The 57,671-nt window shown below is 70.4% G+C and carries 37 protein-coding genes (2 of these 37 running past the window's edge); 22 read left to right on the forward strand and 15 right to left on the reverse strand.

Translation table 11 applies throughout. The features are described 5' to 3' along the window. Positions 1–6,879: the 3' portion of a type I polyketide synthase gene (locus tag F5972_RS27315; protein ID WP_150937281.1), read on the forward strand. 6,063 nt of this gene lie to the left of the window's left edge; 6,879 of the gene's 12,942 nt are visible here — the last part of the coding sequence; its start codon lies beyond the left edge, outside the window; the stop codon is at positions 6,877–6,879. Positions 6,880–6,968: 89 nt separating this feature from the next. Here the strand turns inward: F5972_RS27315 and F5972_RS27320 are convergent, their stop codons facing one another. Continuing rightward, on the reverse strand, positions 6,969–7,916 hold the full coding sequence (locus F5972_RS27320) for a helix-turn-helix domain-containing protein (RefSeq protein WP_225311941.1): 948 nt from the start codon (positions 7,914–7,916) through the stop codon (positions 6,969–6,971). A 719-nt stretch (positions 7,917–8,635) separates the two neighbouring features. Between F5972_RS27320 and F5972_RS27325 the strand changes: the two genes are divergently transcribed. Next, complete coding sequence (locus tag F5972_RS27325; protein ID WP_150937283.1) at positions 8,636–11,509, forward strand: helix-turn-helix transcriptional regulator; 2,874 nt, start codon at positions 8,636–8,638, stop codon at positions 11,507–11,509. 3 nt (positions 11,510–11,512) lie between these two features. On the opposite strand, the gene narI is transcribed toward F5972_RS27325, so the two are convergent. From narI to F5972_RS27355, 6 genes are all read right to left on the reverse strand, one after another. Next, positions 11,513–12,247: a respiratory nitrate reductase subunit gamma gene (gene narI / locus F5972_RS27330; protein ID WP_150937284.1), complete on the reverse strand. Its 735-nt coding sequence runs from the start codon at positions 12,245–12,247 to the stop codon at positions 11,513–11,515. After that, positions 12,244–12,873, reverse strand: a complete 630-nt coding sequence (gene narJ / locus F5972_RS27335; protein WP_225311942.1) for a nitrate reductase molybdenum cofactor assembly chaperone — start codon at positions 12,871–12,873, stop codon at positions 12,244–12,246. Before narJ ends, narI begins: the two co-directional genes overlap by 4 nt. Continuing rightward, positions 12,870–14,522 carry a nitrate reductase subunit beta gene (narH, locus tag F5972_RS27340; protein ID WP_150937287.1) on the reverse strand — a complete coding sequence of 551 codons (1,653 nt, stop codon included), beginning with the start codon at positions 14,520–14,522 and terminating at the stop codon, positions 12,870–12,872. The genes narJ and narH overlap by 4 nt, the downstream gene beginning before the upstream one ends. A 1-nt stretch (position 14,523) precedes the next feature. Further along, entirely contained in the window at positions 14,524–18,168 is a 3,645-nt protein-coding gene (locus tag F5972_RS27345) for a nitrate reductase subunit alpha (RefSeq protein WP_150937289.1), read from the reverse strand. A gap of 19 nt (positions 18,169–18,187) precedes the next feature. Next, positions 18,188–19,429, reverse strand: coding sequence for an MFS transporter (locus tag F5972_RS27350; RefSeq protein ID WP_150937291.1), 1,242 nt, complete (start codon positions 19,427–19,429; stop codon positions 18,188–18,190). Positions 19,430–19,575: 146 nt separating this feature from the next. Next, entirely contained in the window at positions 19,576–20,592 is a 1,017-nt protein-coding gene (locus tag F5972_RS27355) for a LacI family DNA-binding transcriptional regulator (protein WP_225311943.1), read from the reverse strand. Between the two features lie 212 nt (positions 20,593–20,804). Here F5972_RS27355 and F5972_RS27360 point away from each other — a divergent pair, with 212 nt between their 5' ends. The 4 genes from F5972_RS27360 (at position 20,805) to F5972_RS27375 (ending at position 26,008) form a co-directional block, all read left to right on the forward strand. Beyond that, entirely contained in the window at positions 20,805–22,775 is a 1,971-nt protein-coding gene (locus tag F5972_RS27360; protein WP_150937295.1) for a glycoside hydrolase family 127 protein, read from the forward strand. Positions 22,776–22,846: 71 nt separating this feature from the next. Beyond that, positions 22,847–24,136: a sugar ABC transporter substrate-binding protein gene (locus F5972_RS27365; RefSeq protein WP_150937297.1), complete on the forward strand. Its 1,290-nt coding sequence runs from the start codon at positions 22,847–22,849 to the stop codon at positions 24,134–24,136. A 67-nt stretch (positions 24,137–24,203) separates the two neighbouring features. Then, positions 24,204–25,190 (forward strand): carbohydrate ABC transporter permease, encoded by a 987-nt coding sequence (locus F5972_RS27370; protein ID WP_150937299.1) that lies wholly within the window; start codon positions 24,204–24,206, stop codon positions 25,188–25,190. Then, the gene (locus F5972_RS27375; RefSeq protein ID WP_150937301.1) at positions 25,187–26,008 is read left to right on the forward strand and encodes a carbohydrate ABC transporter permease; all 822 of its coding nucleotides are present in this window, start codon (positions 25,187–25,189) and stop codon (positions 26,006–26,008) included. Before F5972_RS27370 ends, F5972_RS27375 begins: the two co-directional genes overlap by 4 nt. A 94-nt stretch (positions 26,009–26,102) precedes the next feature. On the opposite strand, the gene F5972_RS27380 is transcribed toward F5972_RS27375, so the two are convergent. Further along, on the reverse strand, positions 26,103–28,292 hold the full coding sequence (locus F5972_RS27380) for a cellulose binding domain-containing protein (protein WP_225311944.1): 2,190 nt from the start codon (positions 28,290–28,292) through the stop codon (positions 26,103–26,105). Between the two features lie 477 nt (positions 28,293–28,769). On the opposite strand from F5972_RS27380, the gene pflB reads away from it, so the two are divergent. The 3 genes from pflB (at position 28,770) to F5972_RS27400 (ending at position 32,353) form a co-directional block, all read left to right on the forward strand. Further along, positions 28,770–31,061 (forward strand): formate C-acetyltransferase, encoded by a 2,292-nt coding sequence (gene pflB, locus F5972_RS27390; protein ID WP_150937303.1) that lies wholly within the window; start codon positions 28,770–28,772, stop codon positions 31,059–31,061. Continuing rightward, positions 31,061–31,918: a pyruvate formate-lyase-activating protein gene (pflA, locus tag F5972_RS27395; protein ID WP_150937305.1), complete on the forward strand. Its 858-nt coding sequence runs from the start codon at positions 31,061–31,063 to the stop codon at positions 31,916–31,918. The genes pflB and pflA overlap by 1 nt, the downstream gene beginning before the upstream one ends. Before the next feature lie 117 nt (positions 31,919–32,035). Further along, a complete protein-coding gene (locus F5972_RS27400; protein ID WP_150937307.1) occupies positions 32,036–32,353 on the forward strand; it encodes a hypothetical protein in 318 nt (105 codons plus the stop codon). Between the two features lie 122 nt (positions 32,354–32,475). On the opposite strand, the gene F5972_RS27405 is transcribed toward F5972_RS27400, so the two are convergent. Further along, entirely contained in the window at positions 32,476–32,982 is a 507-nt protein-coding gene (locus tag F5972_RS27405) for a flavodoxin domain-containing protein (protein WP_150937309.1), read from the reverse strand. Positions 32,983–33,254: 272 nt separating this feature from the next. Here F5972_RS27405 and F5972_RS27410 point away from each other — a divergent pair, with 272 nt between their 5' ends. Together F5972_RS27410 and F5972_RS27415 are read left to right on the forward strand one after the other, a co-directional pair. Further along, positions 33,255–33,860: a DoxX family membrane protein gene (locus tag F5972_RS27410; protein WP_150937311.1), complete on the forward strand. Its 606-nt coding sequence runs from the start codon at positions 33,255–33,257 to the stop codon at positions 33,858–33,860. Positions 33,861–33,948: 88 nt separating this feature from the next. Beyond that, positions 33,949–35,682, forward strand: coding sequence for a sensor histidine kinase (locus tag F5972_RS27415; RefSeq protein ID WP_150937313.1), 1,734 nt, complete (start codon positions 33,949–33,951; stop codon positions 35,680–35,682). A gap of 116 nt (positions 35,683–35,798) precedes the next feature. Here F5972_RS27415 and adhE read toward each other — a convergent pair whose 3' ends face one another. Next, the gene (adhE, locus tag F5972_RS27420; protein WP_150937315.1) at positions 35,799–38,471 is read right to left on the reverse strand and encodes a bifunctional acetaldehyde-CoA/alcohol dehydrogenase; all 2,673 of its coding nucleotides are present in this window, start codon (positions 38,469–38,471) and stop codon (positions 35,799–35,801) included. A 323-nt stretch (positions 38,472–38,794) separates the two neighbouring features. Here adhE and F5972_RS27425 point away from each other — a divergent pair, with 323 nt between their 5' ends. From F5972_RS27425 to F5972_RS27450, 6 genes are all read left to right on the forward strand, one after another. After that, on the forward strand, positions 38,795–39,748 hold the full coding sequence (locus tag F5972_RS27425; protein ID WP_150937316.1) for an Acg family FMN-binding oxidoreductase: 954 nt from the start codon (positions 38,795–38,797) through the stop codon (positions 39,746–39,748). Positions 39,749–39,802: 54 nt separating this feature from the next. Next, entirely contained in the window at positions 39,803–40,207 is a 405-nt protein-coding gene (locus F5972_RS27430) for a type II toxin-antitoxin system VapC family toxin (RefSeq protein ID WP_150937319.1), read from the forward strand. Positions 40,208–40,315: 108 nt separating this feature from the next. After that, positions 40,316–40,579, forward strand: coding sequence for a hypothetical protein (locus F5972_RS27435; protein WP_150937321.1), 264 nt, complete (start codon positions 40,316–40,318; stop codon positions 40,577–40,579). Between the two features lie 64 nt (positions 40,580–40,643). Continuing rightward, the gene (locus F5972_RS27440; RefSeq protein WP_150937323.1) at positions 40,644–40,877 is read left to right on the forward strand and encodes a hypothetical protein; all 234 of its coding nucleotides are present in this window, start codon (positions 40,644–40,646) and stop codon (positions 40,875–40,877) included. 599 nt (positions 40,878–41,476) lie between these two features. Beyond that, positions 41,477–42,931 carry a cellulose binding domain-containing protein gene (locus F5972_RS27445; RefSeq protein WP_191910333.1) on the forward strand — a complete coding sequence of 485 codons (1,455 nt, stop codon included), beginning with the start codon at positions 41,477–41,479 and terminating at the stop codon, positions 42,929–42,931. A 116-nt stretch (positions 42,932–43,047) separates the two neighbouring features. Next, complete coding sequence (locus F5972_RS27450; RefSeq protein WP_225311945.1) at positions 43,048–44,289, forward strand: cellulose binding domain-containing protein; 1,242 nt, start codon at positions 43,048–43,050, stop codon at positions 44,287–44,289. 198 nt (positions 44,290–44,487) lie between these two features. On the opposite strand, the gene F5972_RS27455 is transcribed toward F5972_RS27450, so the two are convergent. Together F5972_RS27455 and F5972_RS27460 are read right to left on the reverse strand one after the other, a co-directional pair. Beyond that, entirely contained in the window at positions 44,488–44,766 is a 279-nt protein-coding gene (locus tag F5972_RS27455) for a DUF397 domain-containing protein (protein ID WP_150937325.1), read from the reverse strand. Beyond that, positions 44,763–45,626, reverse strand: coding sequence for a helix-turn-helix domain-containing protein (locus F5972_RS27460; RefSeq protein WP_150937327.1), 864 nt, complete (start codon positions 45,624–45,626; stop codon positions 44,763–44,765). The genes F5972_RS27455 and F5972_RS27460 overlap by 4 nt, the downstream gene beginning before the upstream one ends. 330 nt (positions 45,627–45,956) lie before the next feature. Between F5972_RS27460 and F5972_RS27465 the strand changes: the two genes are divergently transcribed. Beyond that, positions 45,957–46,382, forward strand: a complete 426-nt coding sequence (locus F5972_RS27465; RefSeq protein WP_191910334.1) for an ATP-binding protein — start codon at positions 45,957–45,959, stop codon at positions 46,380–46,382. Here F5972_RS27465 and F5972_RS27470 read toward each other — a convergent pair. From F5972_RS27470 to F5972_RS27480, 3 genes are all read right to left on the reverse strand, one after another. Further along, on the reverse strand, positions 46,356–47,036 hold the full coding sequence (locus tag F5972_RS27470; RefSeq protein ID WP_150937331.1) for an endonuclease V: 681 nt from the start codon (positions 47,034–47,036) through the stop codon (positions 46,356–46,358). The two genes, F5972_RS27465 and F5972_RS27470, sit on opposite strands and share 27 nt — an antisense overlap. 359 nt (positions 47,037–47,395) lie before the next feature. Next, the gene (locus F5972_RS27475; protein WP_150937333.1) at positions 47,396–47,599 is read right to left on the reverse strand and encodes a DUF397 domain-containing protein; all 204 of its coding nucleotides are present in this window, start codon (positions 47,597–47,599) and stop codon (positions 47,396–47,398) included. A 9-nt stretch (positions 47,600–47,608) separates the two neighbouring features. Further along, positions 47,609–48,451 carry a helix-turn-helix domain-containing protein gene (locus F5972_RS27480; protein ID WP_150937335.1) on the reverse strand — a complete coding sequence of 281 codons (843 nt, stop codon included), beginning with the start codon at positions 48,449–48,451 and terminating at the stop codon, positions 47,609–47,611. 253 nt (positions 48,452–48,704) lie between these two features. Here F5972_RS27480 and F5972_RS27485 point away from each other — a divergent pair, with 253 nt between their 5' ends. The 4 genes from F5972_RS27485 to F5972_RS27500 form a co-directional block, all read left to right on the forward strand. After that, positions 48,705–49,133 carry an ATP-binding protein gene (locus tag F5972_RS27485; protein ID WP_150937337.1) on the forward strand — a complete coding sequence of 143 codons (429 nt, stop codon included), beginning with the start codon at positions 48,705–48,707 and terminating at the stop codon, positions 49,131–49,133. A 114-nt stretch (positions 49,134–49,247) separates the two neighbouring features. Continuing rightward, on the forward strand, positions 49,248–51,413 hold the full coding sequence (locus tag F5972_RS27490; RefSeq protein ID WP_150937339.1) for a DEAD/DEAH box helicase: 2,166 nt from the start codon (positions 49,248–49,250) through the stop codon (positions 51,411–51,413). A gap of 223 nt (positions 51,414–51,636) precedes the next feature. Continuing rightward, on the forward strand, positions 51,637–53,532 hold the full coding sequence (locus F5972_RS27495) for a hypothetical protein (RefSeq protein WP_150937341.1): 1,896 nt from the start codon (positions 51,637–51,639) through the stop codon (positions 53,530–53,532). An 889-nt stretch (positions 53,533–54,421) separates the two neighbouring features. After that, a protein-coding gene (locus F5972_RS27500) for a DEAD/DEAH box helicase (protein WP_191910335.1) crosses the window boundary here: on the forward strand, positions 54,422–57,671 show its 5' portion. It continues 1,862 nt past the right edge of the window; 3,250 of the gene's 5,112 nt are visible here — the first part of the coding sequence; its start codon is at positions 54,422–54,424; its stop codon lies off the right edge, out of view.

The raw sequence follows: 57,671 nt of genomic DNA on the forward strand, positions 1-57,671 counted from the left end.
CTCGACGACCGCCCGGACCCGCGCCACGCCGAGATCTCGCGTGGCCTGTCGGCGACGCTGACGCTGGTGCAGGCCCTCGGCGACGCCGCGCTCGACGCGCCGCTGTGGCTGCTGACCCGTGGAGCCGTCGGCACCGGCTCCACGGACCCGGTCGAAAGCCCGGCGCAGGAGCAGATATGGGCGATCGGCCGCTCCGTCGCCCTGGAACGCCCGCGCTCGTGGGGCGGGCTCATCGACCTCCCGGCCGACACCCGGTCAGCGCCTCTCCTGCGTACGGCCCTGAACGGGCCCGGCGACGAGGAGGAGATCGCGATCCGCGCCGCCGGGCTGTTCGGGCGCCGGCTGGTGACGGCGCCGCGGCCGGCGTCCGCCGGCGAACCCTGGCGCCCGCGCGGAACCGTCCTGATCACCGGCGGCACCGGTGGTCTGGGCGCCCACGTCGCCCGATGGCTGGCCGCGGGCGGCGCGGAGCACCTGGTGCTCGTCAGCCGCCGGGGCAGGGCCACACCGGGCGCCGAGGCCCTCGAAGCGGAGCTCACCTCGCTCGGCGCCGCCGTCACCGTCGCCTCCTGCGACGTGGCCGACCGCGCGGCGCTGGCCGGCCTGATCGACGCTGTGACCGCCGAGCACGGCCCCATCCGTTCGGTGTTCCACACGGCGGGGGTCGGGCGGCGCGTGCCGATCGAGGACCTCACCGCGGGCGATCTCGCGGAGGCGTGCTCGAAGGCCGCCGGCGCCGCCAACCTCGACGATCTGTTCGGCGAGACCGCCCTGGACGCGTTCGTGCTGTTCTCCTCGATCGCGGGCGTCGGGCTGTGGGCCACCACCGGCCAGGCCGCGTACGCGGCGGCCAACGCCTTCCTCGACGCCCTGGCCGAGCGGCGCCGGGCCGGTGGCCGCACCGCGACCTCTCTCGCCTGGGGTCTGTGGGCCGGGCCGGGCATGGGCGCGGACCCCGCGTTCGCCCGCCACCTGCAGCGGCACGGCGTCGAGGCGCTGCCGCCCGAGCAGGCCATGGCCGCGCTGCAGTACGCGCTGGACGACGACGAGACCTGCGTGACCATCGCCGACATCGCGTGGGAGCGGTTCGTGCCGCCGTTCACCGCGGCGCGTCGCCGTCCGCTGCTCGACGACCTGCCGGCGGCGCGAGAGGCGCGGGAGGTGCTGAAGGCACCGGAAGACGCCCCCGGCCGAACCTCCGGAGCGTCCGGCCAGGGACTGCGGCAGGAGCTCGCCGCCCTGCCCGCCGCCAGGCGGCGGCCCCGGGTCCTGGACGTGGTGCTGGGGGTCACGGCGGCGATCGTCGGCGAGTCCGCGGAGGCGGTCGACCCGCGCAGGCCGTTCCGCGACCTCGGGTTCGACTCCCTGATGACCGTCGAACTGCCGGAACGGCTCACCGCCGCCACGGGGCTGGCGCTCCCCGCCACGCTGGCGTACGACCATCCGACGCCGGCCGCGGTCACCGACCTCGTGTTCGCCCAGCTCACCGGCGCGTCCGAGCGCGTCGCGGGCCCGGCCGCCACCGTCGCGCCCGCGCCAGTGGGTTCGGACGCGGACCCCATCGCCATCGTCGCGATGGCCTGCCGCTATCCGGGGGGCGTGCGCTCCCCCGAGGACCTGTGGGACCTGCTGATGTCCGGCGCCGACGCGCTGTCGGAGTTCCCCACCGACCGGGGCTGGGATCTCGACCGGCTGTACGACCCGGACGGCGAACGGCCCGGCACGTCGTACACGAACCTCGGCGGCTTCCTCGACGACGCCGGGGAGTTCGACCCCGCCTTCTTCGACATCAGCCCGCGCGAGGCCGTCGCGATGGACCCGCAGCAGCGGCTGTTGCTCACGCTCGCCTGGGAGGTCATGGAACGCGCCGGGATCGACCCCACAGCTCTGCGCGAGAGCGACACCGGTGTCTTCGTCGGCGCGTCGTCACACCAGTACGGCGGCGACGGCACGCACGTTCCCGAGGACGTCGCCGGTCACCTGCTGACCGGCACCGCGGCGAGCGTGAACTCCGGGCGCATCGCGTACGGCCTCGGCCTGCGGGGACCGGCCCTGACGGTGGACACCGCCTGCTCGTCGTCGCTGGTCGCCGTCCACCTCGCCGGCCAGGCGCTCCGCTCCGGGGAGTGCGGCATGGCGCTGGTCGGCGCCGCCACGGTGATGTCCACCCCGACCGTGTTCACCGAGTTCAGCAGGCAGCGCGGGCTGGCTCCCGACGGCAGGTGCAAGCCGTTCGCCGCCGCCGCCGACGGCACGGCCTGGAGCGAGGGCGCCGCGATGCTCCTGCTCGAACGGCTCTCCGACGCGACCCGCAACGGCCACCGGGTGCTCGGCCTCCTGCGCGGCAGCGCCGTCAACCAGGACGGCGCGAGCAACGGGCTGACCGCGCCCAACGGCCCGGCGCAGGAACAGGTCATCGCGCAGGCGCTCGCCGCCGCGGGGCTCGGCCCGGCCGAGGTGGACGTCGTGGAGGCACACGGCACCGGCACCGCGCTCGGCGACCCCATCGAGGCCAGGGCGCTGCTCGCGGCGTACGGCCAGGACCGGGACGCACGGCCGCCGCTGCTGCTGGGATCGGTCAAGGCCAACATCGGGCACACCCAGGCGGCGGCTGGAATGGCCGGGATCATCAAACTGGTCATGGCGATGCGGCACGGCGTGCTGCCGAAGACGCCGCACGTCGACCGGCCCACCCCGCACGTCGACTGGTCCTCGGGCGCGGTTCGCCTGGTGACCGAACCGACCGCCTGGCCCGGCACGGGCAGGCCGCGCCGCGGAGGCGTCTCGTCGTTCGGCATCAGCGGCACCAACGCCCACGTCGTCATCGAGCAGCCCGCACCGCAGGAGACACCGGACCCCGCGGACGGAAATCCGCCGTCCCACATGCCCGGGGCCCGTACGGAGACACCGGCGTTCGTCGCGGCACGCGTAGAGACATCGGCACCAGAGCTCTTCTCAGTGCGGACCGAGACGCCGGCACCGGAGTCCTTCTCGGTGCGCACGGAGACGGCATCGCCGGCGCCCTGGCTCGTCTCCGCTCGCACGGAGACGGCGTTGCGGGCGCAGGCGGCCCGGCTCCGCGACTTCGCCCGGCGTCACCCGGAACTCCCCCTCGACGACGTCGCCCACGCGCTCGTCACGACCCGGCACGCGTTCGAGCACCGGGCCGCCGTCACGGGCCGGACCCACGCCGAGTTCGCCGAGGCGCTGGACCGGCTCGCCCATGGCCAGGGCCATCCCGGCGTCGTCCCCGCCGCCGTCCCCGGCAACGTGGTGCAGGGCGTCGCGAAGGCGGCACGGACCGCGTTCCTCTACCCCGAGGGCACCGGGCTGGTCAGCACCGCGTTCGTCCGCACCGGACTCTTCAGCACCGCGCAGACCAGCACCACGCCAACCGGCACCACACCGAACGGCACCGGGTTGAACGGCGCCACGTTGAATGGCACCGAGCACATCGACGGCGGGCAGATCGGTGCCGTGCTCGGGTTGTACGAGGCGTTCCCGGTCTTCGCTGCCGAGTTCGACGCCGTCTGCGGCGTGCTGGACGCCCATCTGGACACCCCCCTGCGCGACGTGCTCCGCGCCACCCCCGGCACCCTCGGGGACGGCCGCTCCGCCCACGCGTACGCGGTCCGGTTCGCGGCCGACGTCGCGCTCACCCGGCTGCTCGAATACTTCGGGGTCACGCCCGAATACGTGCTCGGGGCCGGGAGTGGCGAGCCGGCCGCCGCGTACGTCGCCGGCGCGCTCTCCCTCACCGACGCCGCGGCCCTGGCCGTGGCCCTGGGCCGGCTCTCGGAACGGGACGGCGAGCGGACCGACGAGGACGCGGCGCTGCGCGAGGTCCGCACGGTCGTCGGGCGCACCCGGTTCAGCGAGCCCGCCATCCCGATCGTCCACGGGCCGACCGGGCGGTTCGTGACCGCCGACGCTCTGGCCGACCCCGAGCACTGGACCCGCCAGGCCACCACCGGAACATGGGAGGGCACTCGGCTGCTCGTCGAGAGCGGGGCGGGCCGTGTCCTCGTGCTCGGTTCCGACACGCCCGACACACCCGGCAGGCTCACCGAGGACGACCCGGCCGCATCGGACCAGCCGATCGCACCACAGCAGCAGGCCGCACCGCACCGGCCGGGCGGGCCGATCGCGGTCGTGCGGCCCGGCCACGGTGCGGCGCAGGGCCTGATCGCCGCGCTGGCCGAGGCTCACTGTCAGGGCCAGGCCGTCGTGTGGGGGAACGTCCTCCCCGCCGGGCGCGGCACGCCCGTCGATCTCCCGACGTACGCCTTCGACCAGCGGCGGTTCTGGCTGCCGGCGGCCGGCCGGAGCCACGCCTCCGGTGTCTCGCGGGCCGCGGAGCGCCATCCGCTGGTCGACCAGGCGATCGAACTCGACGACGGCGGCATGCTGTTCACCGGCGGGCTGTCCGCGCGTACGCAACCGTGGCTCGCGGACCACGAGGTGCACGGCCGGGTCGTCGTGCCGGGCGTGACGTTCCTGGAACTCGCCGCGTGGGCAGCCCGGCAGGTCGGGTGCGCGGAGGTCGTCGAGCTGACGCACAAGGCCCCCCTGATCGTGCCGCCCGACGGCAGGGTCGAACTGCAGTTGCGGGCCGGACCCGCCGGTCCGGCCGGGCGACGGGAGTTCTCACTGCGGTGCAGGGGTGAAGCCGAGGCTCGCGGGCGTCCCTGGTCGCAACTGGCCACCGGCGTCCTCGGCCCGGCCCGGCCCGGCGGCGTCGCGTCGTCGCCGAGCGGGCCCGCGAGAACAGACCGGCCCGCCGGCGTCCCTGACGGCGCCATCCCGATCGAGGTCGGCGACTTCTACCGGCGGTTCAACGACCGGGGCCACTACGGATGGGGTCCGGTGTTCCAGAGCGTACGCGCCGCCCACCGGCACGGCGACGACCTCTACGTCGAGCTCCGGCTGCCCGAGGACCGGCGCCTGCATCCCGGCCTGTTCGGCCCGCATCCGGCGCTGCTCGACGCGACGATGCACGGGCTCGGCCTGGACGGCACGCCGGAGCGGCTCGTCGACCTGGTCGCCCGGCCCGGAGACGGCACAGGAGCCGACACCGGAGACGACACCGGGCGGCCACGCATCCCGTTCATCTGGAACGGGGTCGCCCTCTCCGCGCACGGCGCGCGTGAGCTCCTGGTGCGGATCTCCCCCGCCGGCCCGGGAGCGGTGGCGATCACCGGCTGGGACGAGACCGGCCACCCGGCGGTCGTCGTCGAGTCGCTGCATCTGCTGCCCATCGCGCCGGACCAGCTCGGGCGTGCGGCCGGACGCCGCGGGACGTTGTACCGCGTCGCCTGGCCCGTCGTCGAGCCGCCGTACGAGAAGCCGCGACCGGTCGTCACGGTGCCCGACGGCGATCTTCCCGCCGCGTGGGCGGCGGTCGCGAGCGACGGGGAGCCGCCCGCCGCGGTGGTCGTGCCGCTGCCGTCGGACGACCGCACGCCCGCCGGCGCGCGCCGCGCGACCCGCCGCACGCTGGAACTCGCGCAGCGGTGGCTCTCCGACGACGCGCCCGCCGGCGTACGGCTGGTGTTCCTCACCCGGCACGCGGTGGCCGCGCTGCCCGGCGACCCGGTCGAGGACCTCGCCAACGCCGCGTCCTGGGGCCTGATCCGCTCGGCCCAAGCGGAGAATCCGGGCCGGTTCACGCTCGTCGACGTCGACCGGTCGCCCGCGTCCCAGGACGCGATCGCGGCGGCGGTGGCCACCGGCGCACCGCAGATCGCCATCCGCGACGGCATACTCCATCGGCCGGAGCCGGTGCAGGTCCCCCTGATCACGGGCCGGACCGGCCGGCGCATCGATCCCCACGGCACGGTGCTCGTCACCGGCGGCACCGGCGGCCTCGGCGCGCTGCTCGCCCGCCATCTCGTCACCGAGCACGGCGTACGCCACCTGATCCTGGCGAGCCGCCGGGGTGACGCCGCGGCCGGCGCCCACCGGCTCGTCGCCGATCTGGCCGGTCTCGGGGCCGAGGTAAGGGCCGTCGCCTGCGACGTCGCCGACCGCGACGCCGTGGAGGCGCTGCTCGCCGGGGTCCCGGTGAGTCACCCGCTCAGCGCGGTCGTCCACGCGGCGGGCGTGCTCGACGACGCCGTGATCACCGCCATGTCCGCGGGGCAGGTCGAAGACGTCATGCGGCCGAAGGCCGACGGCGCCTGGCACCTCCACGAGCTCACCCGCGGGCTCGACCTGGACGCCTTCGTGCTGTTCTCCTCCGTGGCGGGCGTGCTCGGCACCGCGGGCCAGGCGAACTACGCGGCGGCCAACAGCTTCCTCGACGCCCTCGCCCGTCACCGCCACTCGCTCGGGCTTCCCGCGATGTCGCTCGCCTGGGGGCTGTGGGAGTCCGACGGGATGGGCGGCCGTCTTGGTCACGCCGACCTGGAGCGGATGCGGCGCGCCGGGATCACTCCGCTGTCCGTCGAGGACGGGCTCGGGCTGTTCGACGACGCGCTCGCCCTGGCGGAGCCACTGGTCGCACCGGCCGATCTGGACCTCGCGGCGACGCGTACCGGGACCGTGACCACGCCGGAGGCCGCGGCCGCGCCGGACGTCATGACCGCGCTGCCGCCGTCCGGTCTCTCACCGGACGAACGCGACGCGCTCCTGCTCGACCTCGTCGTCGGGCAGGTCGCCGAGGTCAGCGGTCACGCCGCGGACTGGATCGAGCCGAACGCCACCCTGTTCGAGCTCGGACTGGACTCGCTCATGATCGTGGAGTTGCGCAACCGCCTCGCGGCCACCAGCGGGCTGGCCCTGCCCGCCAGCATCGCCTTCGACCACCCGACACCCGCGGCGCTCGTCGACCACCTGCGGGACCGGCTGGCCGGAGACCGCGAACCGGCGGACGCCTGATGGCACAAGGGCGCCCGATGTCACCAGTGCGTCCGACGCCGGGAGGACGTCCGACGTCACCAGGACCTCCGATGCCGGGCGGACGGACCTCACGAGGTCGGGGCGTCCGCCCAGATGTCGGCTCCGGGCTCGGGCGCGGGATAGCGGAACCAGCCGCGTTCCGCTGCCCGCGCCCCGGCCTGGAACCGGCTGCGGGCGCCCAGGCGGTTCATCAGGTCGGCGGTGATCCGGCGGCAGGTCCTGGTGGAGATGCCGAGTTTGCGGGCGACCGCCTCGTCGGTGTGCCCCTCGCACAGGAACCTCAGCAACTCGCGCTCCTGGTCGGTGAGGCCGTCGCGGTCGCGGGTGCGGGACGCGCCGAAGTCCCGGCCGCGTTCCCACATCAGGTCGAACAGCGTGCGCATCGCCATGACCATGCCCTCGCCGCGGACCAGCACCGCGCCCAGCGCGACGTGCTCGGGATCGACCGGGACCATCGCCACCTCGCGGTCCACGATGATCATCCGGATCGGCAGCACCGGAAGGGTGCGCACCCGGCCGCCGAGCCACGTGAGCCGGCGGGCATGGCCCGACGTGACCGGATCCCGGTCGATGGTGTCGAGGAAGAGGGCGCGTACGGTCACCCCGCGCTCCAGCATCTGCTCGTCCAGCATCCGGCTCGCCGTGCTCTCGGCGGACGGCGTGCCGACCGGCATCAGGGACAGGAACTCGTAGCGGGCGTCGCGGGCGAGCTGCACCAGCCGCTCACGGATCGCGTCGATGTCCGCGAGGCGTTCGAGCACGTCTCCGGACGCGTGACGCGTGATCGCGTACTCGGCCTCCAGCACGGCGATCGCCGCCCGGCTCTCCGCGATCTGGTTCTGCCGGCGGACCAGCTCGGCCTCTTGGTGCTTGATGAGGGCTTCCAGGGCGATCCCCGGGCTCACCGGGCACAACACGCTCGGGTCCTCCCTGGACGGCCGGAGCAGCGAGAGCCGTCGCAGACGGTCCAGCGCGGCCCGGACGGCGCCCTCGCCCAGGCCCAGCCGAAGTGTCAAATCGGCGACCGTGCTGTCGGGATCCGCCAGAATCGTCAGGTAAACCGACTCGCTGGCATTATCCAAACCGAAACCCTGCAGCACACTGTTGCGGCAAGCCTGCGAATTCACATGCCACCTACCTCGTACACCGCATATCGCCGTACCGCGTCACTTGGCAGTTATGCGGCCCAGCACTCCCCGGCGGCCTGCCAGGCATCGTCATATTAAAGCCGGTTCGCCAACCCGTCCCGGCGGCGTCCGTTGCCATCTGGTTTGGCAACCGGTCCGCGCGGCGGCATGACGCCCAGCCTCCGACGGGAAGTCGTCGTACGCTCACGCAGCGTGGGGAACGCCGGTGAAGCGGCGCCATTTCGGAAAGTGGTGACGACGGTTCGACCCGGATTTCTTCCGCCCGTAATTCGATTCCCGGGGATTGGCACCGGATCCACCCGGCCCGGCGCGTCCGGGCCCGCCTCGGTCGGCACCCTGGTCCGCAGGCTCCGACGGTGGAATTGCCCAGGATTTCGGCGCCGGGTGCCACCTGACAACATGCTGCCAGGACACGTGCTGCCAGGCGGGAGCCGCTGACAGAGAGCGACCGGCTTGCGAAAATCGTGGGAGCGCTCCCACGATATGCATCCCAATATCGCCTGTTGTTCGAAAACCAATCCCGAATATGTATTGACGCGCATTCCGATCAGGCGCCGACAAAAGTGCGAGGCCATAGGGTGAAGGATATGAGTGTGCCGCCGCGGCGCCATCCGGCCTTTGACGACAGGCCGGCCATCGCGGCCCCGGCGCCACACCGGCCGGTCAGCCCGCTTATCGGACGGGAGTCGCAACGCCTGGAGATCGAGGCCGCGGTCCAGGGCCTGTCGCAGGGCCGCCCGGCTTTCCTCGAAATCAGCGGAGATCCCGGAACAGGCAAGACCGCGTTGCTCGCCGAGGTGGTCCGCGTCGCGCGAGAGGCGGAAATCGCGGTGTTCACCGGCAGGCCGCAGCCGGTGGACGGCGACCTGGCGTTCGGCGCGATCGTCGACGCACTGGACGGCCGGCTCTCCGTCGCCGGGGGCGAACGGCTCCATCGGCTGCCGGCGGCGCAGCGGGACGTGCTGGCGGCCGTCTTTCCCTCGCTGGCGGCGGACGCCTCCGCGCCGTCGCCGCCCGACGTCGCGGCGCCCTACCGCGTGGGACACGCCGTTCGCCTGCTGCTGGAGGATCTCGCCTCGTCCCGTCCGGTCGCCCTCGTCCTCGACGATCTGCATCAGGCCGACGCGGGCACCGTCGACGTGGTGTGCCGGCTGATGTGCACTCCGCCCCGCGCCCCGGTGCTCCTGGCCTTCGCACATCGGCACCGGCAGGTGTCCCCGCGGCTGCGCGCCACCGCCGACACGGCGCGGGAGGTCGCCCGGCTGCGCCTGGAACCCCTGGCCGAACGTCACACCGAAGCTCTGCTCGGCGAGGACCTTCCCGCGCGGGCGCGCGGGGAGCTGTATCGGGCGAGCGAGGGCAATCCCGGCTACCTCCGTGCCCTGGCGGACGTGCTGGAGCAGGGCCCGCCCGGCATCGACGAGGCCGACATCGCCCCGGTGCCGCCGTGGTTCGCCTCGGCGCTGGCCGCCGAGGTCGCCCGCCTCTCGCCCCTGGGAAGACTGGTCGTCGCCGCGTGCGCGGTGCTCGGCGACCCGATCACCGTGCCGTCGGTGGCCGCGATCGCGGAGGTCGGCGAGCAGGACGCCTATTCGGCGATCGACGAGATCGCCTCCCACGACCTCATCCGCCTCGTGGCGGGGACCGGGCGGTTCGGGTTCCGGCACTCCCTGGTCCGGCGTGCCGTCTACCACAACGTGAGTCCCGGCTGGCGGCTCGGCGCCCACGCGCGGGCCGCCCAGTCACCGGCCGGCGGCCGGGTGTCCGCCGTCGAGACGGCGCCGCATCTCACGCGGGTCGCCACGCCGGGCGATCACGCCGCGGTCGCGCTCCTCGCCGCGGCCGCCGACGAGGTCGAGGCCGCGCGGCCGCGGCAGGCGGCCCAGTGGCGGCGGGCGGCGCTCGAACTGCTGCCGTACGACGGGAACGGGCCGGACGGCGAGAACGCACAGGTCGGCACGAACGCACAGACCGACAGGAACCAGCAGCACGGCGAGAACCAGCGGTCCGGCGAGAACGGGCAGGCAGGCGTTCGCACCGGCCTGCTGCTGGCGCTCGGCAGAGCGTGCGAGGCGGCGGGCCAGTTGCGGCAGGCCGGCGACGCCCTGGCCGAGGCCCTGCGGCTGATCCCGTACGGCGCGGGCGGCCGGCGCGCCGTCGTGGCCGCCGACCATGCCCGCCTTCTGCACGACCTGGGGCGGTCCGGCGAGGCCCGCGCCCTGGTAGGCACCGAGCTGGCGCACACCCGGGACGAGGCCGATCGCGCGGCCCTGTCGTTCGAACGCGCGTGGCTCGAAGTGTCGAGCGGCTCCCCCGGCGCGGCGCACGCCGACGCCACGCAGGCCGTCCACATCGCCGATCGGCTCGGCCTGCCCCTGCTGGGCTGCGCGGCACGCGGGATGCTCGCCGTTTCGGCGGTCCTCGCCGGCACGCCGTCCGCGGGGACACTCGACGACCTCCCCCGAGCCGCCGCGGTCCTCGACGCGCTCCCCGACGAGGAGCTCACGGCCCGCCCGGACGCGCCGCTCTGGATCGGGTGGGCCGCGCTCGTCCTCGAACGCCCGCACGACGCGATACGGCATCTCGATCGTGCGGTGGCCGCCGGCAGGTCGGCAGGACGGCAGGCGGTCGTGAGCCACGCGCTGGTCGCCCGCGTCGCGGCGCTGTGTGCCGCCGGCCTGCTCACGGCGGCGAAAGACAGCGCCGACGAGGCCGTGCGCGCGGCCTGGCTGTCCGGCAGCGCCGCGCTCCGCTCCTCCGTGCTCGCGGCACGCTGCCTCGTCACGGCCCGCATGGGCGACCTCGACGCCCTGCGACGCCACCTGGCCGAGTACGGCACGCCCGTGGTCCAGGGCTGGCCCTGGGCCCTCGCCGCCGGGATGGTCGCGGAGGCCAGACCGGCCGCGGGCGGCCCCGATGGCGGCGGGATCCCGATCGAGGTGAACGGCCTGACCCGGCCCGCGGCGGACGTGTGGTCGGACGCCGTACAGCCGGAGGCCACACGATGGGAGGCCGCACAGCCGGGGCCCACTTGGTGGAAGGCCGCGATCCGGACGTCCCCCGCAGACCCGGCCGTCGACCCGGCCATCGACCCGGCCTTCGACCCGGTGCCGGACTCGACCACAGGCAGGGTCGCCGGCCTGATGACCGGTACGGCCGCGGACCTGACCGTCCCGGTGATCGAATCAGCCGCCGCCGGACCGCCAGGCGCCGGTGGGCCGCGAAGCGCCTCCGGCCCGCCCGTCGCCGAGCGGCCGGCCGCCGCCTCCCTCACCGCACGCGAACGACAGATCGCCCGGCTGGTCAGTGAAGGGCTGAAGAACCGGGAGATCGCCGACCGGCTCTACGTGACGCAGAAGACCGTGGAGATGCACCTGTCGCGGATCTTCGCCAAACTCGGCGTGTCCAACCGGGTCGGCGTCGCGCGCACCCTCTACGCGACGCCCACGACCTCGCACTGACGGTCAGGGGCGGCCCGCGGGCTCCCAGCCTCGGCGGGGCGGGCGGGAGCCGGCTCGGTCATCCCGGCTGCGGTACACGATGTACGGGCGGGTCAGATATCCGACGGGCGCGGTGAGCATGTGCACCAGCCGGGTGAACGGCCAGACGGCGAACAGGACCATCGCGCCGAGCGCGTGCAGCCTGAACAGGATCGGCGCGGCCGCCATCAGGTCCCCCTGCGGCTGGAGGTAGAAGACCGACCGGAACCAAGGAGAGATGGTGGTGCGGTAGTCGTAACCGCCGCCGACGACGTTGGCGACGACCGTGGCGGCCAGCCCGAGCGCGATCGTCAGGGCGAGCAGGGCGTACATCAGCTTGTCGTTGCGGGTGGTGGCGGTGAAGACCGGGCCGACCGTGCGGCGGCGGTAGATCAGGATGGCCAGGCCCACGACGGTGCAGAGGCCGGCGACCGTGCCGAGCACGACCGCGGCGAGATGGTAGGCGTGCTCACCGACGCCCACGGCCTCGGTCCAGCTCTTGGGGATCACCAGGCCGCCGACGTGGCCGAGGAGCACGACCAGGATGCCGAAGTGGAACAGCGGGCTGCCGATCCGCAGCAACCGGGACTCGTACATCTGGGAGGAGCGCGTCGTCCAGCCGAACTTGTCATAGCGGTAGCGCCACACGTGGCCCAGGACGAAGATCGTCAGCACCACGTAGGGGGCGACCACCCAGAGCGTCACGTCGAGGGCGTTCACCGTCGTCCTCCCAGGGATGGGGCGTTGGGGCCGTAGGGGTCCAGGCCGACCTCCTCGGCCGGCGGGCCCTCCTCGGCCAGCCTCAGCGCGGCCTGGCGCTCCCGCTCGGTGGGCGGGGGCAGCGTCGCCAGCACCGCCGCCACGACCTCGGCGTACGGCGACCCCTCCTCGCGCAGTGCGCGCAGAAGGGTCTCGATGCCCGCGCGATGTTCGCGCAGCAGCCGCACGGCCTGCTCGGTGGCGCCGCGGCCGGACAGCTCGCACACCACGCCCAGGTGGTCGGGCAGCTCTCCGGTGACGTCGAACCCCGCGGCCCGGTACGCCTGCTGGAAGCGCAGCAGGGCCATCCCGCGCCGCCGGGTGTCGCCGTAGGTGTAGTAGGTCAGATAAGGACAGCAGCGGCGCTTGAGATCGAAGGTCGCCACGTAGTGCTCGGCGAGGTCGGCCGGCGGGGTGCTGGCCACGTGGCCGAGGAAGGCGGCCAGCCGCCGGGCCGGCTCGCCCGGCCCCAGCTCGGCCACCACCGCGTTCAGCAGCGGCAACGCCTCGGCGAGCCGCTCGTCGGGATAGGACAGCAGCACCGAGGCCGCCATGTGCACCCTCGCGTGCGCCGTGCGATCGGTCACGACTTGTCCTTCCGCTTGGGGAACAGCCCGTCGGGGGTGCCCTTGCCGTCCCAGTTGAGCAGGTTGACCCGGCCGCGCAGCTCGTCCGCGCGGTCCAGGTCGTCGGCGACCTGCCGTTCCCGCAGGGCGTGGAAGTTCTCCACGGCCACCGGGGCGGGCGGGCCGGACGCCTCGCCGAAGGGGCCGCCCATGCCGGGACCGCCGTCGTAGTCGAGGCTGCAGCCGGTGGCGAGCTCCTCCAGCCGGGCGCCCTCTTCGGCGTGCGCCTTGGGGATGACGTACCGCTCGCCGTAGGGGGCGATGGCCAGCAGGCGGTACATCTCCTCGATCTGGTCGCCCTTGAGCCCCACGGCGGCGGGAATCGACTCGTCGCGTTCCCCGGCGAGGTTGATCCCCCGCATGTACGACCGCATCGCGGCCAGGCGGCGCAGCACCGCGCGTACGGGCTCCGGGTCGCCCGCGGAGAACAACTCGGCCAGGTAGCCGACGGGGATGCGCAGCGCGTCGATGGCGCCGAACAGGTTGCCCGCCCGCTCGCCGTCGTGGCCGGTCTCGCGCAGCACGTCGACCACGGGCGACAGGGGCGGGATGTACCAGACCATCGGCATGGTCCGGTACTCGGGATGAAGCGGCAGCGCCACGCCGTAGTCGAAGATCAGCTTGTGGATCGGGGAGTTCGCGGCCGCCTCCAGCCAGTCCTCGGGGATGCCGGAGGCCCTGGCCGCGGCGATCACCTCGGGGTCGCGGGGATCGAGCATGACGCTCTTCTGCGCCTCGTACAGCGCCTTCTCGTCCGGCGTGGAGGCGGCCTCGGCGACGCGGTCGGCGTCGTAGAGGACGAGCCCGATGTAGCGGAGCCGTCCGACGCAGGTCTCCGAGCAGACCGTGGGGATACCGACCTCGACCCTCGGATAGCAGAACGTGCACTTCTCGGCCTTGCCGGTGCGGTGGTTGAAGTACACCTTCTTGTACGGGCAGCCGGTGACGCACATCCGCCAGCCCCGGCAGCGGTCCTGGTCGACCAGCACGATGCCGTCCTCGGAGCGCTTGTACATGGCGCCGGAGGGGCAGGAGGCCACGCACGACGGGTTGAGGCAGTGCTCGCAGATGCGCGGCAGGTAGAACATGAAGGCCTGCTCGAACTCGAGCTTCACCTGGTCCGACAGCTTGCGCAGCACGGGGTCGGCGGGGGCCAGCTCGGGCGCGCCGGCGAGGTCGTCGTCCCAATTGGCGCTCCACTTGATCTTCGTCGGTTCGCCGGTGATGAGTGAGCGGGGACGGGCGACGGGGGTGTCCTCGGTGACCGGCGCGGAGAACAGCCGGTCGTAGTCGTAGGTCCAGGGTTCGTAGTAGTCGCCGATGGAGGGCATGAGCGGGTTGGCGAAGATGGTCAGCAGCTTCTTGAGCCGTCCGCCGGCCCTGAGCCGGAGCCGCCCGCGCCGGTTGAGCTCCCAGCCGCCCTTCCACTTGTCCTGGTCCTGGTAGGTGCGGGGGTAGCCCTGTCCGGGCCGGGTCTCGACGTTGTTGAACCAGACGTACTCGGTGCCGGCCCGGTTGGTCCACGCCTGTTTGCAGGTGACCGAGCAGGTGTGGCAGCCGATGCACTTGTCGAGGTTCATCACCATCGCGAGCTGGGCCATGACTCTCATGTCAGTAGTCCACCTCCTGGGCGCGGCGGCGGATCACGGTGACCTCGTCGCGCTGGTGGCCCGTCGGCCCGAGATAGTTGAAGGCGAAGCTGAGCTGGGCGTACCCGCCGATCAGGTGGGTGGGTTTGATCAGCAGGCGGGTCAGGCTGTTGTGGATGCCGCCGCGCCTGCCGGAGGCCTCGCTCCTGGGCACGTCCACCACGCGCTCCTGGGCGTGGTACATGTACACGGTCCCGGCGGGCATGCGGTGGGAGACCACGGCCCGCGCGACCACGACGCCGTTGCGGTTGACGGCCTCCACCCAGTCGTTGTCGCGGATGCCGGCCCGCGCCGCGTCGGCCGGGCTCATCCAGATCGTCGGGCCGCCTCGCGACAGCGTCAGCATCAGCAGGTTGTCCTGGTACTCCGAATGGATCGACCACTTGGAGTGCGGGGTGAGGTACCGCACCACGATGCCGTCCTCGCCGCCCGGTCCCGCGGCGAGGGCGGCGGTGTTGAGCGGCGGCCGGTAGACGGGCAGCACCTCGCCGGCCTCCTGCATCCAGTCGTGGTCGAGGTAGAAGTGCTGGCGGCCGGTCAGGGTGTGCCAGGGCTTGCGGTGCTCGACGTTGATCGTGAAGGCGGAGTAGCGCCGCCCTCCGGTCTCGCTGCCCGACCACTCCGGCGAGGTGATCACGGGCACCGGCCGGGCCTGGGTGTCCGCGAAAGTGATCCGGCGGTGCTCGTCGGCCAGCCCGCCGAGGTCGGTGCCGGTGCGGCGGGCCAGGTTCTCGAACCCCTGCGCCGCCAGCCGGCCGTTGGTCGTGCCCGACAGCGCGAGGATCGTCTCGCACATCGCGAGGTCGGTCGCCAGGGACGGCCGCCCGTCGGCCGCTCCCCCGCGCACGGTCCCGATCACCCTGCCCAGCCGTTCGACCTCGGCCGCGACGTCGAAGGTGACGCCCTTGGTCGTGGCGCCCAGGCGCTCGGCCAGCGGGCCGAGCGCGGCCAGCTTCTCGGCGATCGCCCCGTAGTCCCGCTCCACCACCACGATCCTGGGGAACGTGCGGCCCGGCACTGGTGCCTCACCGGTCCGCCGCCAGTCGCGTACCCGTCCGTGCGGGCTGGCCAGCTCGTCCGGCGTGTCGTGCAGCAGCGGCACGGCGACCACGTCCCGGCGTACGCCGAGGTGGTCGCGCGCCAGCGCGCTGAACGCCCGCGCGACGGCGTGGAAGGCGGCGAAGTCGGTACGCGTCTGCCACGGCGGGTCGATCGCCGGGGTGAAGGCGTGCACGAACGGGTGCATGTCGGTGGACGACAGGTCGTGCTTCTCGTACCAGGTGGCCGCCGGGAGCACGATGTCGGAGAACAACGTGGTCGAAGTCATCCGGAAGTCGAGCGACAGCAGCAGGTCGAGCTTGCCCCGGGGGGCCTCGTCCCGCCAGGTCACGTCCGCCGGCCGCCGGTCCGGGGCGTTCTCCTCCGCCCGGACCGCGTCGGAGGCGCCGAGCAGGTGCCGCAGGAAGTACTCGTTGCCCTTGGCCGAGGAGCCGAGCAGGTTGGCCCGCCACACCGTCAGCACCCGCGGCCAGTTCTCCGGCGCGTCGGGGTCCTCGCAGGCGAAGCGCAACCGGCCCGCGCGCACCTCCTCCGCGACGTACGGGCCCGCGTCCCCGCCCGCCCGCTCGGCCTCGTCGGCCAGGTCGAGCGGGTTGCGGGCGAAGGTGGGATAGGACGGCATCCAGCCCAGCCGGGCCGACTGGGCGAGCAGGTCGGCGCCGGTGCGGCCGGCGAACAGGCCGTGGCCGAGCGGGGAGGCGACCGCGTCGGGGGTGTGCTCGTCGTAGCGCCACTGGCCGGTGTTGAGATACCAGTACGCGGTGCCGATCATCTGCCGGGGCGGGCGGACCCAGTCGAGTCCGAAGGCCATCTGGGCCCAGCCGGTGACCGGACGGCACTTCTCCTGCCCGACGTAGTGCGCCCAGCCGCCGCCGTTGACGCCCTGGCAGCCCGTGAGCGTGACCAGCGCGAGAAACGCCCGGTACATCGTGTCGGAGTGGAACCAGTGGTTGGTCCCCGCACCCAGGATGATCATGGATCGGCCGCCGGACTCCTCGGCGTTGCGGGCGAACTCCCGTGCGATCCGCGCGGCCGCCGCCGCGGGCACCGACGTGATCGCCTCCTGCCAGGCGGGCGTGTACGGCTGCTCCGGGTCGTCGTAGCCGGCCGGCCACTCCCCCGGCAGCCCGTCGCGGGCCACGCCGTACTGCGCCAGCATCAGGTCGAAGACCGTCGTGACCAGATGGCCGCCGACGCGGCGGGCGGGCACGCCGCGCCGCATCACCGCCTCGCCGGGATCGTCGAACCGCGGCAGCGTCACCGGCACGGCCTCCCCCTGGCCGAGCAGGGTGAGGGCCGGGTCCACCTCGCCGAGGTCGAGGTTCCAGCGCCCCTCCCCCTCGGCGGAGAACCGGAAGCCGAGCGAGCCGCCCGGCACCACCGGCTCGCCGTCGCGGGAGTCGAGCAGCACGGTCTTGAACGCGGCCTCCTCACCCTGCCCGCCCAGGTCCGCGGAGGTGAGGAACTTGTCCGGCACGTACGCCCCGTCGTGCTCGCGCAGCCGTACGAGGAAGGGCAGGTCGGTGTAGCGCTTGACGTAGTCGACGAAGCGGGGTGTCTCCCGCTCGACGAAGAACTCCCGGAGGATCACCTGGCCCATGGCCATGGCGAGGGCTCCGTCGGTGCCGGGGTGCGGCGACAGCCACTCGTCGGCGAACTTGGCCGCGTCGTTGTAGTCGGGGGCCATGACGACGACCTTCTGCCCCCGGTACCGCGCCTCGGCCATGTAGTGGGCGTCGGGGGTGCGGGTGACCGGCACGTTGGAACCCCACAGCATCAGGTAGGAGGCGTCCCACCAGTCCGCCGACTCCGGCACGTCGGTCTGGTCGCCGAAGACCTGGGGCGAGGCCACCGGCAGGTCGGCGTACCAGTCGTAGAACGACAGCATCGTGCCGCCGAGCAGCGAGACGAACCGCGCGCCGACGGCGTGGGAGACCATCGACATGGCCGGGATCGGCGAGAACCCCGCGATCCGGTCGGGACCGTACGCCTTGATCGTGTGCACGTGCGCGGCGGCGACGATCTCGGTGGCCTCCTCCCAGGAGACGCGGACGAGCCCGCCCCTGCCCCGGACCTCCTGGTAGCGGCGCCGCTTGACCGGGTCGGTCGTGATCTCGGCCCAGGCGGCGACCGGGTCGCCCAGCCTGGCCTTCGCCTCGCGGTACATCTCCACCAGCACGCCCCGGGCGTACGGGTAGCGCACCCGGGTCGGCGAGTAGGTGTACCAGGAGAACGCGGCCCCGCGCGGGCAGCCGCGCGGCTCGTACTCGGGCCGGTCGTCGCCCACACTGGGATAGTCGGTCTGCTGGGCCTCCCAGGTGATGATGCCGTCCTTGACGTACACCTTCCAGGAGCACGACCCTGTGCAGTTCACCCCGTGGGTGGAGCGCACCACCTTGTCGTGGCTCCACCGGTCCCGGTAGAACACATCGCCCTGGCGTCCGCCGATCTGGTGGAGCGTGCGCAGGTCCGCCGACACCTCGCCGCGGCGCAGGTGCCGTCCGAGCCCGATCAGGGCGTCGCCGAGCGGCCCGTCGATCCTCGACATCGAATTCCTCTCCCTCACGTCAGACGAGGTCGTGGGCCGGTCCGGACCACTCCGGGACACCGGGTCCACCGGGTCCGTCCGGTCGCAGTACGAACCAGCAGTACACCAGCGCCGCCGCGGCGACGGCCGCCAGCAGCATGAGCCCGATGGCGTACGAACCGGTGGCCTGGTAGATCAGGCCCATGACGATCGGCGGCAGGAACCCGCCGAGGCCGCCGACCGCGCCGACCACGCCCGTCGCACTGCCGACAGCGGTCGCCGGCACGGCCCGTCCGAGCAGCGCGAACACGGCCCCGTTGCCCAGGCCCAGCGCGGCCGCCATGGCCAGGAAGCCGGCCGTGGCGGGCGGCATCGGCGGGGCGAACGACACGGCGACCGCGCACACCACCGCGACGGCGAGCGCCCCGGAGAGCACGATCCGGCCGCCGAAGCGGTCCGCCAGCCAGCCGCCCACCGGACGGGCGAGCGTGGCCAGTACGACGAACCCGGCCGCCCGCGCCGCCGCGTCGGCGGTGGACAGCCCGTACACCGCCTTCAGATAAAGGGGCAGGTAGGCGCCGAACGCCACGAACCCGCCGAAGGTCAGCGCGTACATCGCGGCCAGTTCCCGGGTGACGCGCAACCTCCCGGCCGCCAGGAACCTCGACAGGAACGGTTCGGTCGCCCGGCGGGTGCCGGGCGCCTCCCGGCCGAACGCCAGGAACGCCAGCCCGACCACCACCAGCGCGACCGCGACCACGAAGAACGGCACCGGCCGGCCGAACCTGTCCGCCAGCCACGGAGTGGCGAAGCCGGAGATCGCCGTGCCGATGTTGCCCATCCCGAAGATCCCCAGAGCCAGCCCGCGGCGCTCCGGCGGGAACCAGGCGTTGACGAACGGCACGCCGATCGCGAAGGTCGCCCCCGTCAGGCCGAGGACGAGCCCTCCTGCCAGCAGCGCCGGATAGCTCCCGGCGAAGGCGAGGAGGACCACCGGAACCACGCCGAGCATGCTCGTCACCGCGAACATCAGCCGCCCGCCGTATCGGTCGGTCAGCGCGCCGAGGACGATCCGGCCGAGCGATCCGACGATGACCGGGACCGCGACCAGCACCGACGCCTCGAACGGCGTCAGGCCGAGCAGTTCCTTGTACGTCGAGCTGAGCGGGCTGAGCAGCGCCCAGGCCCAGAAGTTCACCGCGAACCCCGCCGTCGCCAGCGTCAGCGCGACCGCCCGGCCGCCCTCACGTCGGTGCTGCACGGTTGCCGTGTCGGCTGTCATTTCCGTTCCTCCGGGGGGAGAGGCTGCTTGCGCCTCACCCTTTCCTTTCGGACAGCGGGGATGTCAGGGACCTTGGTCCTCCGACCGTACCCGGAAGACCATCCGTTGTCCCGTCCCGCCGGCCCCACCGCCGGGGCCCGGCACGCTTATGCGAGCGGCACGATGGTCGACTCGCGCACCACGAGCCGGCAGGGGTGCTCGTGCCGGCCCGGAGAGGCGGTGCCGTTGATGGCGGACAGCAGCATCTCGGCCGCCGACCGGCCCAGACCTTCGAGATCCATGTCGACGCTGGTCAGCGGTGGCTGGGCGCCCTCGGTCATCACGTCCCAGTTGTCGAAACCGACGAGGGCGACGTCCTGCGGGACCCGCCGCCCGGCGGCGCGCAGCGCGTCGCTCACCCCGCGGGCGATCTGGTCGCTGCCGCAGAAGACGGCGTCGAACTCCGCCCGGCCCGCCAGCAGGATTCCGACGGCCTGCCGGCCCCACGCCTCGCTCCAGCCGCCGAACAGCGGCGGCGCGACCGGTTCGAGCCCCGCCTCGGCCAGCCGTTCCAGCGCCGCCGCCGCGCGCACCCGCGCGGAGTTGTGATGCTCCGGCCCGGTGACGTGGGCGATCCGGGTGCGCCCGACCGCCAGCAGGTGCTCGACCGCCTTCCGCGCTCCGCCCGCCTCGTCGGGAACCACCGAGCAGTCCCCCGGGTCGGCGGAACTGATGAAGGCGTACACCACGGGAACGGGCAGGTCCGGGCCGATGGACATGCGCGCCTCGGTGCGCCGGCCGGTCACGATGATCCCGTCGACCCGGCGGCTGAGCAGGGTTTTGACGTAGTACTGCTCACGGATGGGGTCGTCGCGGCCGTCGCAGAGGAAGACCGACATCTCCCCGGCGCCGAGCGCGTCCTCGGCGCCCATGAGGACCGGGATGCTGAACCGGCCGATGGTGTCCGTGGTGATCATCCCGACGGTGTAGGTGCGCCCCGAGTGCAGGCTCCGCGCGCCGGCGTTGGCCTGGAAGCTGAGCTGCCGGGCGGCCTCGCGAACCCGCGTCCGGGTCTCCTCGCGCAGCGACCCGCGCCCGTTGAGCGCTTTGGAGGCCGTGCCCACCGACACCCCGGCCAGTGCCGCGACGTCGGCGATAGTGGCGTGACGCTCCGGTCTCCCCACGTTTCCTCCAGTTTCCGGGGACGTTGCCGCCATTCACTGTATAGCGCGATGGAGCACGGGTAACGCGCCGGAAACGCGGTGTTGACGCCCCAACTTCACATTGGTAGCTTGTCGGCAATCGTTTTCCTTTGTTTCCAGCTGCCCCGGATTTCCCCCCTTCCTCGTTTCCCTGGCCCGCCGTCCCCGCGAGCCTCCCCCCACGAGAGATCAGGATGACCGAGCAGAAGCTGTCAGAGCCCCCACCCGCCGGCCTCGGCCCTCGGGAGCCCACCGCACCGGTCGCACCTGTCGCCCCCCGGCCCGGCGCCGTCGTCACGCTGCGGCCGCTCGGCGTGCACGAGGCCCGGCTGGACCCCGGCGGCCTGCTGGGGCGGTGGCAGCGGCGCAACGCCGAGGACACGATCCCGCACTGCGTGGACAACCTGCACGCCCACGGCAACATCGCCAACCTCCGCGCGGCGGCGGGCGAGTCCGGCGACGCCTTCACTGGTATGTGGTTCGCCGACTCCGACGTCCACAAGACGCTGGAGGGCGCGGCCTGGGAGCTCGCCTCCTCGCCCGGTGACGCCTCGCTGCGGTCGTTCGTCGACGACACGACCGCGCTGCTCGCCCGCGCCCAGGGACCGGACGGCTACCTCAACTCCTACTTCACCGTCGCCGCGCCGGACGAACGCTGGCGCAGGCCGGAGTGGAGCCACGAGCTGTACTGCGCAGGTCACCTCGTCCAGGCCGCCGTCGCCGCCGCGAGGACCGGCGTGCGCCCGGACCTGGCGGCCGTCGCCCGCCGTTTCGCCGACCTGCTGGTGGAGCGTTTCGGGCCGGGCGGCGCCGAGGAGGTCTGCGGGCACCCGGAGATCGAGACCGCGCTCGCCGAGCTGTACCGGCTGACCGGGCACCGGCCCTACCTGGACCTGGCCCGCCGGTTCCTCGACCTGCGCGGACGGGGGCTGCTCGGGCCCGGCCGGTTCGGCCCCGCGTACTACCAGGACCACGTGCCCGTACGCGAGGCGGCGGAGGTCACCGGGCACGCCGTACGACAGCTCTATCTCCTCGCCGGGATGGTCGACGTCGGCGTGGAGACCGGCGACCACACGCTGCTGGACGCGGCGGAGCGGCTGTGGGAGGACGCCGTGCACCGGCGCACCTACGTGACCGGGGCGCACGGGTCGCGCCACCGCGACGAGGCGTACGGCGATCCGTACGAACTGCCGCCGGACCGGGCGTACGCCGAGACCTGCGCGGCGATCGCGAGCTTCCAGTGGAACTGGCGGCTGCTGCTGGCGACCGGCCGCGCCCGGTACGCCGACGAGATGGAGCGGGCGCTGTACAACGCGGTCGCCGTCGCCGTGTCCCTCGACGGAAGGCGTTTCTTCTACTCCAACCCCCTGCAGTCGCGCACGGGCCACACCGGCTCCGGGGAGGAGGCGCAGGCGCGGCGGCTGCCGTGGTACTCCTGCGCCTGCTGCCCGCCCAACATCGCCCGGCTGATGGCCTCGCTGCACGGCTACCTGGCCACGGCCGCGGGCGACGGCCTGCAGATCCACCTGTACGCCGCGGGCAGCGTGACCGCCGAGGTCGCGGGCTCCGCCGTGCGGGTGGACGTGCGCACCGAATACCCCTGGCAGGGCCGGATCGAGCTCACCGTGACGTCCGAGGCCGACACCCCCTGGACGCTCGCGCTGCGCGTGCCGGACTGGTGCGACGCGTACGCGGTCCGGATCGGCGGCGGCCCGGTGACCGCCCCTGCCCGGGACGGCTACGTACGGCTCACCCGGGTCTGGGCGCCGGGCACGACGGTCGTCCTCGACCTGGAGATGCCGGTCCGGCGGGTGACCGCGCATCCCCGGGTGGACGCGGTGCGCGGCTGCGTCGCCCTGGCCCGGGGCCCGCTCGTCTACTGCCTGGAGCAGGCCGACCTGCCACCCGGCACGGTGCTGGAGGACGTGCGGCTCGACCCCGCCGTCGCCGTCGAGGCGGGACGCCGGGAGGACCTGCCGGACTTCCCGGTCGTCCTCACCGCCGGCGGCAGGCTCGCCGAGCCCGGCGCCTCCCTGTACGCCGCCGCGCCCGCGAGGGAGCGTCACGGCGCCCCGCTCACCCTCACGGCGGTGCCGTACTTCCTGTGGGGCAACCGGAGCGAGGGCCCGATGCGGGTCTGGATCCCGGTCGCCGCCACCGGATGACCGCGCGGCCGCGCCGCATCGGAGAACGCGATGACCTCGGCCGGACGCCGGCCGTCGAAAGGGAGATCGACATGGAAAGCCTTGACAGGAGACGGCGCGTCGCCGGCCTGGGCCTGGTGGTCCTCACCATCGCGGGCGGCCTGACCGCGTGCTCCGGATCCTCCGGCGGCGACGCTCCGGCGGGTGACGCTCCGGCGGGCGGCGCGAGCCAGGCGGCCGGGGGCGGGACGTACACGATCTGGGATCCGTACCCGCAGTTCGACGACTCCTCCGACTGGGTGAAGCTGCTCGGCCAGTGCGGGACGCAGGCCGGGGTGACCGTCAAGCGGACCGGCTACGACACCACCGACCTGACCAACAAGGCGCTGCTCGCGGCGCAGCAGGGCAACTCGCCGGACGTGCTCATCGTGGACAACCCGGTCGTCTCGACCCTGGCCGAGGCGGGGGTGCTGACCTCGACGGACGAGACGAAGATCGACACCTCGGCCGCCTCCCCGAACCTGCTCGCGGCGGGCCAGATCGGCGGCAAGACGTACGGCATCCCGATCGGGGCCAACACGCTCGCGCTGTACTACAACAAGGACGTGCTGAAGAAGGCCGGCGTGGACGTCGCGTCGGTCAAGGACTGGACGTCGCTGACCGCGGCCCTGGAGAAGGTCAAGGCCGCGGGCAAGAAGGGCATCACGTTCTCCGCGATCGGCACCGAGGAGGGCAGCTTCCAGTTCCTGCCGTGGTTCTGGGGCTCCGGCGCGAACCTGACCAAGCTGGACTCGCCGGAGGGCGTCGCGGCGCTGTCGCTGTGGACCGACTGGGTGAAGAAGGGGTACGCCCCCAACTCGGTGATCAACAACACCCAGACGACCAGCTGGCAGGAGTTCGCGACCGGCGACTTCGCCTTCGCCGAGAACGGCACCTGGCAGCTCGCCAACGCGAAGAAGGCCGGGTTCCCGTACGGCATCATCCCGATCCCCGCCAAGGACGGCGGCACCGCTCCCGCCCCCACCGGCGGCGAGTTCGTGAGCATCCCCGTGCAGCAGGACACCGCCCGCTACGCGACGACGCAGAAACTCGTGACCTGCCTGGCCAGCACCGACAACTCGCTGGCCACCGACACCACGTTGTCGTACATCGCCCCGACCGAGGAGGTGCAGGCGAAGCAGGTGGAGCAGAACCCGGACCTGAAGGTGTGGGTGGAGGCGGTCAAGGCGGCCAAGGGCCGCACCAGCGACAATCTCGGCACGAAGTACCCCAAGATCTCCGAGCCCCTGTGGAAGGCGACGCAGGCCGCGCTGAGCGGATCGCAGCCCCCGCAGGAGGCGATGGCCGAGGCCCAGACCGCGGCGGCGAGCGCCACCCAGTAGGAGCCGTGGGCCCGGGGCGCCCGCCCCGGGCATCTCCCCGGCCGACGGACGTCAGACGAGGCAGAGCATGGAACATGCCACACAGACGCCGGTTCCCCCACCGGCGGGCGACCGGCGGGAGCGGGCCCCGGCGCGCGGGCAGGGCGGCGTCCGCCGGGCGCTCACGCGCCGGAACCGGCCGGGCCAGTGGGCGGCCTGGGCGTTTCTCACGCCTCTGGTGGTCTACCTGCTCGCGTTCTACGCCTATCCCCTCTACCGCAACGTCGAGCTGAGCCTGCGCGACTACACCGTGCGGTCGTTCGTACGGGGCGACGCGCCGTTCACCGGACTCGCCAACTATCTGAAGGTGATCCGCGACGCGACGTTCGGGCCCGCGCTGTGGCACACGGTGGTGTTCACCGTGGTGTCGCTGGTCTTCCAGTTCACCATCGGGCTCGCCCTCGCGGTGTTCTTCACCCGGCGCTTCCGGTTGTCGGCGACACTGAGGGCGCTGTTCCTGGTGCCGTGGCTGCTGCCGCTGATCGTGTCGTCCTCCACCTGGTCGTGGATGCTCAACAGCGACTCGGGCGTCGTCAACGCCGTCCTCGGCGCGGTCGGCCTGGTTCCGGTCCACTGGCTGACCTCGCCGGACTGGGCGCTGTGGTCGGTCACCATCGCCAACATCTGGATCGGCATCCCGTTCAACCTGGTCGTGCTCCACAGCGGCCTGCAGGCGATCCCGGCGCAGGTCCACGAGGCGGCCGAGATCGACGGGGCGACGGGCTGGACGCGGTTCCGGCGGGTGACGTTCCCCCTGTTGCGGCCGGTCTCGGCGATCACGCTGCTGCTCGGGCTCGTCTACACGCTCAAGGTGTTCGACATCATCTGGATCATGACGAAGGGCGGGCCCAGCGGAGCCTCCACGACGCTGGCCACCTGGTCGTACCGGCTGGGGTTCGGCAACCTGCTCCCGGCGTTCGGGCCCGGCGCCGCGGTCGGCAACCTGCTGATCGTCATCGCGCTGGTCTTCGGGCTCGTCTACATCCGCGTGCAGCGAAGGCAGGGAACGACATGAGGGCGCGCGGACGCGGCTGGTGGCACACCGGCCTGGGTGTGGTGTTCACGGCGCTGATGCTGTTCCCGGTCTACTGGATGATCAATGTGTCGTTCACGCGGGACCAGGACATGCGCAGGTCGCCGCCGAACTGGTTCCCCGTGAACGGGACGCTGGAGGGCTACCGCGAGGTGCTCGGCCGGCAGCTGCCGTACCTCGCGACCAGCATGGTGGTGGGACTGGGCACGGTCGCGCTGACCCTGGTCGTCTCCGCGCCGGCCGCCTACTCCCTGGCCAGGCTGCGGCCCCGGGGCGGCGGCGTGCTGAGCTTCCTGCTGCTGGTCGCGCAGATGATCCCCGGCGTGATCATGGCCATGGGCTTCTACGCGATCTACCTCAGCACGGGCGTGCTGAACACCGTGCCGGGGCTGATCCTGGCCGACTCCACGCTGGCGGTACCGTTCGCGGTGCTGATCTTCACGACGTTCATGTCCGGCATCCCACAGGAGCTCACGCAGGCCGCCCGGGTCGACGGCGCGGGGGCGCTGCGCACCTTCTGGTCGGTCGTGCTGCCGGTCAGCCGCAACGCCGTCATCACGGTGTCGCTGTTCGCCTTCCTGTGGGCCTGGTCGGACTTCGTCTTCGCGAGCACCCTCGACCAGGGCGGCGACCACCAGCCCATCACCCTCGGCATCTACCACTACATCGGCAACAACAACCAGCAGTGGAACGCCATCATGGCCACCGCCGTGATCGCCTCGATCCCCGCCACCGTGCTCCTCGTCCTCGCGCAGCGCTACGTCGCCGCCGGAGTGACCGCGGGAGCCGTCAAGGACTGACCCGCCTGATGACGGCGACCTGATGACGGCGACCTGATGACGGCGACCGCCCGCGCCGGCGTGCTGCCGGCGCGGGCGGGTCCGGCGGCGTGGCTCAGCTGAGCTGGATGTAGTCCAGTTCGGCGTTGCCGGTCGCACCGGAGAATCCGGGAGAACCCTTGGCCAGGCGGATCACGTTGTATCCGGCCTTGAGGCTGACGGTGGTGTCGGTGGTCGCGCCGAACTGGCCCCAGCCGGAGGTGGCCGGGTAGCTGACGGTGCCCCACGATCCGCCGTTCACGGCCAGGCCCTGGGTCGCGGCGGCGCCGCCGCCGTTGGCGTAGCCGATGGTCATCGTGTACGTCCTCGCGGTCGGCACGTTCACCACGAAGTCGACGTAGCTGTCGGTGGAGTGTGTGCTCGTGGCGTTGTCGATGCGGCCCACGTAGCCGCCCTCGGACGCGCTCGAGGCCGTCAGCCGCTGCGCGCGGAAGACCGACCCGTCCTCCGCCTCGTACCGCTGCTGGTACGACGGCACCCCGCCGGCCGGCTGGACGACCACGTGATATCCGTCGGAGGCGGCCATGTTCGGCACGATCACCAGCAGCTGGTCACCGGTCACGCGATAGACGGTGCTGGAGATGGGGGTGGCCGCCGGGGCCGAGGTGAAGCGGCTCTGCGTGTGCGTCGACTCCACGGTCACCTGGACAGAGGGGCCGAGCGCGCCGATCCCGGTCAAACGGACCGTGTTGGTGCCGGCCTCGTTGCCCAGGACCACGTTCACGATCTTGCGGGTGCTGTCGTAGGAGGCGAAGCCGTCCAGGCCTGTCTGGTTCGGCGGGGTGGTGGTGACCATCCGGCCGGCCATGTCGCCGTACCACTTGTAGAGCCACCAGGTCCCGGTGGGCTGGGTGTTGTTGGTCACCAGGCCGTTCATGGTGCCGTACTCGTACCAGAACGCCCGGTGCGCCGACTCCACCCCGGCCCGCTCGAACTTGGCCACGTAGCTGGCGATCCGGCCGGGGACGTCCACCTCGCTCGTCGCGGCGTACTCGTTGATCGAGATCCGCCGGGGGCTGATGCCCAGCGACGACTCCAGCGCGCGGTAGTCGGCGATGTTGGCGGCGATGTTGTTGGGGCTGCCCAGCTCATGCCAGCAGATGATGTCCGGCAGCGTGCCGGCCGCCTTGGCGCTGCTGAGGAACGACGACAGCCACGAGCGGTTGTAGTAGGAGATGCTCGGCCCCACGATCGGCGTCGTGGTGTCCAGCGCCCGCACCGCCCGGAAGGTGCGCGTCCAGCCGTCGTTGAAGGCCCCGGCGTTGGCGGTCTTCCACGTCCAGTCCGGCTCGTTCCACAGCTCCCAGCCGAGGATGTTGCTCACCGAGGTGGCGTTCAGCCGGGCGCGGACCATCGTGTCCACCTTGGCGAGCCAGTCGTTCCAGCTCACCCACTGGTAGGGGAAGTTGGAGTAGATGTCCGGCATCCGGATGTACTCCCCCGCGCCGACCCGGGTGGCCTGCGGCGCCACCAGCAGTGAGTCTCCGCCGGGCGGCTGGCCGTTGGGCCGCTGTCCCACCCCGGGGGCCGGTTGCGTCAGCGAGTTGACCTTCAGCGGCAGCAGGGTCGAGTCCGCCGGTCTGCCGTTCTCCGCCAGGCCGTACAGACCGCCGGTCGCGACGTGGGTGACCGGCCGGAACGGGGAGCCGGCGGCCACGGTGAGCACCTTGCCCACGGGGTTCGTGGGAGGCGGGTTGCCCGAGGGGCTGACCGAAGGGCTCGCCGAGGGGCTGGGCGAGGCGCTCGGTGAGGGGCTGGGCGACGGGCTCTGCGAGGGGGACGCGCTCGGGCTCGCGCTGGGCGACCGGGTGGGGCTCGCCGACGGGCTGCTGACGGCGCCGGTGCAGGGGGTGCCGTTGAGGGCGAAGTTCGTGGGGACGGGGTTGGAACCGGTCGACGAGCCGTTGAAGCCGAAGCCGGCCGAGCCGCCGGTGGGGATGGAGGCGTTGTAGCCGGCGTCGGTGACGGTGACCTGCGCGCCCGACTGGGTGTAGCTGCCGTTCCAGAGCTGGGTGACGGTCTGGCCCGCGCCGAACGACCAGGTCAGCTTCCAGCCGCTGATCGGGTCACCGAGGTTGTCGACGCTGACGTTCGCGCCGAAACCCCCCGGCCACTCGCTGCTGATCGTGTAGGTGACCTGGCAGCCGGCCGCCGCCTGGGCGGCCGGCGTGAGAGTGAGGGCCGTGGCCCCGGCACAGAGGACGGCGGCCAGCGCCGTCCCCGATCGATGGGAGAAGAGTCGCATGTGTGTCCTCGAAGGCGGTGGTGGGTTGGAGAGGAGAGCCTGAGCGGGAGCCGCCGAGGCGGGGCGCGAAGTTGCCGAGATACCGGTTTCCGACTGGTTGCCGATGGCGGGGCGACTGGCCGGGTGACGAAAACCTTCACGCACTCCACATGCCACATTCGCCGAATCGCCGCTCGTGGTGAGCCCGACAAACGATTTCCTTCGTAGTGACTTCGGGTTCGCAGGCGGACCGTACGCACGTCGTGGTTCGGGCGTCAACGGACGATCGGCGGAGCGTGACCGGGTCGCTCGGCACGGCGGGTCCCGGTGCCGCCCACGGGGTGTGTCGCGCCTCCGCGCGATCAAGCCGCGGCTGAAAGTTACACGGACCGGCGACGGCCGGATGACTTTGGTCCTCGTGATCGGTGACCTCTGCTCGGCGAGACGGACGACCGCAGGAACGACAGTGAAAGCGGACACCGACGAGAGGGGCCGACGATGACGGTCACACAGCCCGGCGAGCATGGGGTCAGGGAGCACGGGGCCAGGGAGCAGGCGGCCGCGCACGGCGCGTGGCGCGGCTTCCGCGGCACGGCCTGGCGTGAGCGGGTCGATGTGCGCGACTTCATCCAGGCCAACTACACGCCGTACGAAGGCGACGAGTCGTTCCTGGAGGGCCCCACCGAGCGGACCCGCGCGGTGTGGGCGGAGGTGTCGGCCCTGTTCCCCGAGGAGCGGCGGCGCGGGGTGTACGACGTGGACACCGCCACGCCCTCCTCCATCACCTCGCACCGGCCCGGCTACATCGACTGCGGCCGCGAGCTGATCGTCGGCCTGCAGACCGACGCCCCGCTGAAGCGGGCGATCATGCCCGCGGGCGGGCTGCGGATGGTGGAGAACGGCCTCGCCGCGTACGGGTACGCGCTCGCCCCCCAGGTGAAGGAGATCTTCACCAGGTATCGTAAGACGCACAACGACGGCGTCTTCGACGCCTACACCCCCGAGATCCGGGCGGCCCGCCGCGCCGGGGTCATCACCGGCCTGCCCGACGCGTACGGCCGCGGGCGCATCATCGGCGACTACCGGCGCGTCGCCCTCTACGGCGTGGACCGGCTGGTCGAGGCCAAACGGGCCGAACTGCGCTCGCTCGACGGGGAGTTCTCCACCGACGCGGTCATCCGCGACCGGGAGGAGCTGGCCGAGCAGATCCGCGCGCTGGGCGAGCTGAAGACCATGGCCGCCTCCTACGGCCACGACATCTCCCACCCCGCCGCGACGGCCCACGAGGCGATCCAGTGGCTGTACTTCGCCTACCTCGCCGCCGTCAAGGAGCAGAACGGCGCGGCGATGTCCCTCGGCCGCACCTCCACCTTCGTGGACGTCTACCTGGAGCGGGACCTCGCCGAGGGCTGGCTCACCGAGCAGGAGGCCCAGGAGCTCGTCGACGACTTCGTGGTCAAGCTGCGCATCGTCCGCTTCCTGCGCACTCCCGAGTACGACCAGCTCTTCTCCGGCGACCCGACCTGGGTGACGGAGTCGATCGGCGGCATCGGCGCCGACGGCAGACCGCTGGTCACCCGCACCAGCTACCGCTACCTGCAGACGCTGCGCAACCTCGGCCCGGCGCCGGAGCCGAACCTGACCGTCTTCTGGTCGCCGCGGCTGCCCGAGCCGTTCAAGCGGTTCTGCGCCCGCCTGTCCATCGAGACCAGCTCGATCCAGTACGAGAGCGACGAGCTGATGCGGCCGGCGTACGGCGACGACACCGCCATCGCCTGCTGCGTCTCGGCCGCCCCCGTCGGCAGGCAGATGCAGTTCTTCGGCGCCCGGGTCAACCTCGCCAAGACCCTGCTGTACGCGATCAACGGCGGGCGCGACGAGATGACCGGCGAGCAGATCGGCCCGGCCTACCCCGCGCTGACCGGTGACGTGCTCGACTACGAGGAGGTCGCGGCGGCGTTCGACCGGATGATGGACTGGCTGGCGAAGACGTACGTGAACGCGCTGAACGTCATCCACTACATGCACGACAAGTACGCCTACGAGCGCATCGAGATGGCGCTGCACGACTATCCCGTCAAGCGCACGCTCGCCTGCGGCATCGCGGGCCTGTCGGTGGCCGCCGACAGCCTCTCGGCCATCAGGCACGCGACCGTGCGGGTGATCCGCGACGAGACCGGGCTCGCCGTGGACTACGCGGTGGAGGGCGACTACCCGGCGTACGGCAACAACGACGACCGCGCCGACGCCATCGCGGTGAACCTGGTGCGGGCGTTCATGGACAAGATCCGCCGCCACCCGGCCTACCGGGACGCCGAGCACACCCAGTCGGTGCTCACCATCACCTCCAACGTGGTCTACGGCAAGCACACCGGCAACACCCCCGACGGGCGCAGGGCCGGCACGCCGTTCGCGCCCGGCGCCAACCCGATGAACGGCCGCGACCGGCACGGGCTGGTCGCGTCGGCGCTGTCGGTGTCCAAGCTCCCCTACGACCAGGCGCAGGACGGCATCTCGCTGACCAGCACCGTCACCCCCGAAGGGCTGGGCCGTACGGTGGAGGACCGGGTCGCCGACCTGGTGGGCGTGCTCGACGGCTACTTCGACGCGGGCGGCTTCCACATGAACGTCAACGTGCTCGACCGGGCCACGCTGGTCGACGCGATGGACCACCCCGAGAAGTATCCCCAGCTCACGATCCGGGTCTCCGGCTACGCCGTGAACTTCGTCCGGCTCACCCGCGAGCAGCAGCAGGACGTGATCGACCGCACGTTCCACGGACGGCTGTGATGCGCGACAGCCAGCTGAACGAGCCGATCGCCCGGCTCCGCCAGGACTCCATTGCCCGGCTCCGCCACGAGTCCACTGCCCGGCTCCGCCGGGACGCAGCCGCCGAGCTCTGCCAGGCGGAGCCGGCGGCGGGCTCCGGCGTCATCGAGTCGTGGGACCTGTCGGTCGGGGTGGACGGTCCCGGCACCCGCTTCGTGGTGTTCACCTGCGGCTGCCCGCTGCGCTGCCTCTACTGCCACAACCCCGAGACCTGGCGGATGCGCGACGGCCGCCGGGTCACGGTGGACGAGGTCATGACCGAGGTGGACGGCTACCGCCGGTTCATCTCCGTCGCGGGCGGCGGGGTGACGGTCAGCGGCGGCGAACCGCTGCTGCAGCCCCGCTTCACCGGCGAACTGCTGCGCCGCTGCCATGAGAGCGGCCTGCACACCGCGCTGGACACCTCGGGCTTCCTCGGCGACCGCGCGAGCGACGCGCTGCTCGCCGACACCGACCTCGTGCTGCTCGACATCAAGTCGTACGACCCGAAGGGCTACCGGCGGCTGACCGGGGCGAGCCTGGAGCCGACCCTGCGCTTCGCCCGCCGGCTGGCCGATCTGGGCCGTCCGGTCTGGGTGCGGTTCGTCCTGGTTCCCGGCCTCACCGACGAAGTGGAGAACGTTGACGGCCTGGCCCGGTTCGTCGCGACGCTCGGCAACGTCGAACGGGTCGACGTGCTGCCCTTCCACCGCATGGCCGCCGGCAAGTACGCCCGGCTCGGGCTCACGTTCCCCCTAGCCGACGTCAGGCCGCCGGACCGCGCCCTGCTCGATCGCGTACACGCCCAGTTCGCCGCCCACGGCGTCACCAGTGTCTGACCGGCCGGGCACTCGACGCGTGAGCCGATCGCGGCCGGGACCGGCAGCGACGTTCAGCGCGGGGCCCGGGGACCTTCGGCCCTCCCCGCACCGGACGTCCGGCGGCAGGGTCGAGTCATGACGATCCTGAACACCGGCCCCCGCCGGCTCCCCCGCCTGCAGGACGACGACGAGAACCGAGAAGAGGCCACCGGCCCACTCGTACGGCGAGCCGTGCGGGAGGCCCTGCGGGAAGAGTTCACCGGAGCGGTGGACGACGTGCGCCTCGCGGACATCGACGGCATGGTGCACATCTACGTGTGCATCCGCCCCACCGCGTCCGCCCATCCGGAACTCATCCGCGCCACCGCCCGCGAGGCGTACCGCCGCGCCGTTCACGGCGGGCCGGTTGTGGCGCATGTCGCGGCACCCGGCGCCGGCCAGGGACGCCGATGACCGTCCGCGCCCCCGTGCCCGACCGCCGTGCCCGGACGGCGTGAGCGCCGCCGCCCGAGCACCCCGGCGGCCCGGAGGAGCAAGTGGCCACCACGTGATCTGGTGGTGGTGCGAGGAGCAGGTCAGACCTCCGTCCCCCGCGTGGCCGCCACCTGCTCGGCGACCTGTCGCGCCCAGGCGCACACCCCATCCGGGTCGCGGTAGTCGCCTCCGGTCCTTTCGGCGATCCTCGATGCGAGGAAGCCCTCGGCGTCGCGGGCGAGCCGCCCGCCGAACGTCCGGTGCTCACGTGCGCCGAGAGCAGCCGACGCCCGGGCCGCCTGGGGAACCGGCGGGATCTCCGCCTCGTCCGCGGACCGGTCGAGCGGCCCGCTGCTGAACAGCCAGACCGGCCGTCCCGACAGCGCCGCGGCGTGCCGGCGGGCGAAGCGACGGGCGTCCTTGTGCCAGCGTCCCGCGTACAGCGCGCCGCCCAGCACCACCGCGTCGTACGGCGTCACATCGCGGACCGCCCCGGCGTCCGCCACCTCGGCCTCAAGCCCCTGATCGCGCAGGGTGTCGCCGATCCAGCCCGCGATCTCCGCGGTCGAGCCTCGCCTGGACCCGTAAGCGACCAGCACCCGTGTCATGACCGGGCCTCCTTTCTCGGGGGACTGTCGATCGCAGGTTCCCGCCGGGAGGGCCGGGCGGGTAGAGACCCAGGACCCGCCCCGGCCAGTCGTAGGGCCCTGTGATCGTGACGACACACGGTGTCCGCCCCACTTGGGCCGAAAGTCCCACGAGCACGGGACTTCGGGGTGATTGGAGGGTGCCGTACGGCTCCTGCGGCGCGGCCCGTGATCGCGGTTTTCTTGAGGTGTTGAGAAGAGAGCAGACGCGAAAACGTTGAAAGGGGCCCGTCATGGCCATCACCGAAGGACGTAACCGGAGGAACCACAACCTCCACCCCGCCGCTCCCACCGTCCCGGTCACCGTCCCCGCCCCCCGCACGAATGACGAGACGATCCCCGCCACCACCGGCGCCGGCCCGGTCCGGTACGTGTGGGCCGCCGCCCGGATCGCGATCGGCTGGGTGTTCCTGTGGGCCTTCCTGGACAAGCTGTTCGGCTGGGGCTTCGCCACCCCCGCCGCCAAGGCGTGGATCAACGGCGGCAGCCCGACCACCGGCTTCCTGAAGGGCACCGCGGACAGGACCTTCGGCGACCTGTTCGGCGCCCTCGCCGGTCAGGCCTGGGTCGACTGGCTGTTCATGACCGGCCTGCTCGGCATCGGCGCCGCGCTCATCCTCGGTGTGGGCATGCGCATCGCCGCCGCCGCCGGCGGGCTCCTCCTGCTGATGATGTGGGCGGCCGAACTCCCGCTGACCACCAACCCCTTCATGGACGAGCACATCGTCTACGCCATCGTCCTCGCGGGCCTCGCCCTGGGCGGAGCCGGCGCCACCTTCGGGCTCGGCAGGATCTGGGCCGCCACCCCCCTGGTCCGCCGTTTCCCGATCCTCAAGTGAACCAGGCCTGATCTCACGGCCGGCTCCAGTGCCCACCCCCGGTCCCGGGGGTGGGCACTGGCATGTCCGCGATGCGAAACTGCGCACCATGACGGAGAAGGAGCCCACTTCGCTGATTCCGAGCATGCGCTTGGATGATCTCCTGGCCGAACTGCAGAGCCGTCTGGAGGCGGTGCTGGCCACCCGGGATCGGGTCCACGCGCTGCTGGAGGCGGTCGTGTCGATCGGCAGCGACCTCGACCTGGAGACGGTGCTGCGCCGCATCGTGGCGACCGCCGCCACCCTGGTGGACGCGACCTACGGTGCGATGGGCGTGATCGGCGAGGACAACACGCTGGTGCAGTTCGTCCCCGTCGGGCTGAGCGAGGAGGAGATCGCCCGGATCGAGCACTGGCCGCACGGCCTCGGCCTGCTCGGCCTGCTGATCAAGGAGCCGCAGAAGCTGCGGCTGGCGGACATCTCCGAGCATCCCGAGTCGTACGGCTTCCCGCCCGGCCATCCCCCGATGGGCAGCTTCCTCGGGGTGCCGGTGCGCGTGCGCGACGAGGTGTTCGGCAACCTCTACCTGACCGAGAAGCGCGGCGGCGGAGACTTCGACGAGGACGACGAGGCGATCGTGGTGGCCCTCGCCACCGCCGCGGGCGTCGCGATCGAGAACGCCCGCCTGTACGAGGAGAGCCGCCGCCGGGAGACCTGGCTGCAGGCGTCCTCGGACATCACCACCCGGCTGCTGTCGGGCGGCGAGCCACAGGAGGTCCTCACACTGATCGCCGGGCGCGCCCGCGAGATGGCCGACGCCGACGCCGTGGCGATCCTGCTTCCGGACGGGGCGCGCGACGTGCTGCGCGTCGCGCTGCGCGATGTCGGGCCGGGCAAGGACGGGCCGGACGCGGACGGACCGGGCGCCCGGCTCGCTGACGACGAGGTCGCGGTCGATGGCTCGCTCGCCGGCAGAGTCTTCCTGAGCGGGGAACCTCTGGCCCTGGACGATCTCGACCACCACCAGGTGCGTCTCGTCTGGGCCGACGATCCGTCGGTGGGACCCGTGGCGGCCGTGCCGCTGGGCGCGGCCGGGACCGCACGCGGGGTGCTCGCTCTGGCCAAACGCCCGGGACGGATGCCGTTCAGCCAGTCGGAGCTGCGCACGCTGCACGCCTTCGCCGGGCAGGCCGCCGTCGCGCTGGAGCTGGCCGAGGCGCGCAGGGACGCCGAGCGGCTCGGCCTGCTGGAAGACCGCGACCGCATCGCCAAGGACCTGCACGACGTGGTCATCCAGCGGCTGTTCGCCGTCGCGATGACCCTGATGAGCACGGTGCGGCTGGTCGAACGCCCCGAGGCCTCCTCCCGTCTGCAGAGCGCCATCGACGAGCTGGACACCACCATCCGGCAGATCCGCTCGACCATCTTCGCTCTGCAGACGCCGCGCGAGGACGACTCCCCCAGCCTGCGCGCCCAGGTCGTCGACCTGGTCGAAAGCGCCCGCGGGCACCTGGGCTTCATGCCCGGCCTGAGCCTGGAGGGCCGGCTCGACAACGACGTGCCCGCCGAGATCGCCGAACACCTGCTCGCCGTCCTGCGCGAGGCCGTGTCGAACCTCGTCCGCCACGCCAGGGCCACCCGCGCCGACGTCGTCGTCCACGCCGGGGACGGCCGCCTGGTCCTCGTGGTGGAGGACAACGGCGTCGGCATCCCGGCCGAGGGGCGCCGCAGCGGCCTGCGCAACCTCGCCGACCGCGCCGGACGACTCGGCGGCGCCCTTACCCTCACCTCTCCCGAGGGCGGCGGCGCCCGCCTGGAGTGGACGGTGCCTCTTGACGGATGACAGGAGTGGACGAGTGCGGCGGGCGACGCGGCGGCCCCGCGGCCGGCCTCGATGTGGAGGCCGGCCGCGGGGGCTGGGATACAGCGGACGGGATGCGGTGCCGCGATGACGGGTGCCTACTCCGGGGAGGACCCGTAGTAGGCGGCGCGCATCAGCGCCTGCATGTCCTCCAGCATCGGCATCCGGGGGTTGGCCGGCGCGCACTGGTCCTCGTACGCGTTGAGCGCCTGCTGCGGGAGTGCGTCGACGAACGCCTTCTCGTCGACGCCGATGTCCTGGAAGGACCGCTCGATCCCGACCGCGTCGCGCAGACGCTCGACGGCCGCGGCGAGCGATTCGACCCCCTCGGCCGGCGTGGCCGCGGGCAGGCCCAGCGTCTGGGCGATCTCCTGGAACCGCTCGGGGGCGCGGTAGTCCTCATACTTGGGCCAGCCCGACAGCTTCGACGGGACGGTGCCGTTGTAGCGGATGACGTGCGGGAGCAGGATTGCGTTCGTGCGCCCGTGGGCCACGTGGAAGGTGGCGCCGAGCGTGTGGGACATGGCGTGCACGATCCCGAGGAAGGCGTTGCCGAAAGCCATGCCGGCGATCGTGCCGGCGTTGTGCATCTTCTCCCTGGCCTCCGGGTCGGCCGCGCCGCGAGTGACCGCCCGCTCCAGGTAACGGAAGATGATCCTGATGGCGTGCAGGGCGGGGCCGTCGGTGAAGTCGCTGGCGTACACCGACACGTACGACTCGATCGCGTGGGTGAGGGCGTCGAAGCCGCTGTCGGCGGTGACCACCCGGGGCAGGTCGGCGGCGAGGACCGGGTCCACGATCGCGACGCTCGGGGTGAGCGCGTAGTCGGCCAGCGGATACTTCTTGCCGGTCGCGGTGTCGGTGATCACGGCGAACGGCGTGACCTCCGCGCCCGTGCCCGAGGTGGTCGGCACGCACACCAGCCGGGCGAGTTCACCCAGGGCCGGGAACCGGAACGCGCGCTTGCGGACGTCGAAGAACTTCTCCTTCATGTCCGCGAAGACGACCTCGGGGTGCTCGTAGCGCAGCCACATGACCTTCGCCGCGTCCATCACCGAGCCGCCGCCGAGAGCGACGATGGTGTCGGGCCGGAACGCGCGCATGACGTCGGCGCCCCTGTCGACGGTCGCCACGCTCGGCTCGGGCTCGACGTCGTCGATGATCTGCAGCGCCACCCGCTCGGGGCGCCGCCGGAGCACGTCGACGACCCGGTCGACGTACCCCAGGCGGGTCATCACGGCGTCGGTCACGACCGTGACGCGGTGCACGTCCGGCATGTCCGCGAGGTAGCGGATCGCGTTCGGCTCGAAGTAGATCTTCGCCGGCACCTTGAACCACTGCATGTTGTTGTTGCGCCGCCCGATCCGCTTGATGTTGAGCAGGTTGACCGCGGAGACGTTGTTTGACACCGAGTTGTGCCCGTAGCTGCCGCAGCCCAGGGTCAGCGACGGCAGGAACGCGTTGTACATGTCGCCGATGCCGCCCTGGGAGGCGGGGGCGTTCCAGATGACCCGCACCGCCTTGACCCTGGTGCCGTACCTCTCGGCGAGCGCGGCGTCCTCGGTGTGGATGACGGCGCTGTGCCCGAGGCCGTCGAACTCGACCATGCGCTCGGCGAGGACCAGTCCCTCCTCCCGGGTGCGGGCCCGCAGCAGGGCGAGCACCGGGCAGAGCTTCTCCCTGGTCAGCGGCTCGTTCGGGCCGACCTCGTCCACCGGGACGAGGATCAGGGAGGTGTCCGGCGGCACCGCGAACCCGGCCCGCTCGGCGATCCAGTGCGGAGACCGCCCCACCACGTCGGGGTTGAGTCTCGCCTCGGAGCAGGAGGCGCCGCGCGCGGTCACCCCGAACACGAACTCCTCCAGCTTCGCTTTCTCCTCCGGCGTCGCGACGTACGCGTGGAGCCGGGCGAACTCCGCCAGCGCGGCGTCGTGGATCTCGTCGTCGAGGATGACGGCCTGCTCGGAGGCGCAGATCATGCCGTTGTCGAACGTCTTCGACAGCACGACGTCGTGCACGGCCCGGCGCAGCTTGGCCGTCCGCTCGATGTAGGCGGGGACGTTGCCCGCCCCGACGCCCAGGGCCGGCTTGCCCGCCGAGTACGCGGCCCTGACCATGGCGTTCCCACCGGTGGCGAGGATGACCGACACGCCCTCGTGCCGCATCAGTGCGCCGGTCGCCTCCAGCGAGGGCTCCTCGATCCACTGGACGCAGTGCTCGGGCGCACCGGCCGCGACGGCGGCGTCGCGGACGATCCTGGCCGCCTCGGCGCTGCAGCGCTGGGCCGCCGGGTGGAACGCGAACACGATGGGATTTCGGGTCTTCAGCGCCAGCAGGGCCTTGAAGATCGTGGTCGAGGTGGGGTTGGTGACCGGCGTGACGCCGCAGACCACCCCGACCGGATCGGCGATCTCGACGATGCCGTCGATCTCGTCGCGGGAGACGACGCCGACCGTCCTGAGGCCGGCCATGCTGTGGGTCACGTGCTCGCAGGCGAAGATGTTCTTGACCGCCTTGTCCTCGAACAGGCCGCGTCCGGTCTCCTCGACCGCCAGACGGGCGAGCGCCGCGTGCCGGTCCAGCGCCGCGACGGACGCCTTCTTGACGATGTGGTCCACCTGCTCCTGAGTGAAGGACTCGTACTCCGTCAGTGCCTTCAGCGCACCCGTCACGAGCGTGTCGATCGCGGCGTGCAGAGCGGCGGGCACACTGGCGGACGCAGTGGCGGGCACGATGGTCGGCAGCGCGCCTCCGGTCGGGGAGTCGGTCATCTCGATCACCTCATGGGGTCAGGGCGGCTTGTCACCCTCATCCTTCTGCGGCCGCCCCTCCCGGGCCGCCGCACAAGGACCCCGTCCCCCAGGACCAAGGTCATCGGTTCCGGTGTGCACCGGGCGCGGGCCCGGCCTGACAAGAGTGATCGGTCCCGCCGTCCGGCGACGGAAGTCCCCATCTGCCGGTCCCTCGGACCCTGCCGCCGGACCGGCACGGTGAAAAGACTGTCGGCGTGACCAAGCGGTCATGGTGGTCACGAGCGGAGAGCTCCCCTGCCGAGGCGCGTGAGCGCGTCGCGGACTCCACGAGAAGGTGTGCCATGATGCCTCCCTTCGCCACCGACCTCGCCGTCCGGCGGCTGATCACCGCCACCGGACAGGCGCCCTCGGTGCTCAACACCCAGCCCTGGCGGCTCAGAACGGTCCGGGGCGAGTGCGCCGAGCTGCTGGCCGACCCCGACCGGAGGCTCCGAGCCAGCGACCCCCGGGGGCGCTCGCTGCACGTGAGCTGCGGCGCCGCCCTGTTCAACCTCCGGCTCGCCGTATGGACGACCGGTCACCGGCCGCTGGTCCGGCTGCTGCCGAACACCGCCGGGGAACCTCGGCTCCTGGCCGCCGTCCATGCGTCGCCGTACGGGCCCGCCCTCTCGCGGACCCGGGAGCTGTACGACTCCATCGGCCTGCGCCGGACCAACCGGGAGCCGTTCGGCGAGCGCCGGCTTCCCCGGCATGTGCTCGCCGACCTGCGCCGCGCGGCCGCCTGTGAGGGGGCCGCCCTGGTCGTGCTCGACCCGCGTGCCTCGGCGGATCTGCTGGAGTGCGTCGCCGTCGCCGACGACGAGCTGTCCGGGGACAGCGGTTACCGGGCGGAGCTGCGGGCGTGGACGACGGGCGGAAGCCGCTGCGACGGCCTGCCGTCCTATGCGCAGGGCCCTCGCTGCGCCGACGACCCGGCGCCGGTCCGCGACTTCGGGCAGCATGGAGGGCGCGAGCCGGTCCACTTCGAGTCCCGCCCCCAGTTGGCGGTGCTCACCACCGCGGGCGACCGCCCCGTCGACTGGCTGCGCGCCGGCCAGGCGTTGCAGCGCCTGCTGCTGACCGCGACCCTCCACGGGATCTCGGCCTCGTTCCTCAACCAGCCGCTCGACCTCCGCGACATGCGTCATCGCAGCGATCCCCACCACCGGCGCGGGCACATCCAGATGATCATGCGACTGGGGTACGGCCCCGCGGTCCCCCGCGCCCCCCGCCGCCCTACCACCGAACTGGCGTGACCTCGCAGCAACCGGTAGTGCGGCGAGCCGGTGGTGCTATGGGAGGCTGCTCGCATGACACGCTTCGTCCTCGACGCTCCGGTCGCCGTCCGGCTCGCGACCGACGGTCTGGCGATCCCACCGGGTCATGCGCTGCTCGCGCCGGCGTTGCTGCGATCCCAGGCACTCGCGCTCGTGTACGGCTCCGTCCGCCGAGGCGACGTCGATGAGCGGACGGCGAGGACGATCCTCGACGGCATCCGTTCCTTGCGCATCCGGCTGCTCGGAGACCGCGTGCTCCAGTCCGTCGCCTGGGAGGTCGCCCACACGCTGGGCTGGCCGGACACGTACAGGGCGGAGTACATCGCACTGACCCGGCTCCAGGCGGACGCGCTCGTGACCTTCGACGAAGAGCTCTCCAAGGCGGCGAGCACGATGATCACGACCGCTCCCCTGACCCAGCTGCTCCAGGCGCCATAGTCACTTCAGCGAGTCGCTCACAGCGTGCGTGTCCTGCCATGCGCCACCCGCACTGCCGTTCGAGCAACCTTCGCGCAATCTCACATGGAGTGACGGCATCTTTACGCAGTGCTTGCCGCTTTCGTCGACGAGAGCCTTCGCCGCCGCCCCGGCGACCACAGCGTCTACGCGATGGCGGCGGTCATCGTGGACCTCGCCGACTGCGACGACGTCCGCCTGACCCTCCAGGCTCTCCGCCTCGGCAAACAGCGCCGCCTGCACTGGCGGGACGAGTCTCCGGCTCATCGGCTCGACATAAGCCGAACACTGACAGAACTCTCCCTGGACAGCATCGTCACCCGTACATGTGCACGACAGGAGCGTCCGGCATGAACGGGCGAGACGCCTCTGCCTGGAACGGCTGCTCTACGAACTCGACTCGAAATGCGTGGAGAGAGTGACTCTGGAAAGCCGCTACGCCGACGACCGGCTCGACAGGAGCCTCCTGACAAGCATGCGTCGTTCGCTTCGCATCTCGCTGACCATGGAAGTGTGCTGGGCGTCGCCCTACGACGAGCCGTTGCTTTGGGCAGCCGACGCCTTCGCAGGCGCCACCACATGGTGGCTCGATGGGCAACCACAATGCTTCAAGGTACTCGCCGACCGTATCCGGGTCATCTGCCTGGATTGATTTCAACGCGCGAAGGCCGGGCACCCGATATCCCTCGGTAGTCCCGGCCTCACTTCCGCACTCCCAGGGGCGCGGCACCTCCCAGTGTGCCTCACCACACGTGATCGAGCAAGCGCGTTGAGCCATGGGGGAAGGTGCGAAGGGCTGGCACCGACGGGCGGAAAGTACCCAAGGAACGAAAGTTTCAGGCGTGGACTTTACGCCGCCGGCGGCCTTCGCGGGGCTGACCTGAAAGGAAACAACGCCCCCTTCGCGTCTACACGACACGACGTCAGAGGACGTTTGACACCTGCGTGTTCGCGTTTTTAGCGTCTCTTGACGCCGGCCCCCCACCGAGTTGGACGGTTCATGAAACGTTTGCTCTGGCCGTCAGCCCGATCCGTGACGGCGGCCCGCCGGGTAGCCGCAACGTGATCATCTCCCCGCCGCCCGGTACCGGGGACCGGACGCCATCGGCGCGCGGCCACGCCGCCCGCAGCGAACTGGGATCACCCACCGCGACCGAAGCCTCCCGGCGACGACCCGACCCCAAGCGACCATCACCTCTCGGCCCCCGCCGACTGCCGGGCCGTACACACCCCGCTGAGAAACGGATCGCCATGAAGTTCACACGCCTGGCCGTCGCCGTCGGCACCGTCGTCGCCGCCGTCGCGACTGCGCTCGCGTCGCCACCCGGAGCGCAGGCCGCCGCTGGGGACGGGACACCCACGGACCCCAACATCCGCTTCGTCGGCCGCTGGGACACCCGTGACAGCGGCGCCTACGTCCCCGGCTGGGCCGGGGCCTATCTGACCACCGGGTTCACCGGGACCACCGTCAAACTCAAGCAGCGCAACACCATCGACCTCTACTACAGCATCGACGGCCGCCCCGACGTCTACCTGCAGAACGTACGAGGCACGGTCAATCTCACCGCCACCCCGCTTTCGGCGGGCAACCACACCCTGCGCGTGTCCTACCGGGTGGTGGCCGGCTCTTATCACGGCGATGCGGTGTTCCAGGGGCTGGTGCTCGACTCGGGCGCACGCACCCTGCCCGCCCAACCGGCCAAGGGCATGGTCGAGTTCGTCGGCGACTCGATCACGGTCGGCACCACCACCTCGAAGAACGCCCTCACCGCGTACGGATGGCTGGTCGGCGAACAGCTCGGGCTCGACCACATGCAGGTCGCCGAGGGGGGCGCCTGCCTGGTCAGCACCGCCGACGGCTGCGTCGGCCTGGACCGCCGCTTCGTGAAGGTCAGCGCCGCGGACGGGGCCGTCGACCACGACTTCGCCCGCTACCAGGCGGACGTCGTCGTGATCAATCTCGGTACCAACGACGCCGGGCACGGCGTGTCCACGACGCAGTTCCAGGACTCCTACGTCGGCCTGCTGCGCACCATCCGGAGCAAGTATCCGAAGGCCGCGATCCTGGCCCTGCAGACCTTCCGCGGGCGGTTCGTCCCGCAGACCCAGGCCGCGGTGCAGACCGTCAACAACGCCGGTGACCGCAACGTCTTCTTCGTCCCCACCGACGGATGGGTGCCGTCCGACGGCCTGTCCGACAGCGTCCACCCCAACGACGCCGGGCACCGCGCCATCGCGGCCAAACTCGCGCCGATCGTGGCCGCTCACCTCGCTCCGCCCGCCACTCCCAGCCCGACCCCGACGCCCTCCGCGTCGCCCAGCCGCACCCCCTCCCCCTCCCCCACGCCCTCGGCGACGCCCAGCGCCACCCCGAGCGGCCAAGTCGGCGCGTGCGCCGTGCACTACACCGTGACCAACCAGTGGCCCGGTGGCTTCCAGAGCGAGGTACGGGTGACCAACACCGGCAGCAGCACCCTGAACGGGTGGGCGCTGGGCTGGAGGTTCTCCGACGGCCAGCAGGTCAGCCAGGGCTGGAACGGCACGTTCACCCAGACCGGCGCAGCCGTCACCGTCACGAACCCCACGTGGAGCCCCGCCCTCGCGCCCGGCGCCTCCACAACGGTCGGCTTCACCGCCACCGCCAACGGCGCCAACTCCACCCCGGCCTCCTTCACCCTCAACGGCGCCGCCTGCACGCTGACCTGACGCGGTCCCGCCGATCACGCGGCCACCGTACGACCCCGTGTCTGAGATCCACTTCTGCCCACCACGCCGTGCCGGCCCCCTGACCGGCGGAGCGCCCGAGAAGGAGACAACCGCAGATGAGCATGTTCCGGCGGCGCGCCGCCACGGCGATCGCATCCGCTGCAGCGGTCCTGACGGGGGCGCTGACGTGGGTGGTGGGCACATCACCCGCCGGCGCCGCCACCGGCTGCGCCGTCACCTACCGGATCACCAACCAGTGGGCCGGTGGTTTCGGCGCGGACGTCACCGTGACCAACCTCGGCGACACGATCAACGGCTGGACGTTGACCTGGACCTTCTCCACGGGCCAGCAGGTCACTCAGGCCTGGAACGCGACGGTCACGCAGACCGGCGCGAACGTCACCGCCAAGAACGTCGACTACAACCGCACCATCCCGGGCAACGGGTCGGCGAACTTCGGGTTCAACGGCTCGTGGAGCTCCGCCAACCCGGTGCCGGCGAGCTTCGCGCTCAACGGCGTCACCTGCACCGGCGGGGTCACCAGCAGCCCCAGCGCCTCCCCGACCCGCTCCCCCAGCGCGAGCCCGAGCCCCAGCGCGACGCCGAGCCCGAGCCCGACGCCGAGCGCGAGCCCGAGCCCTGGCAAGATCATAGTCTGGCTGGCCGGCGACTCCACCGTCGCCAACAGCTCCGGCGACCCCATCGTCGGCTGGGGCCGCGAGCTCAGCCAGTACCTCACCGCCAACGCCACTGTGACGAACAACGCCGTCGGCGGCCGCAGCATCCAGACCTGGCTGTACGAGTCGGCGGTCACCAGCAACACCAACTCCTCAGGCGAATGCGTTCTCAGCTCGACCGCCTACGCCGCCCGCTGGCAGTCCATGCTCGACGCCTCCACAGGGATGAAGACCGGCGACTACCTGTTCATCCAGTTCGGCATCAACGACGGCTCCCCCACCTGCCCCCGGCACGTCGGCTCCGCCCGCTATCGCGAACTCCTCACCGCCATGGTCCGCGCCGCGAAGCAGCGCGGCGCCAATCCCGTGCTGGTGACCCCCGTGGCCGCGCTGACCTGCAGCGGAAGCACCGCAACGCCCAACCGCGGCTTCCTGACCGAGACCTTCGACGTCGGCTCCGCCACCGGCACCCCGGTCATCGACCTGCACAAGCTGAGCTACACCCTCTACAACAGCCTGCGCTTCTGTCCGTACAGCGGCGACTACACCTCCGGCCCGGTGGGCGCCTTCTTCGCCAACGACCACACCCACTTCGAGGCGTACGGCGCCCGCCAGATCGCCGGCCTCGTCGCCGGAGCCGTACGCGACCAGCGACTCGGCCTCTCGGCGTACCTGCGATGACAACCTGAGCCACCCCGGCGCCGCCACCACGAGGCGGCGCCGGCAGGAACACACCGTGCCGCCCTTTACGGCGTAGATTTTGCCGTTGCGCCGCAGCCGCCCAGAGCATGCCCTGAGCGGCCGGCAGATTCATGCCGACGGCATCACAGAGAAGAGGCTCCTCGACAGGGAGCCACCCGGGCCGGAAGCGCTCGGGTGTCAGTTCAGGTCGTCGAACTCGCCGTCTTTGACGCCGCCGACGAAGGCACCCCATTCGGACGGCGTAAACGCGAGAACCGGACCGTCCGGATTCTTCGAGTCCCGGACCAGGAACAACCGCCGGGCGTCCGCCTTGTGCTCCGTACCCGCCTCGGCAGCGTCGGCGACGGCGATCTCGACACAGTTCGAGCCATTGCCGCTACGACGGCTCTTTCGCCATGTGACGCGAGACAGGTACACAGACAACCCCTTGGCTTCTCTCGGCAGAATCGCTCTCATCGGGACCCTTCGGCCAGCCGCGCGATGAGCCGCCTCGACTCGTCGGGGTCGAGCGCCATCGCTCGAAGATGGTCGAAGGCCAGCGAATACCGGTAGATCTCGGCATCGCTTTCGACGTACAGGTTACTTGTCGTGCCCTCGACGTACACCACATTTGGATCGTGAGTTTCTCGGAATTCAAGCAGGGCGAAAGTCCCGGCCGTCGCGGGATGCGCGCCCTTCGCGAAGGGCAGCACCTGGATCGTGACGTTGTCCCGGTCCGCGAACTCGAGAAGCCTTTCGTACTGCTCGCGCATGATCGCCTCGGAACCGACCCTGCGGGTGAGCGCGGCCTCGTCGACGACGGTCCAGAACCGGAGCGGGCTCTCGTCCCGGAGCAGCAGCCGCTGCCGGGTCATGCGCACCTCCACCCGCCGCTCGACCTCGGCCGGGGAGGACATGCCCATAAGGGCGGCACGGATGATCTCCCGGGCGTACTCGTCGGTCTGCAGCAGTCCGTGCACGATCATGCCGTCGTAGCTGCGGATGAAAGCCGCGTCGGCTTCGAGCTGGATGTAGGCCGAGTAGTCGCTCGGCAGCGAGTCCGCGTAGGCGTCCCACCAGCCCCGGGTGCGGGCCGTCCTGGCCAGCGCGTGCAGACCGGCCCGCCTGTCGTCGGCCAGTTCGTAGAGGTCGAGCATGCGGGTGAGGTCCGGCGAGGTGATCCCGACGCGGGCCGTCTCGATCCTGGACACCTTCGCCGCCGACCAGCCGAGGCGCTCGGCGGCGTCCTCCAGGGTCAGCTCCTTGCGTTCGCGCAGCCTGCGCAGTTCACCGGCCAGCCGTCTGCGTCGGACCGTGGGCCCACGCCCGTTCGTCACGGAAACCTCCCCGATCGTCACGCACAGTGTGCCGCCCAAGGAGAGACCTCATCAGGCAAACCAGCGAAGACGCCACACAAGCAAATTTGCAATTTCACTTGCCTGCGTGCGCCCACGGGATGACCATCGAGGCAAGCAGCTCACGATGGGTTACCGATCAACAACCAAATGCGACCGAGCGGATGCCGCGCCGGCGAGAAGGGGTCGAAGATGCGAACGGGCGACCAGGAAAAGCAGGCCGTACGGCCTGCCTCGTCTCCGCCTTCACCGGGAGGGTGGGCGCCGCCCGAGCCGTACGTCGATCCCGGGTGTGCGGGTCTCCCGCAGCACTTGACGAAGGCGGTTGGGCTGCTGGGGCGGATCGACCTGCCCGGTGAGGCCGCTTCGGTGCGCGGGGCGCGTCACTACGTGCGGGTGCTCCTGGCCGGGACCGGGCACCCGCGGGCCGACGACGCCGTGCTGCTGGTCAGCGAACTCGTCGCCAACGCCGTACGGCACTCCGACTCGCGCCTGCCCGGCGGGCAGGTGACCCTGGCGGTCGGCCGGCATTCCGGAACGCTCCACATCGACGTCATCGACGCGGGTTCGGCCACGCACGCACCGCACGTACGGGCCGGCACCGATGCGGAGACGTGCTCGGGCCGGGGGCTGTGGCTGGTCCAGGAGCTGGCGGCGGCCTGGGGCTGGCATGAGAGCGCGGCAGGCCGGGTGGTCTGGTTCCAGCTCACGCTATCCAGCCCTTCGACGCCTTCGTAGCTCTTCACGTGAGAGAAAGTCCGCCTTGCGGATCGCCTCCGGAAGGCGGAATTCACGGCTCATCTTTAGCGTCAACTCGGTCGCCTGGTCCAGGCCAACTCGATGCCCTACGGATAGGAACACCGGTTTGATGCCGGCCTGCGTACGGAGCACACGACCAAGCACCTCGCCATCGTCAACGATCGGCGACCAGTCACCCCGTTGCGACCCAGGATCGACAAACTGCATGCCAAAGGGCGACTTCGCCACACCGAACGACGGTAAACCAGTCACCACACCTATGTGACAGGCCAATCCAAAGCGTCTCGGATGAGCGATTCCGTAACCATCACAAACAAGCACATCCGGCCGGCCCGCCAGTTTTCCAAGCGCTTCCCGAAGAATGGGGACCTCACGAAACGCCAGCAGCCCAGGGACATAAGGGAAAGTCACCTCACCGTAGGCGATGGCAGTCTCTCTGACCTCAAGTGTCCGCAGCTCTATCAGGACCGCCGCAGCCGCCGCGTACCGGCTGTCGACTTCGTATGAGACGTCCAACCCTGCCACGAATTCAGGAGCAGTCCCAAGACTATTGGTCAAGTCGAGCTGATCTCGGAGCGCCGACTGCGCACGCACGGCTTCGGCCACATCCAGGGACGTCTCATAGGGTTCCATTTCACTCCAGCACAAGCCAGTAACATGGAATACCTAATCTGAATATTCCCAATTCTCCACCATCCAAGGGTCATCCACTGAAACTCGAGTCGCGAAAACCCCGCACGACGGACACGCCATCACGCCATCACGCTGTCGTCAGCGGTGCGCACGTGCACCGTCCGGTGCCCGTCCGGTCGGCCTCGGCCGACGGCAACCACCACGCTCTCCAAGCCCAGCAGCAACGTCGCATCGGAAGGCGACTGGACAGAGTCGTTCACGTCCGTGGTCTCTCGAACTCGACCAGCCACCGGCCGGCCTCCTCGCCGAGTAGCGGCCCTGGCCCAGCGTCTCGCTGAGCCCCCTGCAGCGTGACGCCGTCAGTCGAAGGTGCCGTGCTTGACGCCTCCGATGAAGGCGCACCATTCCGCTGAGGTGAAGGTCAGAACGGGCCCGTCGGGATCCTTGGAGTCCCGTACGGCCCGTCCCCCACCCGCAAGCTCCGCGACCTCGACGCAGTTGTCACCGGACCCGGAGTATGAGCTCTTCCGCCATTCGAGGAGGTAGGGCGGGGAAAGGTCCATGATCGCCTCCTAGCGAGGTTGCTCGATCAACGTGGTCAAGTGTGCCACCGATAATTCCGGGCTGAGCGCGGACGACCGGATGAGGTCGAAGATCAGGCTATAGCGCTCCAGCTCTTCAGGAGTCTCCAAGTACAGGTCACTTGTGGCGGTCTCGATGTAGACGATGCTCGGATCGCTCCGATCCGGGAAGTTCAAGATCGTGAAGGCACCGTCCATCGCGGCGTGGGCTCCAGCCGAATCCGGAAGGACCTGAATGTAGATGTTCGGCTTGGCGCTCATGTCGACGAGATGTCGCAGCTGCTGCCGCATCACCGCCGATCCGCCTACAGCCTTGCTCAGCGCGGCTTCGTCGATCACCGCCCACAGGGTGGGCGGTGTCTCGTCGTGGAGGACGCTCTGCCTCGCCATCCGCGCCTCCACACGACGGCGGATCTGGGCATCCTCCAGCACCCGGCCGCCCTTGAACATCGCCGTGGCGTATTCCTCCGTCTGCAGCAGCCCAGGTACCCGGAGATCCTCGTATGTGTTGATCAGGGATGCCTCCGCTTCGAATCCCGCCAGCGACCCGCGCCACACATCCTGGTAGCTGGCCCACCACCCCTTCTCCCGAGACTGACGCGCCAGCGTAAGGACGGCTTCACGCTGCACCGGGTTCGTCACCGAGTACAGGTCGAGGAGCGCCCGGATGTTGCCCAGGTCCGGCCTGGTCCACTTGTTGGCCTCCATCTTGTTGAGACGACCGCGCGACCATTCCAGTCGGCGTCCAGCCTCCTCGACGCTGAATCCAGCTTGCTCGCGCAGACGAACGAGTTCGGCGGAGAGTCGGCGCCGACGGACCGTAGGGCTCGCCATGGTTACTCCTCAGCACAAACAGGACTTTCACCGCATAGAAACTTTCGCCTTGAAAGTCTCTCCGCGATAGATAACCATCAGGAGCATACCCATAACTATCCGTGACCGGAGGTGATCGCGGACGATCTTCGGTGGAGCCGTGACACGAGGGGCTTGACCACAGCGAGCAGAGAGAAAATCCCGGCGTCCTCGGGCGTGGTGTTGCGACCACCCGCCCGAGGACTGGATCAGGAACTCGGAGCTACCTGACCTGATGAAGAACCCTAACCTCATCCCCCCACCTCCCATAAGTGACGACGGCGCGAAGGAGGCATGCTGGGACCTGCCCGCCGCCCCCGAAGCGGTGGGCAGGGCGCGTCGGCTCGCCCGGGAAGCCCTCGCGGCCTGGGGCCTGTCCGTCCTCGCTGAGGACGTGACCGTAGTCGTCTCCGAAGTGGTGACCAACGCGATAGTCCACGCGAAATCACCCGTGACCCTCGCCCTGTTCCGGCACGGACGGAGCGTACGGGGCGAGGTCGCCGACCACAGCAGCGTGTGGCCTGCCCCGCTGTCGGCCGGGCCGGACGAGGAGCACGGACGCGGGCTGGCCATCGTCACGGCCTACGCCGACCGGTGGGGCGTCGACCCCGCACCGGAGGGCAAGACGGTCTGGTTCGTCTGCACGGCGCGGGAATCGTCGTGAACGGGGCCGCTGCCCGGATCTTCCACGAGGTAGGAGCCGGGCAGCAGGCTCACCACGGTTCGTACCCGTAGGACCACCTGTTGGGGACGCCTCATCAGCCCCCAGGAGGTCCGCGTGCCCCAGCTTGCCTTCGCCAACAGCTTCTGGGACAGATACGACGTCCTGGAGAAACAGGTCAAGGTCGGGGTGCGCCGGGCGATGGCGAAGTTCCAGCAGCTCACGATCGCCGAACTCCATTCCGACAAGGGCCTGCACCTGGAGTCGGTGGAGAAGGCACGGGACCCGCGCATGCGAACCATCCGCGTCAACGACTTCTGGCGCGGCATCGTGCTGGCACCCGACGACGGCAGCGACACCTTCCTGCTGCTGAACGTCGTTCCCCATGACGACGCCTACACCTGGGCCGCGAAGCGCCTGTACACGGTCAACACCGCTACGCACGGTTTGGAGGTGCGCAACGTCGTCGCCATCGAGCAACTCACACCTGCCCTTGAGAAGGCGGCGGCGCAGGCGCCGACGTTGCTGTTCTCCAAGCACTCCGACTACGTGCTGCGCGAACTCGGCATCGACGACCAGGTGATGCGCGCCGCTCGAACCATCATCGACAAACCGCAACTGGAGGCATTCGGGAACTTGCTCCCGGAGGACCAGTTCGAGGTCCTGCAGTTCCTCGCTGAGGGTTTCTCACCCGAGGAGGTCTACCGGGACGTCGTCGCCGAACGGAGGCCCGCGGACGCGATGCCGGACCAGACCGAAGACCTCGCCACGGCCATCGCGAACACCGCCAGCCGCATCACCCTCATCACCGGTCCCGACGAACTGGCGGACATCCTCGACAAGCCGTTCGCGGCGTGGCGGGTGTTCCTTCACCCGTCGCAGCGACGGGTCGCCTACCGCGTCTCCTACAAGGGATCGGCGCAGGTGACGGGAGGCCCCGGAACGGGCAAGACCGTGGTCGCCCTGCACCGGGTTAAGCATCTGCTCTCGCGCTCGCCTGACAGCCGGATTCTGCTCACCACCTACACCAACGCCCTCGCCAGGGCCCTGCGGGAGAACCTGACGCTGCTCCTCGACAACGAGGAGCAGCTCGCCCGCGTGGACGTGACCACCGTCAACGCCTTCGCGCACCGCGTCGTACGTGAGTTGGCCGGCCGTGTGCCGACCGTCATAGGAGACACCGACGAACGGCACATCTGGCGCCGGATCTGCCGCCGGCTCGACCTTCCTTGGACGGAACAGTTCCTGGCGCAGGAGTTCCGGCACGTCGTCCTCGCTCAGCGTGTCAGCGACAGGGAGGAGTACCTGCGGGCCAATCGACGCGGGAGGGGCTCGGCGCTCGGGCCTCGGCAGCGGGAGCGTGTCTGGCAGGCCATCGAGGCGTTCACGGCGGAGTTACACGGCGCGGGCACCACCACTCACCTCCAGGTGTGCGCGCAGGCCACCCGGCTGCTCGACGGTGCCGACCTCTCCGTACACGGCTACAACCATGTCGTCGTCGACGAGGCGCAGGACCTGCACCCGGCCCAGTGGCGTGTGCTGCGGGCGGCGGTGGCCGAAGGGCCGGACGATCTCTTCATCACCGGCGATCCCCACCAGCGGATCTACGACTCTCGGGTATCGCTCGGCGCACTGGGCATCTCCGTCGCCGGGCGCAGCAACCGCCTGCGCATCAACTACCGGAGCACCGAAGAGATCCTCACCTGGTCGACCGGCCTGCTCGACGGCTCCCAGTTCCAGGACCTGGGGGGCGAGGGCGGGGACAGTCTTGCGGGCTATCGCTCGCTGCTCCACGGCAAGCGGCCGCACGCGGCCGGCTACCCGACCGAAGAAGCCGAGGTCACGGCGCTCGCGGAGCGAGTGCAGGAATGGATCGGTCAGGGTGTCCGGCCGAGCGAGATCGCGGTCTGCACCCGTTTCAACATCCTGCTGGACAAGGTAGCCGCCCGGCTGACCACCGCCGGCGTCCCTGTCGTACGAGTCAAGGATCACCCTGATGGGAACGCCGACGGAGTACGACTCGCGACCATGCACGCGATGAAGGGCCTGGAGTTCCGTTGTGTCGCGGTGGCAGGGGTGACCGCGCGGGCTCTCCCCTTCACCAAGGAGATCACACCCGCGGACGTAGACCGGATACAGCACGAGAGCGACATGCTCAGAGAGCGCTGTGTTCTCTTTGTGGCGTGCACCCGAGCTCGCGAGGCACTCTGCATCTCCTGGAGCGGGACACCAAGCCCCTTCCTGTCGTCCGTTCCGGCGAGTGGCGCGCCCACACGTCACTGATCTGCGGAGTCGGAACGTCGTCGCCGGTTGCCCGATGCGCACCGCCGACGAGCGGACTTCGGCTGCCAGCGGTGCGATCACTCACCCAGCTGCGCAAGAGCATGAGGCAACCAAAATGACTGTCACAATCCCATAACAGCAGATCATATGGGCTGTCTATGCGCAGCCTGGTCCCTAATGTAGACAGATATCCATATCACTACCATTTACATAGACACTACCTGTGCGTTCCTATAACTGGTGGCAGGCTCGGCTAGCCACAGAGTTCTTCGGCCCCGAACGAGCGGGCCGTCCACTGCTGTTCTTCATCGATGACGAGAAGGCCGCAGACCTGCATCGTGACGCACCGCCGAACGGCGGAGTCAGCGATCTGTGCACCGCCGTCGCGGATGAGGTCATTGACTGGCTCGGGGACGCCTATCGGCAGGCTTTTTCCGCGGTCCTCGCCTGGAAGAGATCCTCGCGGGAGGACCCGCCACCGTGTCTACCACTGCTCGCTGTTTCCGTACTGGCAGCGACACGCATGCGAGGCAGTGGTGGCCGGGGAGCGCACTCCTACTACGCCAGACTGGCCGAACTTCTCTCCCCACCGAGCTGGTTCAACCGGGACCGCTGCGAGAAACACCTGCAGGACGACTACTCGACCGTCGTGGACCTATGGATGTACCTCGACGAGTGGCTGAAAGAGCAGGGAGGAACTCGCGGGCACAGCACGTTGCATGTGTCCAAGGGCCGAGAGCGTATCGGATACGCCCAGTCGCAGGCCCTCATATGCGCCGCCGACCAGGATCGACTCCTTCCGTTCCTGAGAGAGCGGCGTGGGCGTGACGCCACTGTCCTACTGCGGGAACTACGCAATTTTGGGGAGGGGGATCGGCTTCGGCTCTCCAAACGGCTTCGAGAGGCACTTCATAAGCACAGCAAGCAGAGCGAGGAGGATTCACTGCTCGGCTCGTTGCTGGTATCTCTCGCCGAGGCCACGGACCGCGTTCCTCCTGTCCCCAGCAGATTGCAGCACCTGCAGTTGCGCGTCACAGCAACCGAGAATCGTCGCGAGGGACGGTGGGCGCTGCGGTGGCGGGCTGAGCGCGTTCCCGGCATCAGCGAGGACAACCTTCCACACCGCGACGGCCATCTGGCTCTAGGGGCGCAAGGCGACGGAGCCCTGTACACGCTTTCAGGAGCGCTGCCGGATCTCGGCCAGGCCCTCGAAAACGGACTGGTCGCATGGGGGAAACATCTCGGGGTCAGCCTTCAGCCGCGTCGTAACCCGCTCATCCTGCAGGAGGACCCTTTGGGCGGCTGGACCGAGGTGGACAAGCCGGAACCTTGTCTTCCAGCTCTCATCCTCTTCAACGAGCGGAGCGAGGGTGAGGCCCGGAAACTTGTCGACCAGGCGGGTTTCTCCTGGGAGGAACCCGAGGAGACCTCCGTAGACGGCTGGTTCGTAGCGGCTGACGTCGAGTTCACCGAAGGGCTTTCGGGCGCGTCGCGGCCGGCCCGGCTCGCGGGGGGGCTGCACGTCCGGCTTACGCGGGAGAGACGCCACTACTTCCTCGGCGGCGAGCCGGATCTGGTGCCCCCGCCGGGAGTCGATGTTGTGCGTCTGGATGGTGTGCCGATCCACACCGCGGGACAACGCGTTGAGCTTCGGGGGCGAGGTCTGTCCTCCGGTAAGCACGTCATCGATTCCGGAGCAGGTCAGCTCTCTTTCTACCTGCACCCGCCGAGGGAATGGATCGTTCCCGAAATGGCTTTGGGCATGACCGATCCGGATTCTCCTGTCGTTCAGGGGTCCACAGTGATCGACGCCGAGGGCCGCCACACCGATCTCATTGCAGGAGGGCCGCCCAAGTGGTGGCATGAGCGACAGACCGGGTTGAGCGGCGGTCCGGAGCGGATAGAGATTCCTGATTCCGCGGTCTGGCTTGTGATTGATCACCCTGATGGCACCATCCAGGTGCGGCTGCTTCGCCCCGAAGAACCACGGATCACAAACGTCACTACGGCGATGCGGAAGTTCTGGAGACAAATGTTCGCGATAGAGCATCCACCTCCCGAAAAACTCTGGCGGAGGTACTGGCAAGCTGTACTGGGGCGCGGAAACGGCAACTCTTGAGCCACCACAATGAATTCGACCCGGACTTACTGGTTGCCTGGCTCGCCGAGGTTGGTTCAGGGCGTATTGACAGGCTGCGCAAAGACATCGCCTGGGCGACCAGAACACCCATGAAGCCCGTATCGCAATGGATTGACCTGTTGGACGACCTGGAAATCCTGCGCGTCAACTGGACCACGCGTGCGTGGGAGGCGCGACCAACGGCGCTCACCACACTTCCCGATAAGACGGGCGTGACACTGCTTCTTGGAGCACGCCCCAGCCCAGGACAATGGAAAGATCTTCCGGGTACCGTGGTGCGCGGCCACCCTGCGAAAACTCACCTCCGCCCACCTTCGACGATATGGTTCCAACAACAGGGTGAGCAGATTGCGAAGGCAATTGGAATAGAACTCATCCCCTGTGCCGCAAAACAGCTCGCCGACGAACTGAGTCGTCTTGAATTAGGAACGCCAGGTCCAGGACCGGCACGCGACACCAAACTGAATTTTTTCGATCCAGGGTCAGGGCAATTTAGCGGACCACAGACGGTTCCGTCACCCAAACCCGGACTGTATAAATATCTCCTATTCGGGCAGATCCAGCGATACTCCATTTTCCGTAGTGGCCATTGGTACCCTCTTGATCGCTATGAGGGTATCCATCTTTCCCTCCCCGCCTCCGCATTTCCCTTGCGGTGGACCGCGGAACGCCGAGACCACGGACGGCAGAGCGTGGGGAGACTCATGGTCGATCAGAGAACTCCGCTACCTCGGCACCAGCGGAGGGCGGCGGTGTTGTGCACCGGGCTGCCTCCGCTACTACGTGCCGACACATGGGCATACGACGGCGTGCCCCGATGGATCGCGGAGAAGATCGCCATATCGTTGCACCGCAGGTTGGAGATCCAGTGAATGAGCTTGACGCCACCCGGACGTTCGAGGCTTTACGAGACGCGTACCTTCGTTACTACGACACGGCGTTCCGGCTGCGCGACCCACGCCTGCGTGAGGAACGGCGGGCGTTGATCGATGTGCCGGGCGGCATCTACGCGGAGCCCTACGTAGAGATCAGGCCGGAGTATGCGACCACCGGCCACCCACTCAGCGAGTCGGTAGCTCGCGCCGGCGCCCCCGAAGAACTGAAGGAGTTTGCCGAGCTGGGGTTGCTCGATGCAGGACGTGAGCTGTACACGCATCAGGATCGAGCGCTGATCTCGGCCCTTACGCCAGGTCGCAACGCGATCGTGACGGCGGGAACCGGGTCCGGAAAGACTGAAGCGTTCCTTCTACCGATCATCTCCGATCTCCTCAAGGAATCCCGGTCGTGGGACGGCACGCCTGGCACTGCAGAGCGCTGGTGGGAACGTTCGAGCGCTTCTTATGTACCCCAGCGCGCCGACGAACGAGGCCGCCCGCGAGCCGTACGGGCAATGGTGCTGTACCCGACGAACGCTCTCGTCGACGACCAGCTCGTGAGGTTGCGGCGGGCGTTGGACGGGGACCCGGTTCGCGAGTGGCTGGATGTGAAACGGCGTGGGCATCGCTTCTACTTCGGCCGGTACACCGGTATGACGCCGGTGTTGGGGCAGCCGGATCAGGCCGGGGCGGTGGCACAGCTGCGGGAGTTCTTCCGGCAGTCGGAAGAACGGAGCCGGCAGGCGGCAAAGGCTGATGACGACAACACACGGTACTTCGCGCCACGGCCAGGAGGCGCCGAGATGTTGTCGCGGTGGGACATGTACGATGCGCCACCGGATGTGCTCATCACCAACCATTCGATGCTGAACATCATGTTGCTGCGGGATCGCGACAAGGGCTTCTTCACAGCAACCCGGCAGTGGCTCCAGGAAACGCCGGGAGCCCGGTTCACCCTTGTCGTCGACGAGCTGCATATCCACCGGGGTACGGCCGGGACCGAGGTGGCATATCTTATCCGGAATCTCCGGCAGCGCTTGGGGATCGCCGACCGCCCGGAGCAGCTACGCGTCATCGCGACGACCGCGTCTCTCGATTCAGAGCGAGATCGACGGTTCCCCGAGCAGTTCTTCGCGCTTGATCAAAGGACTTTCGATTTCATTCCGGGAGAGCTGGCGGCCGGCGGTGGACGCACAGTTCCGCTCAGCGAAGCCGCGGTCTCTCCCGACGACAAGATCCGCGCTCACCTCTTCTTCCGCAACGTCCCGGGAATGTGGGCATGCTCTGATCCGGCGTGCCCACGAGTCCCTGCGGGCACATACGACGGACGGGGCATTGGGCGTCTATACACACGGCCGCGGACTTTCTGTGAGTGCGGAGCGCGAGTACTGGAGCTGCTGTTCTGCCGATCATGCGGGGATGTCTTCCTTGGCGGCTATGCTCCCTGGGACGCTTTCGAGCGGGGCACCTTCGACTCCCACCTGCTCCCGGATACGCCCGACCTGTCGAGGATCCCGGATTTGGCCCGGCCCGACCGAACCGCACACAACTACGTTGTCTACTGGCCGCGAACCCAGCGACAGCAGGCGAACGACAAGGACAGCTATCAGCGGGGGAAGGGGGCGGTGACCTTCTCGTTCCGCCGTTCCGTTCTTGACCCCAGAGCCGGCACCCTCACGAACCAGGAAGAGGGGGCGACCGGCTGGAGCTTCCACGTCGAGGCCAGCAAAGACCCGGCGACCGGGAAATGCCGCATTGACCTCGATAAGCTCTCTCCGTTTCCCTCCCGCTGCCCGTCATGTGCAACAGACTGGGAACGCACCAGGAATCGGACGATCGGCGTCCTCCCCCTTACCCATCCTGATCGGCAGTCGTCTCCCATCAGTGCCATGCGCACCGGCTTCGAGAAGGTGAACCAGGTTCTCTCGACCGAGCTTGCCAACCAATTCGAGAGTGCCGCAGACCGGAAGCTCATCATCTTCTCCGACAGCCGGCAGAACGCCGCGAAACTCTCCGCAGGAATCGCCCTGCGGCACTACCAAGACCTGGTACGGATCCTCGCTCTGCAGGCGACCAGGGAGCAGACCCTCAGTGACGACGACATCGCGCGGGCCCGAGCCTCGAACAGCCGGACGGATCTCGATCGACTTGCTGTGAAGGATCCAGACGCCCTGAAAGACCTGCGACTGGCCTGGCTCGACGACGACGAGGAAGCGGCAGCCGTCGCAGCGGCCAAACTTACGGCCCCGCTCCGCCTCGACCTGCTGGCGAAAACCTTCATTCATCGCCGACTGATGACCATCGGAGTCAATCCGGCTGGACCTCGTCCGTCCGTGCAGGAGCCGGGAGGGACCCCCTGGCACGCGCTGTACGACTGGACCGTCCAACCACCCCGCCTGATCCGAGGGCTCTCCGACGCGCTGCGCGAGACCGTCGAGAGCGCCGAAGGAGATCTCCTGGAGAACACCGTGGAGGCCCTGTTCTCCGGCTCCAACCGCGACTTCGAATCGCTGGGGATGGGATTGATCGACACCGTCGACCGGAGAAGCGACGCGAAGCTCGCCGGGCTTGGTCAGGGCAGCCTCCGGATCCTCGCCGAGCTGCGCCGGTTCTCCGGGATGCGCGATCCCTATACGAGCAGCATCCCGAAGCGGCTGAACAGTTACTGGCGAAAGGTTGCCGAGCTGCACGGGCTCGACGCTGGCGACGTGCGCGATCAGGCGGAAACCTACTGGCGGGGCATCGTTTCCGACTTCCTTGTCGATCCCGCCGGGGTGGCCATGCGCCCAAGAGGCGACCGCGTCTGGAGGTGCCGCCTATGCGATCGGCAGCATTTCACGCCTAGCGCCGGTATATGTACCGGCTGCTGTGCGCTCCTCCCGCCGGAATCGGAAGCGTTGAAGCCGATCGGGGACGACTACTACGGCTGGAAAGCCGAAAACGAGTCGGGGGCGTTCCGCTTGAACTGTGCAGAGCTCACTGGCCAGACCGGGCGTGTAGAGGCGCAGCGGAGGCAAGCCCGGTTCCAGCGGGTCTTCCTCGCTGAGGAGGAGCAGCCCCTTGTCCATGAGCTGGATCTGCTGTCCGTGACGACCACGATGGAGGCCGGGATCGACATAGGCCCGCTCTCCGCGGTGATCATGGCGAACATGCCACCCACCCGCTTCAACTACCAGCAGCGAGTCGGCCGTGCCGGCCGCCGTTCTTCCCCCGTCGCCATAGCCCTGACGGTGTGCCGTGGTC

It is taken from the genome of Microbispora cellulosiformans (assembly GCF_008728085.1).
Lineage (GTDB): Bacteria > Actinomycetota > Actinomycetes > Streptosporangiales > Streptosporangiaceae > Microbispora > Microbispora amethystogenes.

What these genes read in the sequence shown, in the direction of transcription:
- F5972_RS27400 (WP_150937307.1), top strand. Translation starts at nt 32,036, where the DNA reads ATGACGATCCTGAACACCGGCCCCCGCCGGCTCCCCCGCCTGCAGGAC.
- pflB (WP_150937303.1), top strand. Translation starts at nt 28,770, where the DNA reads ATGACGGTCACACAGCCCGGCGAGCATGGGGTCAGGGAGCACGGGGCC.
- F5972_RS27405 (WP_150937309.1), bottom strand. Translation starts at nt 32,982, where the DNA reads ATGACACGGGTGCTGGTCGCTTACGGGTCCAGGCGAGGCTCGACCGCG.
- pflA (WP_150937305.1), top strand. Translation starts at nt 31,061, where the DNA reads ATGCGCGACAGCCAGCTGAACGAGCCGATCGCCCGGCTCCGCCAGGAC.
- F5972_RS27360 (WP_150937295.1), top strand. Translation starts at nt 20,805, where the DNA reads ATGACCGAGCAGAAGCTGTCAGAGCCCCCACCCGCCGGCCTCGGCCCT.
- F5972_RS27410 (WP_150937311.1), top strand. Translation starts at nt 33,255, where the DNA reads ATGGCCATCACCGAAGGACGTAACCGGAGGAACCACAACCTCCACCCC.
- F5972_RS27455 (WP_150937325.1), bottom strand. Translation starts at nt 44,766, where the DNA reads ATGAGAGCGATTCTGCCGAGAGAAGCCAAGGGGTTGTCTGTGTACCTG.
- F5972_RS27325 (WP_150937283.1), top strand. Translation starts at nt 8,636, where the DNA reads ATGAGTGTGCCGCCGCGGCGCCATCCGGCCTTTGACGACAGGCCGGCC.
- F5972_RS27450 (WP_225311945.1), top strand. Translation starts at nt 43,048, where the DNA reads ATGAGCATGTTCCGGCGGCGCGCCGCCACGGCGATCGCATCCGCTGCA.
- F5972_RS27430 (WP_150937319.1), top strand. Translation starts at nt 39,803, where the DNA reads ATGACACGCTTCGTCCTCGACGCTCCGGTCGCCGTCCGGCTCGCGACC.
- F5972_RS27475 (WP_150937333.1), bottom strand. Translation starts at nt 47,599, where the DNA reads ATGGACCTTTCCCCGCCCTACCTCCTCGAATGGCGGAAGAGCTCATAC.
- F5972_RS27350 (WP_150937291.1), bottom strand. Translation starts at nt 19,429, where the DNA reads ATGACAGCCGACACGGCAACCGTGCAGCACCGACGTGAGGGCGGCCGG.
- F5972_RS27380 (WP_225311944.1), bottom strand. Translation starts at nt 28,292, where the DNA reads ATGCGACTCTTCTCCCATCGATCGGGGACGGCGCTGGCCGCCGTCCTC.
- F5972_RS27345 (WP_150937289.1), bottom strand. Translation starts at nt 18,168, where the DNA reads ATGTCGAGGATCGACGGGCCGCTCGGCGACGCCCTGATCGGGCTCGGA.
- F5972_RS27365 (WP_150937297.1), top strand. Translation starts at nt 22,847, where the DNA reads ATGGAAAGCCTTGACAGGAGACGGCGCGTCGCCGGCCTGGGCCTGGTG.
- F5972_RS27375 (WP_150937301.1), top strand. Translation starts at nt 25,187, where the DNA reads ATGAGGGCGCGCGGACGCGGCTGGTGGCACACCGGCCTGGGTGTGGTG.
- F5972_RS27415 (WP_150937313.1), top strand. Translation starts at nt 33,949, where the DNA reads ATGACGGAGAAGGAGCCCACTTCGCTGATTCCGAGCATGCGCTTGGAT.
- F5972_RS27425 (WP_150937316.1), top strand. Translation starts at nt 38,795, where the DNA reads ATGATGCCTCCCTTCGCCACCGACCTCGCCGTCCGGCGGCTGATCACC.
- adhE (WP_150937315.1), bottom strand. Translation starts at nt 38,471, where the DNA reads ATGACCGACTCCCCGACCGGAGGCGCGCTGCCGACCATCGTGCCCGCC.
- F5972_RS27470 (WP_150937331.1), bottom strand. Translation starts at nt 47,036, where the DNA reads ATGGAACCCTATGAGACGTCCCTGGATGTGGCCGAAGCCGTGCGTGCG.
- F5972_RS27445 (WP_191910333.1), top strand. Translation starts at nt 41,477, where the DNA reads ATGAAGTTCACACGCCTGGCCGTCGCCGTCGGCACCGTCGTCGCCGCC.
- F5972_RS27370 (WP_150937299.1), top strand. Translation starts at nt 24,204, where the DNA reads ATGGAACATGCCACACAGACGCCGGTTCCCCCACCGGCGGGCGACCGG.
- F5972_RS27485 (WP_150937337.1), top strand. Translation starts at nt 48,705, where the DNA reads ATGAAGAACCCTAACCTCATCCCCCCACCTCCCATAAGTGACGACGGC.
- narH (WP_150937287.1), bottom strand. Translation starts at nt 14,522, where the DNA reads ATGAGAGTCATGGCCCAGCTCGCGATGGTGATGAACCTCGACAAGTGC.
- F5972_RS27480 (WP_150937335.1), bottom strand. Translation starts at nt 48,451, where the DNA reads ATGGCGAGCCCTACGGTCCGTCGGCGCCGACTCTCCGCCGAACTCGTT.